Annotated in this window: 57 protein-coding genes (2 of these 57 cut by a window edge); 36 read left to right on the top strand and 21 right to left on the bottom strand. The window is 67.7% G+C overall.

The genetic code is table 11. The features are described 5' to 3' along the window. Positions 1-274 carry the 3' portion of a GNAT family N-acetyltransferase gene (locus ACOTSS_RS13145; protein WP_448688577.1) on the top strand. Its footprint begins 209 nt before the window's first position, so 274 of the gene's 483 nt are visible here — the last part of the coding sequence; the start codon falls outside the window, past its left edge; its stop codon occupies positions 272-274. Here ACOTSS_RS13145 and ACOTSS_RS13140 read toward each other — a convergent pair. Both ACOTSS_RS13140 and ACOTSS_RS13135 read right to left on the bottom strand, forming a co-directional pair. Next, positions 271-600, bottom strand: coding sequence for a hypothetical protein (locus ACOTSS_RS13140; protein ID WP_448688576.1), 330 nt, complete (start codon positions 598-600; stop codon positions 271-273). The two genes, ACOTSS_RS13145 and ACOTSS_RS13140, sit on opposite strands and share 4 nt — an antisense overlap. A 258-nt stretch (positions 601-858) precedes the next feature. Continuing rightward, positions 859-1,491 (bottom strand): class I SAM-dependent methyltransferase, encoded by a 633-nt coding sequence (locus ACOTSS_RS13135; RefSeq protein ID WP_448688575.1) that lies wholly within the window; start codon positions 1,489-1,491, stop codon positions 859-861. A 347-nt stretch (positions 1,492-1,838) separates the two neighbouring features. Here ACOTSS_RS13135 and ACOTSS_RS13130 point away from each other — a divergent pair, with 347 nt between their 5' ends. Next, complete coding sequence (locus ACOTSS_RS13130; RefSeq protein WP_448688574.1) at positions 1,839-2,357, top strand: GNAT family N-acetyltransferase; 519 nt, start codon at positions 1,839-1,841, stop codon at positions 2,355-2,357. Between the two features lie 4 nt (positions 2,358-2,361). On the opposite strand, the gene ACOTSS_RS13125 is transcribed toward ACOTSS_RS13130, so the two are convergent. The 4 genes from ACOTSS_RS13125 to ACOTSS_RS13110 form a co-directional block, all read right to left on the bottom strand. Continuing rightward, positions 2,362-3,114 carry an esterase/lipase family protein gene (locus tag ACOTSS_RS13125; protein WP_448688573.1) on the bottom strand — a complete coding sequence of 251 codons (753 nt, stop codon included), beginning with the start codon at positions 3,112-3,114 and terminating at the stop codon, positions 2,362-2,364. 124 nt (positions 3,115-3,238) lie between these two features. Then, positions 3,239-4,411 (bottom strand): PQQ-dependent sugar dehydrogenase, encoded by a 1,173-nt coding sequence (locus ACOTSS_RS13120; protein WP_448688572.1) that lies wholly within the window; start codon positions 4,409-4,411, stop codon positions 3,239-3,241. A gap of 408 nt (positions 4,412-4,819) precedes the next feature. After that, positions 4,820-5,452, bottom strand: coding sequence for a sigma-70 family RNA polymerase sigma factor (locus ACOTSS_RS13115; protein ID WP_448688571.1), 633 nt, complete (start codon positions 5,450-5,452; stop codon positions 4,820-4,822). Continuing rightward, on the bottom strand, positions 5,449-5,700 hold the full coding sequence (locus ACOTSS_RS13110) for a NepR family anti-sigma factor (protein WP_448688570.1): 252 nt from the start codon (positions 5,698-5,700) through the stop codon (positions 5,449-5,451). The genes ACOTSS_RS13115 and ACOTSS_RS13110 overlap by 4 nt, the downstream gene beginning before the upstream one ends. A gap of 184 nt (positions 5,701-5,884) precedes the next feature. On the opposite strand from ACOTSS_RS13110, the gene ACOTSS_RS13105 reads away from it, so the two are divergent. Both ACOTSS_RS13105 and ACOTSS_RS13100 read left to right on the top strand, forming a co-directional pair. Further along, positions 5,885-6,292, top strand: coding sequence for a BLUF domain-containing protein (locus tag ACOTSS_RS13105; RefSeq protein WP_448688569.1), 408 nt, complete (start codon positions 5,885-5,887; stop codon positions 6,290-6,292). Between the two features lie 133 nt (positions 6,293-6,425). Continuing rightward, positions 6,426-7,043 carry a sigma-70 family RNA polymerase sigma factor gene (locus tag ACOTSS_RS13100; protein WP_448688568.1) on the top strand — a complete coding sequence of 206 codons (618 nt, stop codon included), beginning with the start codon at positions 6,426-6,428 and terminating at the stop codon, positions 7,041-7,043. Positions 7,044-7,127: 84 nt separating this feature from the next. Here ACOTSS_RS13100 and ACOTSS_RS13095 read toward each other — a convergent pair whose 3' ends face one another. Further along, entirely contained in the window at positions 7,128-7,919 is a 792-nt protein-coding gene (locus ACOTSS_RS13095; protein WP_448688567.1) for a response regulator, read from the bottom strand. Between the two features lie 345 nt (positions 7,920-8,264). Here ACOTSS_RS13095 and ACOTSS_RS13090 point away from each other — a divergent pair, with 345 nt between their 5' ends. From ACOTSS_RS13090 to fghA, 13 genes are all read left to right on the top strand, one after another. After that, a complete protein-coding gene (locus ACOTSS_RS13090; RefSeq protein ID WP_448688566.1) occupies positions 8,265-9,665 on the top strand; it encodes a GAF domain-containing protein in 1,401 nt (466 codons plus the stop codon). An 11-nt stretch (positions 9,666-9,676) separates the two neighbouring features. Next, on the top strand, positions 9,677-10,411 hold the full coding sequence (locus ACOTSS_RS13085; RefSeq protein ID WP_448688565.1) for a Crp/Fnr family transcriptional regulator: 735 nt from the start codon (positions 9,677-9,679) through the stop codon (positions 10,409-10,411). 25 nt (positions 10,412-10,436) lie between these two features. Next, on the top strand, positions 10,437-11,465 hold the full coding sequence (locus ACOTSS_RS13080) for a ligase-associated DNA damage response exonuclease (protein WP_448688564.1): 1,029 nt from the start codon (positions 10,437-10,439) through the stop codon (positions 11,463-11,465). Then, the gene (locus ACOTSS_RS13075) at positions 11,462-13,150 is read left to right on the top strand and encodes a cisplatin damage response ATP-dependent DNA ligase (protein ID WP_448688563.1); all 1,689 of its coding nucleotides are present in this window, start codon (positions 11,462-11,464) and stop codon (positions 13,148-13,150) included. The genes ACOTSS_RS13080 and ACOTSS_RS13075 overlap by 4 nt, the downstream gene beginning before the upstream one ends. Before the next feature lie 102 nt (positions 13,151-13,252). Beyond that, positions 13,253-13,867: a superoxide dismutase gene (locus tag ACOTSS_RS13070; protein WP_448688562.1), complete on the top strand. Its 615-nt coding sequence runs from the start codon at positions 13,253-13,255 to the stop codon at positions 13,865-13,867. 206 nt (positions 13,868-14,073) lie between these two features. After that, positions 14,074-15,453, top strand: coding sequence for an L-serine ammonia-lyase (locus tag ACOTSS_RS13065; RefSeq protein ID WP_448688561.1), 1,380 nt, complete (start codon positions 14,074-14,076; stop codon positions 15,451-15,453). A gap of 50 nt (positions 15,454-15,503) precedes the next feature. Next, positions 15,504-16,019 carry an SUKH-4 family immunity protein gene (locus ACOTSS_RS13060; RefSeq protein WP_448688560.1) on the top strand — a complete coding sequence of 172 codons (516 nt, stop codon included), beginning with the start codon at positions 15,504-15,506 and terminating at the stop codon, positions 16,017-16,019. 658 nt (positions 16,020-16,677) lie between these two features. Beyond that, positions 16,678-17,790: an S-(hydroxymethyl)glutathione dehydrogenase/class III alcohol dehydrogenase gene (locus ACOTSS_RS13055; protein ID WP_448688559.1), complete on the top strand. Its 1,113-nt coding sequence runs from the start codon at positions 16,678-16,680 to the stop codon at positions 17,788-17,790. Positions 17,791-17,806: 16 nt separating this feature from the next. Next, positions 17,807-18,193, top strand: coding sequence for a VOC family protein (locus tag ACOTSS_RS13050; RefSeq protein WP_448688558.1), 387 nt, complete (start codon positions 17,807-17,809; stop codon positions 18,191-18,193). A gap of 1 nt (position 18,194) precedes the next feature. Continuing rightward, positions 18,195-19,067: a formyltetrahydrofolate deformylase gene (purU, locus tag ACOTSS_RS13045; RefSeq protein ID WP_448688557.1), complete on the top strand. Its 873-nt coding sequence runs from the start codon at positions 18,195-18,197 to the stop codon at positions 19,065-19,067. Between the two features lie 123 nt (positions 19,068-19,190). Continuing rightward, complete coding sequence (locus ACOTSS_RS13040; protein WP_095387262.1) at positions 19,191-19,571, top strand: VOC family protein; 381 nt, start codon at positions 19,191-19,193, stop codon at positions 19,569-19,571. A gap of 5 nt (positions 19,572-19,576) precedes the next feature. Continuing rightward, positions 19,577-20,080, top strand: a complete 504-nt coding sequence (locus ACOTSS_RS13035; RefSeq protein ID WP_095387263.1) for a prolyl-tRNA synthetase associated domain-containing protein — start codon at positions 19,577-19,579, stop codon at positions 20,078-20,080. Next, positions 20,077-20,940 (top strand): S-formylglutathione hydrolase, encoded by an 864-nt coding sequence (gene fghA / locus ACOTSS_RS13030; protein ID WP_448688556.1) that lies wholly within the window; start codon positions 20,077-20,079, stop codon positions 20,938-20,940. Before ACOTSS_RS13035 ends, fghA begins: the two co-directional genes overlap by 4 nt. A gap of 130 nt (positions 20,941-21,070) precedes the next feature. Here the strand turns inward: fghA and ACOTSS_RS13025 are convergent, their stop codons facing one another. The 5 genes from ACOTSS_RS13025 to ACOTSS_RS13005 all read right to left on the bottom strand — a co-directional run bounded on the left by ACOTSS_RS13025 (position 21,071) and on the right by ACOTSS_RS13005 (position 26,069). Then, positions 21,071-22,048, bottom strand: a complete 978-nt coding sequence (locus tag ACOTSS_RS13025; protein ID WP_448688555.1) for a quinone oxidoreductase family protein — start codon at positions 22,046-22,048, stop codon at positions 21,071-21,073. A 215-nt stretch (positions 22,049-22,263) separates the two neighbouring features. Next, the gene (locus ACOTSS_RS13020) at positions 22,264-24,087 is read right to left on the bottom strand and encodes a DEAD/DEAH box helicase (RefSeq protein WP_448688554.1); all 1,824 of its coding nucleotides are present in this window, start codon (positions 24,085-24,087) and stop codon (positions 22,264-22,266) included. A gap of 143 nt (positions 24,088-24,230) precedes the next feature. Beyond that, the gene (locus tag ACOTSS_RS13015; protein WP_448688553.1) at positions 24,231-25,409 is read right to left on the bottom strand and encodes an NAD(P)/FAD-dependent oxidoreductase; all 1,179 of its coding nucleotides are present in this window, start codon (positions 25,407-25,409) and stop codon (positions 24,231-24,233) included. Positions 25,410-25,416: 7 nt separating this feature from the next. After that, positions 25,417-25,596, bottom strand: coding sequence for a hypothetical protein (locus tag ACOTSS_RS13010; RefSeq protein WP_448688552.1), 180 nt, complete (start codon positions 25,594-25,596; stop codon positions 25,417-25,419). Next, positions 25,593-26,069 (bottom strand): GreA/GreB family elongation factor, encoded by a 477-nt coding sequence (locus tag ACOTSS_RS13005; RefSeq protein WP_448688551.1) that lies wholly within the window; start codon positions 26,067-26,069, stop codon positions 25,593-25,595. Before ACOTSS_RS13005 ends, ACOTSS_RS13010 begins: the two co-directional genes overlap by 4 nt. A gap of 157 nt (positions 26,070-26,226) precedes the next feature. On the opposite strand from ACOTSS_RS13005, the gene ACOTSS_RS13000 reads away from it, so the two are divergent. From ACOTSS_RS13000 to ACOTSS_RS12985, 4 genes are all read left to right on the top strand, one after another. Next, positions 26,227-26,748 (top strand): sigma-70 family RNA polymerase sigma factor, encoded by a 522-nt coding sequence (locus ACOTSS_RS13000; protein WP_448688550.1) that lies wholly within the window; start codon positions 26,227-26,229, stop codon positions 26,746-26,748. A 1-nt stretch (position 26,749) separates the two neighbouring features. Further along, positions 26,750-27,391 carry an NrsF family protein gene (locus tag ACOTSS_RS12995; protein WP_448688549.1) on the top strand — a complete coding sequence of 214 codons (642 nt, stop codon included), beginning with the start codon at positions 26,750-26,752 and terminating at the stop codon, positions 27,389-27,391. A gap of 61 nt (positions 27,392-27,452) precedes the next feature. Beyond that, positions 27,453-28,214, top strand: a complete 762-nt coding sequence (locus ACOTSS_RS12990; protein ID WP_448688548.1) for a head GIN domain-containing protein — start codon at positions 27,453-27,455, stop codon at positions 28,212-28,214. 43 nt (positions 28,215-28,257) lie between these two features. Beyond that, positions 28,258-28,968 carry a head GIN domain-containing protein gene (locus tag ACOTSS_RS12985; protein WP_448688547.1) on the top strand — a complete coding sequence of 237 codons (711 nt, stop codon included), beginning with the start codon at positions 28,258-28,260 and terminating at the stop codon, positions 28,966-28,968. Positions 28,969-29,286: 318 nt separating this feature from the next. On the opposite strand, the gene ACOTSS_RS12980 is transcribed toward ACOTSS_RS12985, so the two are convergent. Continuing rightward, positions 29,287-30,090, bottom strand: a complete 804-nt coding sequence (locus ACOTSS_RS12980) for an SDR family oxidoreductase (RefSeq protein WP_448688546.1) — start codon at positions 30,088-30,090, stop codon at positions 29,287-29,289. A gap of 116 nt (positions 30,091-30,206) precedes the next feature. Between ACOTSS_RS12980 and ACOTSS_RS12975 the strand changes: the two genes are divergently transcribed. The 4 genes from ACOTSS_RS12975 (at position 30,207) to secA (ending at position 35,070) form a co-directional block, all read left to right on the top strand. Next, on the top strand, positions 30,207-30,719 hold the full coding sequence (locus tag ACOTSS_RS12975) for a hypothetical protein (protein WP_448688545.1): 513 nt from the start codon (positions 30,207-30,209) through the stop codon (positions 30,717-30,719). 9 nt (positions 30,720-30,728) lie between these two features. Next, a complete protein-coding gene (locus ACOTSS_RS12970) occupies positions 30,729-31,748 on the top strand; it encodes a TonB family protein (protein ID WP_448688544.1) in 1,020 nt (339 codons plus the stop codon). Between the two features lie 210 nt (positions 31,749-31,958). Next, the gene (locus tag ACOTSS_RS12965; RefSeq protein WP_095387277.1) at positions 31,959-32,225 is read left to right on the top strand and encodes a hypothetical protein; all 267 of its coding nucleotides are present in this window, start codon (positions 31,959-31,961) and stop codon (positions 32,223-32,225) included. A 109-nt stretch (positions 32,226-32,334) separates the two neighbouring features. Continuing rightward, positions 32,335-35,070, top strand: a complete 2,736-nt coding sequence (gene secA / locus ACOTSS_RS12960) for a preprotein translocase subunit SecA (protein WP_448688543.1) — start codon at positions 32,335-32,337, stop codon at positions 35,068-35,070. Positions 35,071-35,114: 44 nt separating this feature from the next. Here secA and ACOTSS_RS12955 read toward each other — a convergent pair whose 3' ends face one another. Further along, positions 35,115-35,534: a hypothetical protein gene (locus tag ACOTSS_RS12955; protein WP_448688542.1), complete on the bottom strand. Its 420-nt coding sequence runs from the start codon at positions 35,532-35,534 to the stop codon at positions 35,115-35,117. A 251-nt stretch (positions 35,535-35,785) separates the two neighbouring features. On the opposite strand from ACOTSS_RS12955, the gene ACOTSS_RS12950 reads away from it, so the two are divergent. From ACOTSS_RS12950 to ACOTSS_RS12935, 4 genes are all read left to right on the top strand, one after another. Then, positions 35,786-37,183: a circularly permuted type 2 ATP-grasp protein gene (locus ACOTSS_RS12950; protein ID WP_448691352.1), complete on the top strand. Its 1,398-nt coding sequence runs from the start codon at positions 35,786-35,788 to the stop codon at positions 37,181-37,183. 121 nt (positions 37,184-37,304) lie between these two features. After that, complete coding sequence (locus ACOTSS_RS12945) at positions 37,305-38,246, top strand: alpha-E domain-containing protein (RefSeq protein ID WP_448688541.1); 942 nt, start codon at positions 37,305-37,307, stop codon at positions 38,244-38,246. Between the two features lie 10 nt (positions 38,247-38,256). Beyond that, the gene (locus ACOTSS_RS12940) at positions 38,257-39,060 is read left to right on the top strand and encodes a transglutaminase family protein (protein WP_448691351.1); all 804 of its coding nucleotides are present in this window, start codon (positions 38,257-38,259) and stop codon (positions 39,058-39,060) included. A gap of 48 nt (positions 39,061-39,108) precedes the next feature. Continuing rightward, the gene (locus ACOTSS_RS12935) at positions 39,109-39,840 is read left to right on the top strand and encodes a peptidase (RefSeq protein WP_448688540.1); all 732 of its coding nucleotides are present in this window, start codon (positions 39,109-39,111) and stop codon (positions 39,838-39,840) included. A gap of 191 nt (positions 39,841-40,031) precedes the next feature. On the opposite strand, the gene acs is transcribed toward ACOTSS_RS12935, so the two are convergent. Further along, positions 40,032-41,996, bottom strand: coding sequence for an acetate--CoA ligase (gene acs / locus ACOTSS_RS12930; RefSeq protein ID WP_448688539.1), 1,965 nt, complete (start codon positions 41,994-41,996; stop codon positions 40,032-40,034). 179 nt (positions 41,997-42,175) lie between these two features. On the opposite strand from acs, the gene amaB reads away from it, so the two are divergent. Beyond that, positions 42,176-43,678 carry an L-piperidine-6-carboxylate dehydrogenase gene (gene amaB, locus ACOTSS_RS12925; protein WP_448688538.1) on the top strand — a complete coding sequence of 501 codons (1,503 nt, stop codon included), beginning with the start codon at positions 42,176-42,178 and terminating at the stop codon, positions 43,676-43,678. Positions 43,679-43,695: 17 nt separating this feature from the next. Here the strand turns inward: amaB and ACOTSS_RS12920 are convergent, their stop codons facing one another. The 4 genes from ACOTSS_RS12920 to fsa all read right to left on the bottom strand — a co-directional run bounded on the left by ACOTSS_RS12920 (position 43,696) and on the right by fsa (position 47,787). Next, on the bottom strand, positions 43,696-44,571 hold the full coding sequence (locus tag ACOTSS_RS12920; protein ID WP_448688537.1) for a YwqG family protein: 876 nt from the start codon (positions 44,569-44,571) through the stop codon (positions 43,696-43,698). A gap of 87 nt (positions 44,572-44,658) precedes the next feature. Beyond that, positions 44,659-46,164, bottom strand: coding sequence for an acetyl-CoA acetyltransferase (locus ACOTSS_RS12915; RefSeq protein WP_448688536.1), 1,506 nt, complete (start codon positions 46,162-46,164; stop codon positions 44,659-44,661). Between the two features lies 1 nt (position 46,165). Beyond that, the gene (locus tag ACOTSS_RS12910; protein WP_448688535.1) at positions 46,166-46,960 is read right to left on the bottom strand and encodes a crotonase/enoyl-CoA hydratase family protein; all 795 of its coding nucleotides are present in this window, start codon (positions 46,958-46,960) and stop codon (positions 46,166-46,168) included. Between the two features lie 176 nt (positions 46,961-47,136). Continuing rightward, positions 47,137-47,787 (bottom strand): fructose-6-phosphate aldolase, encoded by a 651-nt coding sequence (gene fsa / locus ACOTSS_RS12905; protein ID WP_448688534.1) that lies wholly within the window; start codon positions 47,785-47,787, stop codon positions 47,137-47,139. A gap of 216 nt (positions 47,788-48,003) precedes the next feature. Between fsa and radA the strand changes: the two genes are divergently transcribed. Genes radA through ACOTSS_RS12885 form a run of 4 tightly spaced genes read left to right on the top strand, consistent with a single transcriptional unit; the run spans position 48,004 to position 52,253 of the window. Continuing rightward, positions 48,004-49,365: a DNA repair protein RadA gene (radA, locus tag ACOTSS_RS12900; RefSeq protein WP_448688533.1), complete on the top strand. Its 1,362-nt coding sequence runs from the start codon at positions 48,004-48,006 to the stop codon at positions 49,363-49,365. Positions 49,366-49,375: 10 nt separating this feature from the next. Beyond that, on the top strand, positions 49,376-49,933 hold the full coding sequence (locus ACOTSS_RS12895) for a CvpA family protein (protein WP_448688532.1): 558 nt from the start codon (positions 49,376-49,378) through the stop codon (positions 49,931-49,933). Then, positions 49,930-50,358, top strand: coding sequence for an iron-sulfur cluster assembly scaffold protein (locus tag ACOTSS_RS12890; RefSeq protein WP_448688531.1), 429 nt, complete (start codon positions 49,930-49,932; stop codon positions 50,356-50,358). The genes ACOTSS_RS12895 and ACOTSS_RS12890 overlap by 4 nt, the downstream gene beginning before the upstream one ends. Then, positions 50,355-52,253 carry a cation:proton antiporter domain-containing protein gene (locus ACOTSS_RS12885; protein ID WP_448688530.1) on the top strand — a complete coding sequence of 633 codons (1,899 nt, stop codon included), beginning with the start codon at positions 50,355-50,357 and terminating at the stop codon, positions 52,251-52,253. The genes ACOTSS_RS12890 and ACOTSS_RS12885 overlap by 4 nt, the downstream gene beginning before the upstream one ends. An 8-nt stretch (positions 52,254-52,261) precedes the next feature. Here the strand turns inward: ACOTSS_RS12885 and aroB are convergent, their stop codons facing one another. Then, positions 52,262-53,362, bottom strand: a complete 1,101-nt coding sequence (aroB, locus tag ACOTSS_RS12880; RefSeq protein ID WP_448688529.1) for a 3-dehydroquinate synthase — start codon at positions 53,360-53,362, stop codon at positions 52,262-52,264. Beyond that, positions 53,350-53,913 (bottom strand): shikimate kinase, encoded by a 564-nt coding sequence (locus ACOTSS_RS12875; protein WP_448688528.1) that lies wholly within the window; start codon positions 53,911-53,913, stop codon positions 53,350-53,352. The genes aroB and ACOTSS_RS12875 overlap by 13 nt, the downstream gene beginning before the upstream one ends. Positions 53,914-54,043: 130 nt before the next feature. On the opposite strand from ACOTSS_RS12875, the gene ACOTSS_RS12870 reads away from it, so the two are divergent. Next, the gene (locus ACOTSS_RS12870; RefSeq protein ID WP_255247131.1) at positions 54,044-54,178 is read left to right on the top strand and encodes a hypothetical protein; all 135 of its coding nucleotides are present in this window, start codon (positions 54,044-54,046) and stop codon (positions 54,176-54,178) included. Then, positions 54,175-54,348: the 5' portion of a hypothetical protein gene (locus ACOTSS_RS12865; RefSeq protein ID WP_448688527.1), read on the top strand. Its footprint extends 1,644 nt past the window's final position; the window shows 174 of its 1,818 coding nt (coding positions 1-174); the start codon lies at positions 54,175-54,177; the stop codon falls past the right edge of the window. Before ACOTSS_RS12870 ends, ACOTSS_RS12865 begins: the two co-directional genes overlap by 4 nt.

The following is a 54,348-nucleotide window of genomic DNA, read 5'->3' as shown; positions in this document are numbered from 1 at the left end:
GCTGGGGGCGCCGCTCGGCGCGCTGCCCGCGCCCGCCGAGGTCTATTATCTCCATGATATCGCGCTGCTTCCCGCGGCGCGCGGGACGGGCGCGGGCGTCGAGGCGACCGCCTTCGTCCGACGCCAGGCGCGGCGCGCGGGCTGCACCGAAATCCGCCTCGTCGCGGTGAACGGCGCCGACAGCTATTGGCGCGCGCAAGGGTTCGACGACGCCGCGCCGGGCGAGACGGGGCCCTATGGGCCGGGGTCGTATCTGATGCGGTGCCTTGTTTAGCGAGTGGTGACCGCGACGCGCCGCCGTTCGACCCAGCCCTTCGCGCAGGTCGACGCATAGCGGGCATCGAGGCCCCGCCCGGTGCCGCGGCATGCGTGGCGCCCCTGCGCGAAATGCACCCACAACCAGTCGCCGCGCGACCCGCAGACATAGACGGGCGTGCCGCGCCCCAGCTTCCCCACCTTGCCGGCGGCGATCGTCGGGGTGCGATAGACGCTCGTCTTGCGCCTCGACGCATCGCCCGCGATCACCGCATGGGGACAGAGCGCAGGCGCGGCCGCCGGGCCTTGTGCGGCGAGCAGAAGGGCGAGCGAGGTGGCGATCATGGTGCGGTCTCCTGTCGGTCGGCGCGGTCCGTTCGGTGCCGTAGGCCATTCTTATGCGGATGGTCGCCGCTTCGCCAGCGCGAACCGTACGGGGGAGAGACGGCGCCGGCCCTGGGATAGGGAATTGCCGTTGTATTCTTCGTCATTCCCGCGAAGGCGGGAACCCAGCGTGGGATCAGCCTACGCCCGCTCTGGGTTCCCGCTTTCGCGGGAATGACAAAGTTATGAGGCAAGGCATGTCACTAATCGACTGTCTCCTTAAGCTCCGCAGGCGCGGCAATAGCGAAAGACCCCGCTCGCCTTCGTGCCCGCCCCCATCTCGGCGACCTCGTAGCGCGCGATTTCCTCGAGGCGGGCGAGCGGCAACGGGCGGCGCCAGGGGTCGCCGACGAGCGTTTCGATGCCGCGATCGAGGCAGCGGTCGAGGAAGGCGGTGACCGCCGCGGCGAGGTCGCCCGAATAGAAGAGGTCGCCGACGAGGACGAGGTCGACATCGGGGATGGCGAGGCTCGCCACATCGCCCGCGCGAATGTCGAGCGACACGCCATTGGCCGCCGCATTGAGCGCCAGCGCCGCGAGCGCATGGGGATCGGCGTCGACCGCGATGGTGTCCCGAGCCCCGGCCTTTACCGCGGCGATCGCGACCAGCCCCGACCCGGCGCCGAGATCGAGCACGCGCCGCCCCGCGACGCTCTCGGGATGGTCGAGGACATAGCGCGCCAGCGCGAGCCCGCCCGCCCAACGATGCGCCCAATAGGGGGCGTCGTCCCCCGCGAGACGCCCGACCCCGCTTGCCGGCACCGCTTTGTGCAGGCGGATTTCGGGGATGCCGGGGACGGGCAGCATCGGAAGATGCGCGCGGATGAAGGCGGTGGCGTCGGGCGAGGTCATGCGCGGGGATTAGAACGGGATGACGGCATATGGAATCGTCATTGCGAGCGAAGCGAAGCAATCTCCAGCTCTCGTTCGTTTATGCCTGTAGCTGGAGATTGCTTCGCTCCGCTCGCAATGACAGGGCTCGATCGAGCCCCGTTCGGCGTTGATCGCCGCCGCCAAAGCTGATAGGCGCCGCCGCGATGACCAACGACCGATCCCTGCGATTCAAGGCGTATTGGCGCTCCTTTACCTAGGAGCGGCATGGCATCATCCTGTGACCATCGCCGCCGTGTTCGGACAGGCGAATGGTCAGCATCATACTCCCTTCCGTCCCGGCGCGCGCTTTTTGAAGAAGACGCGACATGACCGATACCTTGCTTGCCCTGTCCACCGACCGCTGCCGCATCGCGCCGCTTACCGCCGACGACGCGCGCGGGCTTGCGGCGATCACCGATGAAACAGTGACGTCGCAGGTCGATTTCCTGCCGACCCCCTTCACCGAAAGCGACGCCCGCGCGCTGATCGCGGGGTCGGGCCGCGGCGACGTCTTCCACGCGGTGCGCGGCGCCGGCGGCGCCGGGCTCGACGGCGTGATCGGCGTGCATCGCCGCGCGGGACGCGACTATGAGATCGGATACTGGTTCGCGGCCCGCGCGCGCGGGCGCGGCATCGCGACCGAAGCGGTGCGCGCGGTCGTCGATGCGCTCGCCGCGTCGCGGCCCGGCTGTTCGATCATCGCCGAATGCCACCCCGACAATGCGCGGTCGCGCGCGCTGTTGCGCCGCGTCGGCTTCGTGTCGACGGGGCTCGCGGGGCGGCGTCCGGGGCGGATGCTGTTCGCGTGGCGCGCGGCGCCGCTCGACCGCATCGACGTGTGCTGAGCGGTCAGCCGGGTGCGCCGACCTCGTCGGTCAGCGCCTGGACGATCGCGGCGACCGAGGTGGGGGCATAGGCGAAGCCCATATGGCCGCAGTCGACCTCGACCTGCCGGTCGCTTTCGTGCGGCAGCCCGCGCGCGCTCGCCACCGCGACGACGCCGTCGTGCGCCGACCACAGCGCGAAGGTCGGCATTTCGGGGCGCGGCGCGGGGTGAAAGTCGATCGGCGGATTGTCGACCGGATGGCGCGCGATCAGGTGATAGAGGCGCCACGCGCGATTGGCGCGGCGGCTGCCCGAAAAGGGCGAGCCGAGCGTGACGACGCGCGCGACCTTGCCCGGATGATGCTTGGCATATTCGCGGGCATAGATGCCGCCGAGGCTCCACCCGACGAGCGCAGGGGCATGGCCGGTGCGGTCGATGATCCACTGGACGCGGCCGTCGATGCGCTCGATGATATCAGCCGTCGCGCCGCGGTTGAAGCCGAGACCCCAGGCGTAGCAGCGGAACCCCGCGCGCCGCAGGTCGGCGCGCAGCGCCTTGGTCGCCCAGTCGCCCGACAGGAAGCCGGGCAGCACCATCACCGGCGGATGCTCGCTGTCGGGGTTGGGCTCGGGCGGCAGCGGGCGGACGCGCCCGCCGATCGCGCGCAGCAGCCCGCCCGCCTCGCGCCACAGCAGCGCGAGCCGCGGCGGCGCGTCGGGATCGGGAACGCGCGCCGGCCATTCGGCGCGGCGGGAGAGGAAGGCGCGGATCATCATGGGGCACATCCCATATTCGTCATTCCCGCGAAAGCGGGAATCCAGCTACCCTTGCCCCGCGCCGAGCGCGCCGAGATGGGGAAGCGGGACCCCGGATCAAGTCCGGGGTGACGAAAAGAGAAGCTCACCCCTTTGGAACCAGCTTTACCAGCTTGCCGTTCTTGCCGTCGGTGAGCAGCCACACCGATCCGTCCGCATGGACCTCGACCTCGCGGATGCGGGTGCCGAAATCCCAGCGGTCGGATTTGTGCAGCCTGTCGCCGTCTATCCCCATCCGGATCAACCCCTCGCCCGATAGCGCACCCATCAACAGGCTGTTCTTCCAGCCGGGATAGAGGTCACCGCCGTACCAGGCGAGCCCCGCGGGCGAGATCGACGGGTTCCACCACAGCTTCGGCGCGTTGAACTCGGGACGGGTCGGATGATCGGGAATGGCCTTGCCGTCATAATGGTCGCCGTTCGACACGATCGGATAGCCGTAATTGCCGCCGCGCTCGACCAGATTGACCTCGTCGCCGCCCTTCGGCCCCATCTCCTGCTGCCACAGCTTCCCCGTCCCGTCGAAGGCGATGCCGAGCAGGTTGCGATGGCCGAGCGACCAGATTTGCGCGGTGATGCCCCCCTTGTCGGAAAAGGGGTTGTCGGCCGGCACTCTGCCGTCGGGCTTCAGCCGGATGACCTTGCCCAGATTCTTGCCCATGTCCTGCGCCGGATCGAACTTCTGCCGCTCGCCCGAGGTGATGAAGAGATATTGGCCGTCGGGCGAAAAGGCGAGGCGGTGCGAGAAATGGCCGCGTCCCGGAACCTTCGGGTCCTGCTTCCAGATGATCTCCAGCCCCTCCAGCTTCGGCGCGTCGCCATCGACCAGCTTTGCCTTGCCGACGACGGCGCCGAAATTGTCGCCCTCTCCGGCCTCGACCCAGCTCAGATAGATGGTGCCGCTCGCCGCGAAATCGGGGGCGAGGATGACGTCGCCGAAGCCGCCCTGGCCGCCATAGGCGACCGCGGGCGCGCCCGCGACATCGAGCGTCGCGCCGTCCGCCTGCCAGAGTTTCAGCTTGCCCGCCCGCTCGGTGACCAGCGCCCGCGTCCCGCCGGGCAGGAAGGTCATCGCCCAGGGCTCGGCGAAGCTGGCGACCTCCCGCACGGTGAAGGGCGCGTCGGCGAGCGGGGTCGCGGGCTGGTCGCCCGATGCGTCGAGCGCCGATGTGTCGGACGCCGCGCTCGGGGAACTGCCTGCAGAGCAGGCCGCGACGACGAAGGCGGCCGGGAGCGCGAAGGTCTTGAGGGTCTTCATGGGGAGGCTTGCCTTGCTGGGAAAGGAAAGGCGCGCATTTTGCCGCGACCGCGGACCAAAGTCGAGAGGCGGCCGGAGTTGTCCTGTCCAGATCCTTGATTATTCGTCACCCTGAACTTGTTTGGCGTTCATCCCCTTAAGACAAGGAAGCTGGTGATCCCCGGCGAAAGCCGGGGTCCAGATGGCGTGCGCCTGCCTCGTATGGACCCCGGCTTTCGCCGGGGATCACTTACTTGTTCGAAGGGGATAATCGCTAACTTGTTTCAGGGTCCATGGCCTGCCGTCGAATACAGCGCGGCGCGGAAGGAGAGGCCCGGCCATGGATGCTGAAACGAGTTCAGCATGACGAAGGGAAGGAAAATCGTGATTCGTCTGGCATTTGCAAACAGCCAAACGCCAACCAGAACCCTAGCGCCCCGCGTCGCGCCGCGCCGCGATCGTCTCGACGCTGTCCATGATCGCGTCGATCGCCTCGCTCGCCGGGGGCGCCTCGGCGCGTTTCTGCGAGAATTGGCCCCGCGCCATGATCTCTTCGAGCGCGGCCCGCGCGCGCGACACGCGGCTCTTCATCGTGCCGAGCGCGCAGTCGCAGATCGCGGCGGCTTCCTCATACGACATGCCGCCCGCGCCGACGAGGATCAGCGCCTCGCGCTGGTCCTGCGGCAATTCCATCAATCCCCGTTGCAGATCGGCCATCTCGCCCGAATCCTCCTGCGCCGCCGGGGTCGAGAGGGTGCGTTCGACGACGCCCTCGTCATATTCGCCGCGAAACTTGTTGCGGCGCATCTGCGACAGGAAGGTGTTGCGCAGGATGACGAAGGTCCACGCCTTGATCGAGGTGCCGCGCTCGAACCGGTCGCGCGAGGCCCAGGCCTTGACCATCGTGTCCTGCGTCAAATCGTCGGCCAGGTCGGGATTGCCCGACAGGCTGCGGCCGTAAGCGCGCAAATGGGGAATGACGTCTGCCAGCAGCGTCTTGAACTCGCGGTCCGAAAGACTGGCGTCATCCTTCGGCTGCTCCGCAGCATGGGAACGGGTCATTCGGGACGTTTCTGGTCGAGCCGGGACAAAAGGTCGAGCATGCGGTCGGGCAGGTCCTCGGCGACGATCGTGCCGTAAATCATGCGCAATTTGGCGCTCATCGGTTCGGGCGACTGCCGGCCGGTCAGGACGCGATGCCATTCGTCCCCGCCGACGCCGGGGAAATGGTCCCGCGGCCAGCGCGCATTGTCTGCCACCACGGGCGATGCGCCGTTGCCGTTCATCCTTTTCTCGCCGTGGGTTGCCATGTCCCAGCAACGACAGAAAAAGCCCCGAGTTCCCACGCCCTATGAATTTTCGTCGCAAAGCGTTGCCCAGAAACCACAGTTGCGCGGAAGCCCGTGCCCTAACCCAGATTAGCGCGCCGCGCGGGGTGGCGGTCTAAGGTGACGAATGGTCCGCTTTGCTTGCGGGCCGAAGGGGGCGCGCGACATGCTATCGGTCATCTATGTCAGCGTCGCCGATCCCGCCCTGGGCCGGGAGGATATCCACCGGCTTGTCGACCGGGCGCGGGACAATAACAGGCGCGACGGGCTGACGGGTGCGCTCATCTACAACGGACAGAATTTCATGCAGCTGCTCGAAGGGCCGGTCGACAAGGTCGAAATGTGCCTTTCGGCCATCCGCGCCGACCGGCGGCACAACGGGATGATCGAGCTCCGCCGCCGACTGGTCGCCGAACGCGAATTCGCCGGCTGGTCGATGCTCTACAGCCCGCTGTTCCGCAGCCATGACGAGAATCTGGCGCGGCTCGCGGCGAGCGGCCGGCTCGACCCGGAGGATGAAGAGCTGCTGACCAATTTTCTGGCGCTCGGCAGCGGGGACGGCAGGAAGAGGTGAGCGGCGGCGGCGCGCATCCCCCTCCCGGCCGCGGACATAGTTGGGCTTTGCAACGCCCGCGGCACCCGCTAAGCCACCCGAAGATGAGATGTTTTTCCACAGCGCCGCTGATGCGTCCGAACGGATGCCGGTCATGACGAGCGACGCACCCTCCCAGCCTCTCGACGATGCGAGCTTCAAGCGCGAACTGGCCGCGATGCTGCCGCATCTGCGCGCCTTCGGCCGCAGCCTCACCGGCAACGCCGACCTCGCCGACGACCTGGTGCAGGAAACGATGCTGAAGGCGTGGAAGGCGCGCGCGCAATATGTTCCGGGCCCCGCGAGCATGAAGAGCTGGGCTTTCGTCATCCTGCGCAACTGCTTCCTGTCGCAGATGCGGCGCAAGAAATTCACCGCCGACTATGACGAACTCGCGGCCGAGCGGATGCTGGTCGCGCCCGACGATCAGGACGACAGCCTGCACCTCGCCGACGTGCAGCGGGCGCTGATGATGCTGCCGGTCGACCAGCGCGAGGCGCTGGTGCTGATCGGGGCCGGCGGGCTGAGCTACGAGGAAGGCGCGGCGATCTGCGGCTGCGCGATCGGCACGATGAAAAGCCGCGTCTCGCGCGCCCGCGCCGCGCTGCAGGACATATTGGAAGGCGGCCAGATGCCGCTGCGCAGCGAGGACGAACTGCCCGCGAGCGAAGCCTTCGCGGCGATCATGGACAAGGTCGACGACCTGACCGCGAACGGACCGGCGGGGGATTGAGACTATCCTGTCAAACAGCCGCGTGTCCCCGCGAAAGCGGGGACCCAAGGCGATGGGACGCAAGCGCGGCTCTTTGAGTTGGTGTCAGGCCGCCAGCTCGGGGGTGAAGAGCAGGCTCTGGCTGATCGCGGCGCGTACCGTATTCTCGCGGAACGGTTTGGAGATCAGGAAGGTCGGCTCGACGCAATTGCCGCTGAGCAGCCGTTCGGGAAAGGCGGTGATGAAGATCGCCGGCACCGGCGCGCGCGCCAATATGTCCTGCACCGCGTCGATCCCCGACGATCCGTCGGCGAGCTGGACGTCGGCGAGGACGAGGCCGGCGTCGGTATCCTCGAAGGCCGCGACCGCATCCTCATGCGTCGTCGCGACTCCTGCGACCTCGTGGCCGAGGCCGCGGACGATCGCTTCGAGTTCCATCGCGATCAGCGGCTCGTCCTCGATGATCAGCACCGAGGTCCGCGTCTCGCGGTCGAGATCGTCGACCGCCTCGGCGAGCAGCGCTTCGACCGTCGCCGTATCGGTGCCCGTGATCGCGGCGGCGTCTTCGGTCGAAAAGCCTTCGAGCGCGGTGAGCAGCAGGATCTGGCGCGCCAGCGGCGTGATGCGGGCGAGACGGCGATTCGCGGCGCGCACCAGCGGATCCTCTTCATCCGACCCCTCGCCGTCGGCGAGAAAGGCGCTTTCCCAGATGCGGTGGAAGGCGCGGTAGAGGGCGATCCGCGTGCCGGGGCCGTGACCGAACTCCTCGGGCGCCGCGACGATCACTTCGAGCAGCGTGTGAACGAAATTGTCGCCGTGCTGCTGGCTGCCGGTCAGCGCGCGCGCGTAGCGGCGCAGGAACGGCAGATGTCCGCGGATTTCGTCTCCCAACGTCATGCATGGACCTCCCTCTGGAGTTTTTCATACGCGGCCTTGCGGCACGGGGTTCCGTTTCGGGACCAAAAAAGCGCGGCCTCGGCCTGCAACTTGTCGGACGCGGATGCGTAGAAAAGGGCGGGACGTTTGAGGCTCGCGCGGGAAAGGTCGGAAATCGCCCGATTAATCCCGCAAGCGGGCGACCATGCTTTTGTAGGGACCCGATTCATGGCACAGCGGCCCCGGGAACAGAGCGGCGCAAAGGCGCCGGCAGGAGGCAAGGGGCGGCAAGTGGCGGACGGTGGGGAGAGAGATGCGTCGCTTGACGAGCGCCGGCGACTGCGGACCCTTCGCGAATATCGCATCATGGACAGCGGGCCCGAAGCGGCGTTCGACCGCGTCACCAAGCTGGTCGCCGACCTGTTCGACGCGCCGATCGCGCTCGTCTCGTTCGTCGACGATAGCCGGCAGTGGTTCAAGTCGGCGCACGGCCTCGACCTCACAGAAATCCCGCGCGACATCGGTTTCTGCCGCCATGTGATCGCCGACGACCGGGCGCTGGTCGTCCCCGACACGACGCAGGACCCGCGCTTTCGCGATAATCCGCTGGTCACCGGCGACGCTTGTATCCGTTTCTACGCCGGGGTGCCGCTGCGCGCCTATAATGGCGTGGTGCTGGGCGCCCTCAGCATCATGGACCGCAAGACCCGGCCGCCGCTCGGCGCGCGCGAGGTCGAGCGGCTCGAGGATTTCGCGGCGATCATCATGGCCGAGGCCGAATTGCGCCGTACCGCGGTCGAGCGCGACGAGGCGCGATATATTTTGGAACGCGCGCTCGATTTTTCGAGCATCGCGATCTGGCAGCTCCATGTGAACGACGACGCGATGCACTGGCGCGGCGCGGTCGCCGAATTGTGGGGCGCCGATTATGAAACCGCGCTTGCATCGCTGGGCGGCGTCTTCGATCGCATCCATCCCGACGACCGGCCGCTGGTGCGCGCCGCGCTCGACGAGGCGATCGACAATGGCACGCCCTATGCCAGCGAGTTTCGCGTCGTGCATCCCGAACGCGGCGTGCGCTGGCTCGCGGGCCGCGCCGACTGGGACGTGCGCCGCGACGAGGCGATCCTGACCGGGATCAACGTCGACATCACCGAACAGAAAAGCCGGCAGGAAAACGCCAATCTCTTGATGCGAGAGCTGCACCACCGGATGCGCAACCTGTTCGCGACGGTCGGCGCGATCATCTCGCTGACCCGCCATTCGGCGCGCGATGTCGAGGATTATGTCGAGCGGATCAGCAGCCGGCTCGACGCGCTCAACCGGGCGCAGAACGTCCTGCTCGGCGCCAATTTCATGACCGGGTCGATGCACGCGCTGATGCGCGAGGTCGAGGCGGCCTTTCCGCGCGTGCGCTGGTCGGGGCCCGACCTGCTGCTCCCTGAGAACGCGCTGGTCGCGATGGCGCTGCTGTTCAACGAGCTTGCGACCAACGCCGCCAAGCATGGCGCGCTGTCGGCCGAGGACGGCACGGTCGAAGTCCATTGGTCGCACGACCCCGACGAGAGCGAGGACCGGCAGTTCCACATGATCTGGAAGGAGGGCGGCGCTCCCGGACAGGTTTCCGCGCCCGAACGCACCAGCTTCGGCACGCTGTTGATCGAACGCAGCGTGCGGAACAATCTGGGCGGGACGATCGAGCGCCGCTGGGAGCCGACGGGTCTGGTCGTCGAGATCGCGCTGCCCGCGCGGTGGCGCGAAGCGTAGGCGCGCGCGACATGGCCCTCGAAGCGCTGATCGCGCGGCTGCAATATTACAGCGACCTCGGCGACGGCGAGCGCGAGGCGCTGGCGCGGCTCGGCGGCAAGGTGCGCAGCTTCGCCGCGAACAGCGAGATCATCACCGCGGGCCAGGCGATGGACGCGGTGCTGGTGATGCGTGAGGGCTGGGCCGCGCGCTTCAAGACGCTCGAGGACGGGCGCCGCCAGATCCTCAATATCCTGCTTCCCGGCGACATCTTCGACCTGCAGGTGCTGGTCGCGGCGGAGGCCGACCATAGTGTCGTCACGGTCACCGCGGGATCGCTCTATGCGATGTCGCCCGGCGCGGTGCGCGCGATGCTGGCGGGGTCGGGCGCGCTGACCATGGCCTTCTGGTGGACGCAGGTGCAGGAAGAGGCGTTCCTGCGCGAACAGATCATCCGCAATGGCCGGCAGAGTGCGCAGGAGCGCATCGGACACCTGCTGCTCGAACTCCATCGCCGCGCCCAGATCGTCAACCAGGCAGGCGCCGACACGCTGCGCCTGCCGCTGACCCAGACGCAGATCGCCGACACGCTGGGGCTGACCCCGATCCATACCAACCGCGTGCTGCGGCGGCTGGTCCGCGCGGGCTATATCGAGACGAACCGGCAGTGGATCCGCTTCCTCGAACCCGATGCGCTGGCACAGATGTGCGATTTCGACCCGAGCTATTTCCACCTCGACGCCTTCCGCATGCGGCTGGGACGGTGATCCACGCCCGGCCGTCCACGGCCTGATGGCAAAGGCGAGGCCCTGGCTCGAACCGCATCCGCATGGCCTCTACGTGCGGCCCGCGGACCTCTGGATCGATCCTTCGCGCCCCGTCGAGCGCGCGGCGGTGACCCACGGCCATGCCGACCATGCGCGCAGCGGGCATCATGCGGTATTCGCGACCCCCGAGACGCTGGCGATCATGGCGCTTCGCTACGGCGTCGACGCGGCGGCGTCCCGTAACGCCGCCTTTCCCTACGGCGAGGGGTTCGAGCGCGGCGGGGTGCGCTTCAGCTTCCACCCCGCCGGCCACGTCCTCGGCAGCGCGCAGATCGCGATGGAATATCGCGGCGAGCGGATCGTCGTCACCGGCGACTACAAGCGCCGTCCCGACCCGACCTGCGCGCCCTTCGAAGTGGTCCCGTGCGACATCTTCATCACCGAGGCGACCTTCGGCCTGCCGGTGTTCCGCCACCCGCCGACCGAGGGCGAGATCGCCAAGCTGCTCGCCGCGGTGCGCGCCGAGCCCGACCGTTCGGTGCTTGTCGGCGCCTATGCGCTGGGGAAGGCGCAGCGGGTGATCGCCGAACTGCGCGCCGCCGGGTGGACGGCGCCCATCTATATCCACGGTGCGCTCGAGAAGATGTGCCGGCTTTATGCGGTGCATGGCGTCGACCTCGGCGACCTGCGGCTCGTTGGCGAGAGCGACAAGGCCGAGATGGCGGGGCAGATCATCCTCGCGCCGCCCTCGGCGCTGAACGACCGCTGGTCGCGGCGGCTCCCCGATCCGGTCACCGCCATGGCCTCGGGCTGGATGCGCGTGCGCCAGCGGGCGCGGCAGCGGATGGTCGAGCTGCCGCTCATCATCTCCGACCACGCCGACTGGGACGAACTCACCGCGACGATCGCCGAGGTGAACCCGCGGGAAAGCTGGATCACCCACGGCAGCGAGGGAGGTCTGCTGCGCTGGTGCGAGCTGACCCAGCGCAAGGCGCGCGCGCTGCACCTCGTCGGCCGCGACGTTGAAGATGAGGGTGGGGAGGAGGGGGCGTGAAACGCTTCGCGGCCCTGATCGACCGGCTCGTCTACACGCGCTCGCGCAACAGCAAGCTCGCGCTGATCGTCGATTATCTGAAGCACACCCCCGATCCCGACCGCGGCTGGGCGCTCGCGGCGCTGACCGGCGCACTCGATTTTCCGGCGGTGAAGGCGGGAACGGTGCGCGCGCTGCTGGCTTCGCGGGTGGATGAGGAGTTGTTCCGCCTGTCGCGCCACCTCGTCGGCGATACGGCGGAAACGGCGGCGCTGTTGTGGCCTGAAAAGCCCCTCCCCTTCAGGGGAGGGGTTGGGGTGGGGTCCATCGGCCTTGCACAAGGCCGATGGACCCCACCCGCTGCGACTAAGCCAGCAAGCTGGCAAGTCTCGCTGCTCGCCCCTGAAGAGGAGGGCGGATTAAGTGTCACCCAGGCCGTCGACGCTCTCTCCGCCGCCACCCGCAGCGACGCCCCCGCGATCCTCGCGTCGCTGCTCGACCGGCTCGACGTCGACGGCCGCTACGCCTTGCTCAAGCTCGCGCTCGGCGGGATGCGCGTCGGGGTGTCTGCGCGGCTCGCGAAACAGGCGTTCGCGCAGGCCTTCGCCGTCGCGATCGACGATGTCGAGGAGCTGTGGCACGCGATCCCGCCGCCCTATGCGCCGCTCTTCGCCTGGGGCGAGGGGAGGGCGCCGCGGCCCGACCTCGCCGACGTCGCCTTCTTCCGCCCCTTCATGCTCGCGCATCCGCTCGAAGACGAGAGCATCGACCTCGCCGACTATGCCGCCGAATGGAAATGGGACGGCATTCGCGTCCAGCTCGTCCGTGGCGGCGGCGAGACGCGCCTCTACAGCCGCGGCGGCGAGGAGATCGGCGCTGCCTTCCCCGAATTGCTCGCCGCCTTCGACCAGGATGCGGTGATCGATGGCGAGCTTCTGGTGCGGGGTGAGGCGCAGGGCGGGGCCGAGGGCGGCGCGGCGAGCTTCAACGCGCTCCAGCAGCGGCTCGGACGCAAGACGGTGACGAAGAAGATGCTCGCCGACTATCCGGCCTTCGTTCGTGTCTACGACCTGCTCGCCGTCGACGGGGGCGACCTGCGCGGCCTGCCATGGACCGAGCGGCGGCGGCAGCTCGAAGCCTTCGTGCCGCGCCTCGCCGTCAGCCATTTCGACCTGTCGCCGGTGATCGAGGCCGCGCATTTCGACGAACTTGCGGAATTGCGCGCCGGCGCCCGCGACGCCGCGATCGAGGGCGTGATGCTCAAGCGCCGCGACGCGCCCTATGTCGCGGGCCGTCGCGCCGGGCTCTGGTACAAATGGAAGCGCGCTCCGCTCGTCGCCGATTGCGTGATGATGTATGCGCAGCGCGGCAACGGGCGGCGCGCGAGCTTCTATTCCGACTACACTTTCGGCTGCTGGACCGACGCGGGCGAGCTGCTGCCGGTCGGCAAGGCCTATTCGGGTTTCACCGATCAGGAGCTCAAATGGCTCGACAAGTTCGTCCGCGATCACACGATCGATCGCTTCGGCCCGGTGCGCGAGGTCGAGAAGGCGCTGGTGCTCGAGGTCGCGTTCGATTCGATCCACGCCTCCAAGCGTCACAAGTCGGGCCTCGCGATGCGCTTCCCGCGCATTTCGCGCATCCGCCGCGACAAGCCCGCCGAAGAGGCCGACCGCATCGCGACCTTGCGCGCGATGGTGACGTGAGATTTGAAGGCGGGGAAGGAAAAATTGCCCTTCGGGGGGCTTGCAACCGCCGGGGGAAGGGCCGAGTTAAGGGGCCATCTGCAAAAGAAAATGGAGACTGCCATGACGATCGCTTTCCCGCCGCTGCCCTATGCCCAGGACGCGCTAGCGCCGCATATCTCGGCCGACACGCTCGCGACGCATCATGGCAAGCATCACAAGGCCTATGTCGACAAGGTCAACGCCGCGATCGAGGGCACCGATCTTGCGGGCAAGAGCCTCGAGGAAATCATCCACCACGCCGAAGGGTCGGGCAACAAGGGGCTGTTCAACAACAGCGCCCAGTCGTGGAACCACGCCTTCTACTGGAACAGCATGTCGCCGACGAAGACCGCCCCCGCGGGCGATCTCGCCGCCGCGATCGACCGCGACTTCGGCTCGCTCGATGAGCTCAAGAAGAAGCTGAAGGACACCGCGGTCAACCATTTCGCGTCGGGCTGGGCGTGGCTCGTCTCGCGCGACGGCGCGCTGTCGGTCACCGACACCCACGACGCGGGCACCGAGCTCACCGCCGGCATCACCCCGCTGCTCGTCGTCGACGTGTGGGAGCACGCCTATTACATCGACCGCAAGAACGTCCGCCCCGACTATGTCAATGCGGTGGTCGACGAACTGCTGAACTGGGACTTCGCCGCGGAGAATTTCGCGCGCGGCGGCACCTGGACCTACCCGGCCTGACGATGCCATCCTTCCCCCTTGACGGGGGAAGGATATGTAGCCTTGCCGCGAAGCGGCTAGGCGAAGTTGGAAGAGGGTGATGCGGCGTCGCTGTCACCCTCTCCGCTGCGACTAGCGAACAAGTTCGCAAGTCTCGCTGCCTCCCCCGTCGAGGGGGAGGCATTGGCTTCTATCGTGACGCGGCTTCATCCTCTATAGGCGCCGCCATGACGATCAGCCTCTTCGAACTGTTCAAGATCGGCGTCGGTCCGTCGAGCTCGCACACGGTCGGGCCGATGGTGGCGGCACGGCGTTTCACTGTCTGGCTCGACGAGCAGCACCTCTTGACCAAAACCGCGCATGTCGAGGCCGACCTCTACGGCTCGCTCGCGCTGACCGGAAAGGGCCACGCCGCCGATACCGCGGTCGTCGCGGGGCTCGCGGGCGAGATCCCCGCCTCGACCAGCCTCGCCGCGATCAAGGCGCATTGGGACCGCGCGGCGAGCGAGGGCTTCCTCTATCTGCTCGGCCGCCAGCGCGTCCGCTTCCAGCCCGCGAGCGACCTGCATTTCCAGATGAAGCAGCGCCAGCCCTTCCACAGCAACGCGCTCAGCTTCACCGCCCGCGACGGCGACGGCGAGATATTGGCGAAGCGCATGTACTTCTCGATCGGCGGCGGCTTCGTGGTCGACGAGGACGAGGCGGGGCGCAACAGCCGCGGTGCCGAGGATGAGGTCGAGCTTCCTCACGCTTTCACCTCGGGCGCCGATCTGCTGAGCATGGGCGCGGCGTCGGGCAAAAGCTTCGCCGAGATGATGCTCGACAATGAACTCGTCCACCGCAGCCGTGAAGAGGTCGACGCGGGGCTCGACACCATCGCCGCGGCGATGGACGGCTCGATCGACGCGGGATGCAGCAGCATGGGCGTCCTCCCCGGCGGGCTGAAGGTGAAGCGCCGCGCACCGCAGATTGCCGCCGACATCCGCGAACGGCACGAGGCGAACCTGTCCGATCCGATGGCGATGATGGACTGGATCAACCTGTGGGCGATGGCGGTGAACGAGGAAAATGCCGCGGGCGGCAAGGTCGTCACCGCGCCGACCAACGGCGCGGCGGGGATCATCCCCGCGGTGATCCGCTATTACCGCCGCAGCTATCGCGGCGACGCGGCAGGGGTTCGTACCTTCCTCCTGACCGCGGGCGCGATCGGCGCATTATACAAACGCAACGCCAGCATCTCGGGCGCCGAGGTCGGCTGCCAGGGCGAGGTCGGCGTCGCCTGTTCGATGGCGGCAGCGGGGCTGACGGCGGCCTTGGGCGGCACCAACGCGCAGGTCGAGAACGCCGCCGAGATCGGCATGGAGCACAACCTCGGCCTGACCTGCGATCCCATCGGCGGCCTTGTCCAGATCCCGTGCATCGAGCGCAACGCGATGGGCGCGATCAAGGCGATCGACGCGAGCCGCATCGCGATGATCGGCGACGGCACGCATGTCGTCAGCCTCGACACGGTGATCGCGACGATGCTGCAGACGGGGCGCGACATGCGCGACAAATATAAGGAAACGTCGAAGGGCGGGCTGGCGGTTAGTGTGGTGGAGTGTTGAGAGTAGAGTAGCTGGTTGCCAGTGCATCTAACAGTTCGCATAACGCAATCATGAACGCGCAAGATTTCAAGGCTGCTTGGGAAGCGGGCGGAGACACGGTCTATCGCTATGCTGCTGATGATTTCACGGTCTCACAAGTGCCGGATGAAGCAGAGCATTTTCTTACGACTGCCGGATTGCCGACCGAAGCGGCACCTTGCCTGAGCTTCGGTAAGAGTTCTCTTGATTGGGTGCCAGAAGGAGTCCTCCCAGAGCATCTTAATTCTTGTCTGCCGATTGGATCGGATGGGAGTGGCAATCCGATTGTGCTCGATGCTGAAGGTACGGCCCTCCTTCTCGATCATGATAGAGGCTTCGAAGCGAGTTACGTAAACAAGGATGTTGCGACGCTTGCGGAAGCCTTGCTTCGCTATCGGGAGTTGATTGCCGAAGCATCGCAGGATGCGGATTTCGATGGAGAGCTTCCTGAAGTTTTGCGGCAAAGGTTTGCAGACTTCCTGCGAAAACTTGACCCACAATGCCTGCGTCCAAATCAAATGTGGGCGGGCGAATTGCTCTGCCTATAGCGCCTCACTCCGCCGCAACGCCCCCGGCAATTCCTCGCGCAGCTTGTCGATCAGCACCAGACCTTCGGCAGCAGGCGGCGGCGCTGCGGATAGACGGCCCAGATCGGCTCCTCCTGCGGGCGGAGCGGATCGAGGAGCGAGGCGAGCGCAACTCTATTTCATCGTCATCCCGGACTTGATCCGGGATCCATTGATCCGGCGCTGGTTTGAATGGACCCCGGATCAAGTCCGGGGTGACGAAAGGGAGGGGGGCGTGAGAGGCGCACGACTTTTCCATTCTCGTCACCCTGAACCCTTCGACAGGCTCAGGACAGGCTTGTTTCAGGGTCCATGGTCTGACCTGTCCCTCGGTGCTGCGTTTTTTGTTTCGCACAAAGCCACAAAGCCACAAAGAAGAGGGCCTGGGTCGACAGGCCCGTTCCTCCATCAACGGTGCGGCTGGTCGCACCGCCGCAAGAGAAAGCCGCCTCGCGGCTGGCGCAACATCTTCGTGGCTTTGTGGCTTTGTGCGAAAAACAATTGGCGCCGTGCTGGCCGGAGAGCGCCGGGCCATGGATGCTGAAACGAGTTCAGCATGACGAAGGTTGGGAACGCGCGCCTCGCATCTTGCATTGCCGCTGCGTTTGCCTGATTGGGAGCGCCGAGAAGGAGACCGCCGATGAAGACCCGCGCCGCCGTTGCGTTCGAAGCGAAGAAGCCGCTCGAGATCGTCGAACTCGACCTGGAGGGTCCGAAGGCGGGCGAGGTGCTGGTCGAGATCATGGCGACGGGCATCTGCCACACCGACGCGTACACGCTCGACGGTTTCGACAGCGAGGGCATCTTCCCGAGCGTGCTGGGACATGAGGGCGCGGGCGTGGTGCGCGAGGTCGGCGCGGGCGTGACCAGCGTCGTCCCCGGCGACCATGTCATCCCGCTCTACACCCCCGAATGCCGCCAGTGCAAAAGCTGCCTCAGCGGCAAGACCAACCTCTGCACCGCGATCCGCGCCACTCAGGGCAAGGGGCTGATGCCCGACGGCACGACGCGCTTTTCGTACAAGGGCCAGCCGATCTTTCACTATATGGGCTGCTCGACCTTCTCGAACTTCACCGTGCTGCCCGAGATCGCGGTCGCGAAGATTCGCGAGGACGCGCCCTTCCAGTCGAGTTGCTACATCGGTTGCGGCGTCACCACCGGGGTCGGTGCGGTCATCAACACGGCAAAAGTGCAGGTCGGCGACAATGTCGTCGTCTTCGGGCTCGGCGGCATCGGGCTCAATGTCATCCAGGGAGCGCGGCTTGCCGGGGCGAACCGGATCATCGGTGTCGATATCAACGCGACCCGAGAGGAATGGGGCCGCAAGTTCGGCATGACCGACTTCCTCAACTCGAAGGGCATGAGCCGCGAGGATGTCGTCGCGGCGATCGTGCAGATGACCGATGGCGGCGCCGACTACACCTTCGATGCGACCGGCAACACCGAAGTGATGCGCATCGCATTGGAAGCTTGTCACCGCGGCTGGGGCACCTCGATCATCATCGGCGTCGCCGAGGCGGGCAAGGAGATCGCGACGCGGCCGTTCCAGCTCGTCACCGGGCGCAACTGGCGCGGCACCGCCTTCGGCGGCGCCAAGGGCCGCACCGACGTGCCGAAGATCGTCGACATGTACATGACCGGCAAGATCGAGATCGACCCGATGATCACCCATGTCATGGGGCTGGAAGAGATCAACAAGGGCTTCGACCTGATGCATGCGGGCGAGAGCATCCGCAGCGTCGTCGTCTACTGAAGCGGAGGCACAGGACATGTTCAGCCATGTGACGCTGGGGGCGAACGACATCGCCGCGACCAAGAATTTCTATGATGCGGTGCTCGGGGCGCTCGGCGTGCCCGAGGGGCGGGTCGACGAGCGCGGGCGGCTGATCTATGCGCACGGCGGCGGCCGGCTGCTCATCACGCGGCCGGTCAACGGCGAGGCGGCGGCGTGCGGCAACGGCCATACGCTGGGCCTGCTCGCGGCATCGCCCGAGGCGGTCGACGCGTGGCACGCCGCGGGCCTCGCGAACGGCGGCTCGACCGCCGAGGATCCGCCGGGCATTCGCCAGGCGACCGAGGGGCGTGTGCTCTACCTCGCCTATCTGCGCGATCCCGCCGGCAACAAGCTCTGCGCCTTCCACAAGATTTCGGGCTGAGATGAATCCCGCGGCGGCTGCGCGCTATATCCTGACGCTGGCGTGCGAGGACAGGGTCGGCATCGTCGCCGCGGTGACGGGGCTGCTCGCTGAGGACGACGGCTTCATCCTCGACAGCCAGCAATATGCCGACCTCGATTCGGGCCGCTTCTTCATGCGCGTCGAGTTTCGCGGCGCGGGGCCGCGCTTTCCCGAAGGGCTGGCGGCGGTGCAGGCGGCTTTCGCGCCGATCGTTGCGCGCTTCGCCATGGACGCGCGGATCAGCGACCGCGCCGTCAAGCCGCGTTTCGTCATCGCGGTGTCGCAGGGCAGCCATTGCCTCAACGACCTGCTCCACCGCTGGTCGACCGGCAATCTCGCGATCGACATCGTCGGAGTCGTTTCGAACCACGAGCATCAGCGCCGCCTGACCGAATGGCACGGCGTGCCCTTCCATCATCTGCCGGTCAGCGACGCCAATCGCGCTGATCAAGAGGCCGCGATCCTGGGCGTGATGGCGCGGGGGCAGGCGGACTATCTGGTGCTCGCGCGCTATATGCAGGTCCTGTCGGGCGACCTGTCGGCACAGCTCGCGGGGCGCTGCATCAACATCCACCACAGCTTCCTGCCCGGCTTCAAGGGCGCGCGGCCCTATCACCGCGCGCACGAGCGCGGGGTCAAGCTGATCGGCGCGACCGCGCATTTCGTCACCGGCGACCTCGACGAGGGGCCGATCATCGAGCAGGCGGTCGAGCGCGTCGACCACCGCCAGTCGGTCGACGACCTGATCCGCACCGGCCGCGATATCGAGGCGCAGGTTCTCGCGCGCGCGGTGCGCTGGGTCGCCGAGCAGCGGGTGCTGATCGACGGGCGCAAGACGGTGGTGTTCCGCTAGGGCGGGCTCGCTACGCTTTCGGGTTCGTCATTTTCGGGGAATGCAAAACATCATGGCGGCTGGTCCTGACCGGCGGGGCAGGGTAGGTATCGATTCGCAACCAAAACCGGAGGAGCGGACATCATGTATAGTCACAATATGGTCGGATCGAACGACCTCGACGCCTCGAGGAAATTCTACGACGCGACCTTTCAGGCCATCGGCGGCAAACCAGCCATCCAGGACGAGAAGGGTCGCCTGATCTACATTCACAATGGCGGGATGTTCCTGGTCACGGCGCCGATCGACGGCCAGCCGGCGACGGCAGGCAATGGCTGCACCATCGGCATTGCGATGGCCAATCCCGAACAGGCGGATGCGTGGCACAAGGCGGGCGTCGAAGCGGGCGGCACCGCGATCGAAGATCCGCCGGGGGTGCGCGAGGGCAATGGCATGAAGATGTATCTCGCCTATCTGCGCGATCCCGCCGGCAACAAGCTCTGCGCGCTGCACCGGCTGGGCTGACGATCTTGCGCGGCGAAGCTGGCCTGTTGGCGGATCTCGATGCGCTCGCCATCCCCTTCGCCGCGCACGAGCATGTCGCGGTGTTCACCGTCGCCGAAAGCGACGCGGTGAACGCCGCGATCCCGGGCGCCCACACCAAGAATCTGTTCCTGAAGGACGCCGCCGGGGCCTTCTGGCTCGTCACCGTGCCCGGCGAGGCGCGCGTCGACCTGAAGGCGCTGCCCGCGGCGATCGGCTGCAAGCGGGTGAGTTTCGGCAAGGCCGAGGACATGCAGCGCCTGCTCGGCATCGCGCCGGGATCGGTGACCCCGCTCGCGGCGATCAACGCGCCGCCGGGGAGCGTCGCCGTCGTACTCGATGCGGCGCTTGCGGCCGCCGACCGGGTGAACGTGCATCCGCTGCGCAACACCGGAACGCTGGGGCTGTCGGGCGCGGCGATACTGGACCTGCTGCGCCATTGGGGCCATGATCCGCGAACCGCCCCCATCCCGATGCAGGACCCCCGATGACTCTCGAAACCGTCTCGACCAACCGCAGCCACGGCGGCACGCAGGGCGTCTACCGGCACCGGAGCGACACGACCGGCACCGACATGAATTTCGCGGTCTTCGTTCCCGACCATGAAGCGGGCGCCAAGCTGCCGGTGCTCTGGTATCTCTCGGGGCTGACCTGCACCCACGCGAATGTGATGGAGAAGGGCGAATATCGCGCCGCGTGCGCCGAGCATGGGGTGATCTTCGTCGCCCCCGACACCAGCCCGCGCGGCCCCGATCTGAACGGTAATGCCGTTCCCGACGACCCCGACGGCGCGTGGGACTTCGGCCTCGGCGCCGGCTTCTATGTCGACGCGACCGAAGAGCCGTGGGCGCAGCACTACCGGATGCGCTCCTATGTCGAAGACGAGCTGCCCTCGCTGATCCTGCGCGAATTTCCCGCCGCCGACCTGACGCGGCAGGGGATCACCGGCCATTCGATGGGCGGGCATGGCGCGCTGACCGTCGCGCTGCGCACCCCCGACCGCTTTCGTTCGGTCTCGGCCTTTTCGCCGATCGTCGCGCCGACGCGGTGCCCGTGGGGCGAAAAGGCGCTGGCGGGCTATCTCGGCGCGGATCGCGAGGCGTGGAGTGCCTACGACGCCTGCGCGCTGATCGCGGCCGGAGCGCGGCTTCCCGACCTGCTCATCGATCAGGGCGACGCCGACAATTTCCTCGCCGAACAGCTCAAGACCGAGCTGCTGGCCGAGGCATGCGAGCGCGCCGGTCAGAAGGCGACGATCCGCATGCAGCCGGGCTATGACCACAGCTATTATTTCATCTCGACCTTCATGGCCGAGCATGTCGCGTGGCATGCCGAACGGTTGAAGGGGTAACGGCTCCCCTCCCGCTTGCGGGAGGGGTTGGGGGAGGGCATGTGGCGTTGCTGAACCCTCCCCGCTGCGACTAGCGAGCAAGCTCGCAAGTCTCGCTGCCCCTCCCGCAAGCGAGAGGGGGTTAGCTGTACTACGGAATCAACAGCGTCGACCCCGTCGTTCGCCCCGCCTCGAGGTCGGCGTGCGCCCGCGCCGCATCCTGCAGCCCGTAACGCTGCCCTACGGTCACCGCGACCTTGCCGCCCCCGATCATCTCGAACACCCGCGCCGCGCCCGCGGCACGCTCGCCGGGATCGAGATAATAGTCGAACAGCGTCGGCCGGGTGACGAACTGCGATCCGTGCCGCGCGAGCACGCCCAGGTCGACCCCGCGCACCGGCCCGCCGGCATTGCCGTAGCTGACGATCAGCCCGCGCCGCGCGGTGGCTTTCAGCGACACCTCCCACGTCGCCATGCCGATGCCGTCGAAGGTCACCGGCACGCCCTGCCCGTCGGTGATCTCGCGGACGTGCGCCGCGACATCCTCGGCCTTGTAGCGGATGACATGATCGGCGCCCGCGTCGCGCGCCGTCTGCTCTTTCGCTTCGGTGCTCACGGTGCCGATCACCGTCGCGCCGACCGCCTTCAGCCACTGGACGAGGATCAGCCCGACCCCGCCCGCCGCGGCGTGGACGAGCACGGGCCACCCCGCCTCGACCTTCGCGCAGCGCTCGACGAGCGCCTCGACCGTGCACGCCTTGAGCAGCGCCGCGGCGGCGGTCTCGTCGTCGATGTTCGCGGGCAGCTTGAACAGCGACGCCGCCGGGACCAGCCGCGCGCTCGCATAGGCGTCGCGCTGCGGCCCGAAGGTCGCGACCCGGTCGCCGGGCTGGAGCCCGTGGACGCCCTCGCCGACCGCGATCACCTCGCCCGCCGCTTCCATGCCGAGCCCGCCGGGCAGCTCGACCGGATAGGTGCCGTCGCGGTGATAGATGTCGATATAGTTGAGCCCGATCGCGCTCTGCCGCACCAGCGCCTGCCCGGGGCCGGGCGCGCCGAGCGTCACCTCGCGCCAGTCGATGACCTCGGGGCCGCCCTGCGTCTCGATAAAGGCCTGGGTCGCTTGCATCGCGCGTCTCCTGCTGTCCGATCCATCTGGGGCGACGCAGGGGGCGGTGCAAGGGTGAAGCGATAAAAGCCCCTCCCCTTCAGGGGAGGGGTTGGGGTGGGGGCCATCGGCGGTGCGCAAGGCCGATAGACCCCACCCCGTTCGACTAAGGCCCGGCTAACGCCGAACCAAGTCTCGCTGCCCCTCCCCTGAAGGGGAGGGGGAAGCCATCTTATCTACTTCGGCCGGCGCGGGCTGCGCTGGCCATAGGGCTTGGGCTTGTAGCGCTCGGTCTTGTCGCGCGGGCCGCCGGGGCCGCGCGGGCCGCGGTCGCCGCCGGGCGCGCGGCCGAGCGTATTGCGCGGCGTTTTGTCGCGCGGCGCCTTCTCGCGCCGCGGCGGGTAGGCCGCGCCGCCCGGTGCCGGGGTGATCGCGACGCCGCTGTCGTCCTCGCCGTCGGCGTTGGCGCTGCGCTGGATCGCCTCGGCGAAGCGGTCGGCGATGGCGAGCGGGATGTTGAACAGCGTCTCGCTCGGTCCGATGCGGATCGCCCCGATCTCATGCTTGGTCACATGGCCGCGGCGGCAGAGCAGGGGCAGGATCCAGCGCGGGTCGGCATTCTGGCGGCGCCCGATGTTGAGCCGGAACCAGACGCTGTCGTCGAACTGCTCGCGGCGCGGCCCGCGCTCGCTGCGATCGGGATGGCCGTCCTCGCGCTCGAAGCGTTCGCCCCGCTCGCGGCGCGGCGGCGGGCCGTTGTCGATCAGGTCCTCGGGCGGCGGCATGGTCGCGCGGTGCGCGCGGACGAGCGACGCGGCGATATCCTCGGGCGAACGCTCGGCGAGCAGCCGCTGCGCGAGTTCCAGATCGTCGGCCTCATGCTCGACGGGGGCGAGCAGTTTCTCGATCAGCCGTTCCTGATCCCTTTGCCGGACATCGGCGGCGGTCGGGGCGTTCATCCATTCGGCCTCGATCCGCGCGCCGCGCAGCATGCCGTCGACGCGGCGGCGGCGCGGATAGGGGACGATCAGCACCGCGGTGCCCTTCTTCCCCGCGCGCCCGGTGCGGCCCGAACGGTGCTGGAGCGTCTCGGCGTCGCGCGGGATCTCGACATGGATGACGAGGCTCAGGCTCGGCAGGTCGATGCCGCGCGCGGCGACGTCGGTCGCGACGCACACCCGCGCCCGCCGGTCGCGCAGCGCCTGCAGCGCGTGGTTGCGCTCGTTCTGGCTATGCTCGCCCGACAGCGCGACCGCGGCGAAGCCGCGATTGACCAGCCGCGCGTGGAGGCGGCGGACATTGTCGCGCGTCGCGCAGAACAGCATCGCCGTGTCGGGCTCGTGCAGGCGGAGCAGGTTGATCACCGCGCCCTCGATATCGGCGGGCGCGACGGTGACGACCTGATAGGCGATGTCGCCGTGCCCGCGATCCTCGCCGACGGTCGAGATGCGCAGGGCATCGCGTTGGTAACGCTTGGCGAGCTGCGCGATCGGCTTGGGAATCGTCGCCGAAAACAACAGGGTGCGTCGCGTCTCGGGCGTCGCGTCGAGGATTTCCTCGAGGTCCTCGCGGAACCCCATGTCGAGCATCTCGTCGGCCTCGTCGAGCACCGCGACGCGCAGGCTTTCGAGGTCGAGCGCCCCGCGTTCGAGATGATCGCGCAGCCGCCCCGGCGTGCCGACGACGATATGCACGCCCTGATTGAGGGTGCGGCGCTCGCGGCTCGCGTCCATGCCGCCGACGCAGGTCGCGATGCGCGCGCCGGCCTTGGCATAGAGCCAGCCGAGTTCGCGGCTGACCTGCAGGGCGAGTTCGCGCGTCGGCGCGACGATCAGCGCGAGCGGCGCGGTCGCGAAGGGCAGGCGGCCATCGTCGAACAGCTCGTCCGCCATCGCGAGGCCGAAGGCGACGGTCTTGCCCGACCCGGTCTGCGCCGAGACGAGCAGGTCGCGGCCGTGGGCCTCGGCTTCGGTGACCTGCGCCTGCACGGGGGTCAGCGCCTCATAGCCGCGCGCGGTAAGAGCGTCCGCGAGGACGGGTGAAAGATGGTCGAAAGACATATTTTACATTTCCATGCGGCGCTGCGCTGCCGCTTATTATTCGTCACCCTGAACTTGTTTCAGGGTCCATGGCCCAAGGTCGCAGCATCAGGCCATGGATGCTGAAACAAGTTCAGCATGACGTTGAATGATAAGTTGTTTTCCTAAAGCGCCAGTCCCGCCGCATATCCGCTGGCCCAGGCCCATTGAAAATTATAGCCGCCCAGCCACCCGGTGACGTCCACGGCTTCGCCGACCGCATAGAGGCCCGGAAGGCTTTTGGCCATCATTGTTTGCGACGACAGGCCCGCGGTCGCGATGCCGCCGACGGTGACCTCGGCCTTGGCGAAGCCCTCGGTGCCGTTGGGGCGGAAGGTCCAGCGGCGGAGCGCGGCTTCGGCATCGGCGAGTTTGCGGTCGGTTTGCGCCCCCATCTCGCCGGGTAGCGCGAGCCGCTCGGCCAATACCTGCGCGAGGCGGTCGGGGAGGGTGCTTCCCAGCGTCGCCGCGAGCGTCGCGCGGGGCCGCGCGCGTTTCGCCGCGACCAGCCAGCCCGGCGCGGCGTCGGGCGCAAAGTCGATCGTCACCGGCTCGCCGTGCCGCCAATAGCTGCTGACCTGCAGGATCGCCGGGCCGGACAGCCCGCGATGCGTGAAAAGCGCCGCTTCGCGGAACGCCGCCTTGCCCGCGCGCGCTTCGACCGGGGTGGCGACGCCCGACAGCTCGCGGAACAGCACGTCATCGCCGCCGAGCGTCAGCGGCACGAGCGCGGGGCGCGGCTCGACGACCTTCAGCCCGAATTGCCGCGCGAGGTCGTAGGCGAAGCCGGTCGCCCCCATCTTGGGGATCGACGGCCCGCCGGTCGCGAGAACGAGATTGGGGGCGGCAAAGCATTGATTGCCGAAGGTAATGCGAAAAAGCCCATCGGCGTGCGCGACCTCGCGCAGCGGTTCGCCGCAGCGGACGTCGACGCCGCCCTTCGCCGCCTCGTCGAGCAGCATCGCGACGATTGCCTTCGCCGACCCGTCGCAGAAGAGCTGGCCGAGCGTCTTTTCGTGCCACGCGATGCCATGGGCGTCGACGAGCGCGATGAAATCCGCGGGCGTGTAGCGCGCGAGCGCCGACTTGGCGAAATGCGGGTTCGCCGACAGGAAGCGGTCGGGGGCGGCGTGGATATTGGTGAAATTGCAGCGCCCCCCGCCCGAGATCAGGATTTTCTTGCCCACCTGATCGGCATGGTCGAGCAGCAGCACGCGGCGCCCGCGCTGCCCCGCGGTCGCGGCGCACATCAGCCCGGCCGCGCCGGCGCCCAGCACGATGGCATCGTAATCGGGGGCGGTCATGCGGGCGTCAGCGCAGCTTCGCGATCGACAGCCCGTCGGCCTTGGCGCGGACCTTCACCGATTCCTCGCTGCGCGTCAGCGCCTTGGCGATCGCCTTCAGCGCCATGCCCTTCTTCGCGAGCGTGTGCAGCTTGTCGATCTCGGCCGCGGTCCACGGCTGCTTGTGGCGTTCGAACCGGTCCTTCATGCCATGACCTCCGCGTCGGCGGCGGCGGCGAGGATGGCGATCGCGTCCTCGCGGCCCTGGAATGCGACGGTCTCGCCCGCCTCGGCGCCCATCAGCGCGCGGCCGAGCGGCGCGGTGAAGGCGATGCGGTGCGCGGCGGGGTCGGCCTCGTCGTGGCCGACGATGGTGACGCTGCGCTCGGTCCCGTTCAACCGATAGGCAACGCGGCTGCCGATGCCGACGAGGCCGCCCGCGGGCGCCGCCTGCACCTCGGCGGTCGCCTTGCGGGTGCCGAAATAGCGGAGCTGGCGCAGCAGCTTCTTGCGCGCCTCCTCGTCGGGTGCGGCCGCGACCGCCGCCTCGATCCGCGCGACCTCCTCGCCCAGCAGGCGCGCGCCGCGCGGCGTGACGAGGTTCGCGCCGACCGGGATCGGCAGCTCAAACTCGGGTTCCTTATGCTCGTCGTCGCTTTCGCGGCGGAACGCTACGCTCATCGTCTCTCTCATGGGGATCAAGGGGAGGGGATCAAGGGGAAAGGAAGCCTCTGCACCGCGAAGGTGGCGATAAGATGGCGCGGTGTAACCTCGGCGCCGGTGCCCGCGAAGCAGGAGCGATGCGCCGGCCCGCCCGATCTGTCATGATGCCCGTCCGATGAGTATCGACGAACCCTCGCTCGCGCGGCTGATGGCCGCATCGCAGCGCGGCGACCGCGCGGCCTATCGCGCGCTGCTCGGCGATTGCCGCGCGTGGCTGACGCGCTATTTCGCGCGCCGCAGCGCGCCGCACCAGATCGACGATCTGGTGCAGGAAACGCTCGTGTCGCTGCACCGCAAGCGCGCGACCTGGGACAGCGGCCGCGCTTTCCTGCCGTGGCTCGCGGCGATCGCGCGCTATCGCTGGATCGACATGCTGCGCCGGCAGCGGGACGAGATCGAGCTGGGTGAGGGCGACGCGGCGGTCGGCGCGGGGGATGAAGCGGTGCACGCGCGACTCAGCCTCGACCGGCTGCTCGCACTTCTGCCCGCGGGGCAGGCGCAGGCGATCACATTGGTCAAGATCGAGGGCGCCTCGATCGCCGAGGCGTCGCGGATCAGCGGCCAGAGCGAGTCGCTGGTCAAGGTGAATATCCATCGCGGGCTCAGGAAGCTCGCGGGGCTGGTGGAAAGCGAATGAGATGAACGACGCATCGATCGACGAACTGATCGACGGGCTGGCCGGCGACCTCGAGCCCGTGCGCCCGCGCCGCATCGCGCGCGCCTCGCTGTGGGTCGGCGCGGGCTGGCTCGCGGCGGCGGCGCTGCTGCTCTGGCTGTTCGGGATGCGCCGCGACATGGCCGCGATGCCCGCGATGTCGATGCTGTCCTTCTGGCTGGTCGCGGCGGTCGCGATCGCCGCGATCTGGAGCGCGCTGCGCATGGGGCTGCCCGGCGTCGGGCGCGATCATGGCGGCTGGCGCTGGGCGGCGCTCGCCGCACTGGCGCTGCCGCTCTCGGCGCTGTTCGTCGGGCTCGGCGACGGGCATCGCGCGGTCGAGACGGCGCGGGGCGGGACCGAACTGCCCTGCCTGCCGATGGCGCTATTTGCCGGGCTCGGCGTCGGCGGCGCGCTTTTCGCCTGGCTGCGCGGCGGTGCGCCGACCTCGCCGGCGCGCGCTGGCTGGGTGATCGGGATCGCGTCGGGCGCGTCGGGCGCGACGATCGCCGCGCTCCATTGCCCCGTCGACGATATCGTCCATATCGCGCTGTGGCACGGCGGCGCGGTGCTGCTCGCGGCGCTCGCCGGACGGCTCGCGCTGCCGCCCTTGCTGCGCTGGTAGGATCGCGCTGGACAGCCGCCGCCGTCGTGTGTTATGTGTATAACACACAAGGAGATTGGCGATGCGAAACTGGACGACGATAGCGATGTTACCGCTGATGCTGGCGACCGCGACGGGCTGCAGCGGCGCCGACAAGGCCGATGGCGGCCGCGACGGGGCCAGCAGCGAATCGCGCCCCGCCGACAGCGGCCCGGCGGCGACCAAATCCTTTGCGCTCAGCGGCTTCACCGGCGTCGACGTCGCGGGCCCCTATGATGTGACGATCCGCCGCGGCGACAGCTTCGCGATCAGCGCCAAGGGACCGCAGGCCGAACTCGACCAGCTCGAGGTCGAAGTCGACGGATCGACGCTGTCGATCGGCCGCAAGCGCAGCAGCTGGAGCTTCCGCGACCATGACGACGTCGACATCACGATCACCATGCCCCGGCTCAGTGCGGTCGAGCTGGCGGGGTCGGGCTCGATCGACGCCGACAGCGTCGACGGCGACGCGGTCGAGGCGGCGGTGACCGGATCGGGCGAGCTCAAGATCGCGAAGCTGACCGCGAAGAGCGTCAAGCTCGGCATGTCGGGTTCGGGCGATCTGGAGGTCGCGGGCGGCAAGGTCGGATCGGGCGACATCGGCATCACGGGTTCGGGCGACATCGATGCCGACGGGCTGGTCGCCGACACGCTCGATGTTTCGGTGACCGGATCGGGCAATGTCGAGGCGCAGGCGACCGCCAGCGCCGATGTCCGCGTGATCGGATCGGGCGACGTCAAGATCGGCGGCGGCGCCAAATGCTCGACCAGCAAGACCGGGTCGGGCAACGTCACCTGCAACTGAGCCGCCTATGGCGCCGCCGCGGCCGAACGGCTAAGGCGGCGTCATGACGCATGTTTCGCGATGGGCCGCATTCGCGGCCGCCGCCCTGCTGCTCTCCGGCTCCGCTTCGGCGGCGGAGAAGCGCTATGGTCTCACCAGCTTCGAGGCGATCGAACTCAGTGCCGACGTGACGGTCGAGGTTGTCGCGCGCGCGCCGGTGAGCGCGGTGGCGACGGGGCCGCAGGATGCGCTCGACCGGCTCAGCATCGAGGCGCGCGATGGCAAGCTGGTGATCGGCGAGCGCCGCTTCGCGGGCGACGAGCGCAAGGGCAAGGCGTCGGGGCCGGTGACGGTTCGCATCAACGCCGCCAATCTCCGCTCGGCGATGGTCGCGGGCGCGGGGTCGCTGACGATCGACGCGCTGAAGGGCGCGCGCGTGACGATCGGCCTGCGCGGGCCCGGCCAACTGATCGTGGGCCGGGTCGACGCCGACCGGCTGTCGGTGGCGATGGTCGGCAACGGCACGATGACGCTGGGCGGCCAGGCGCGCCAGGCGACCATGACGCTGTCGGGCGCCGGGACGGTCGACGCGGGCGAACTCGCAGTCGGCGAGCTGATCAGCGACAGCGAAGGCGCGGGCGACCACCGCTTCAGCGCGACCAGGACCGCCGCGATCACCGCCCGCGGCGTCGGCCGGACGGTCGTGCTCGGCCGGCCGGTGTGCACCGTGCGCAACGTTGGAAGCGGCAGCGTGCAGTGCGGGGCGGGGAAGTAGTTCACGCGGGGAGGGGGATGGCTGGAAACGGCTGGGAAGCCGACGTTATTTTAATCGTCATCCCGGACTTGATCCGGGATCCACTCCTCCAGCGCTGCGTGAATGGATCCCGGATCAAGTCCGGGATGACGAATATCTAAAATCGACCGCTTGGCGACATTGCGCATATCATAACCTCGTCATTCCCGCGAAAGCGGGAACCCAGCATGGGGTCAGCCGACGCGCGCTCTGGGTTCCCGCTTTCGCAGGAATGACGAAGGTTGGGAATTGGCCGCTCCCCACCCCATAACAGACCTCGGCCGTCGCGCAGCCCGAACCTCAATGCCCCGCCGTGCCCAGTCCGTCGATCTTCTTCGACTGTTTCGCGACCAGTCCCGGGAAGAAGCGCGCGAGGCGCGACAGGCGTTTGGCCATCTTGCCGACCGTCACATGCACGCGCTCGCCGTGCACCGCCTCCCACGCCGCTTCGGCGACGCGTTCGACGGGGACGATCTCGAACCCGCTTGCCGACAGGCGTTCGCGTGCGGGTTCGTTGCTGTCGGCGCTCACCTGGTCGAGCAGCGGCGTGTCGATGAAGCCGGGCATCAGCGAGCGCACCTTGATGCCATGCTTCGAAAATTCGATTTCGAGCGCTTCGGTCAGGCCGCGCACCGCGAATTTGGTCGCCGAATAGACCGCGAGCCCGGCTACGCCGTAGAAACCCGACGCCGAGCCGGTGTTGAGGATCGTCGATCCGGGCGTCGCGCGGAGCAGCGGCAGCGCGCTGTAGATGCCGTTCACCACGCCGCCGAAGTTGATGGCGATCAGCCGGTCGGCCTCGGCGGGCGCCATGTCCATGAACGGGCCGCCCGAGCCGATGCCGGCGTTGTTGAAGAGCACGTCGAGCCGCCCGCCGCTCGTCGCCGCGAAATCGGCGAGCGCCTTTCGCCACTGGTCGCGGTCGCGAACGTCCATGACGTGGCGCGACGAGGCGCCCTCGGGCAATAGCGCGGCGGTCTCGTCGATCCCCTGCGCGTTGACGTCGGCGATGCCGACGAACCAGCCCTGGCCCGCGAAGTGACGCGCGGTGGCGCGCCCGATGCCCGACCCCCCGCCGGTGATGAAGATCGCCCTGCGCGTCATCCTGTCCTCCCGTGATGCTGACATTTTTGTCAGCGCGACAACAGGCGAAGGCACGGCGAAGGTCAAGCGGCAATCGTGGGGTGGCCACACGGGAGCGGGCTGGCTATCACCCGGCGATGACTCGCCTGCGGCTGATGCTCCTCTCCCTGCTCGCTTTTTTTCTCTGCGCCGCGCTGCCGGCACAGGCCGCGGTGGTGGTGAGCTTCTACAGCCATGATTTCGGCGACCGCTTCCCCCACGCCTTCGTCACGCTGAAGGGTCGCGTCGACGCGACCGGCGAGGCGGTCGACACCAACTACGGCTTCACCGCCAAATCGGTGAGTCCGGCGATCCTCTTCGGATCGGTGAAGGGGTATGTGCAGACGTCGAAGCCCGACTATGTCGCGAAGAGCGACCAGCAGTTCAGCGTCACCGTCGACGATGCGACCTATGCCCGGCTGCTCGCCAAGATCCGCGAATGGCAGGACCGCGAGCAGCCAAGCTACAGTCTCGGCAAGCGCAACTGCGTCCATTTCGTCATGGAACTGGCCGAGGCGGTCGGGCTGAAGGTCAATCGCAAGAGCAAATATTTCAAGAAGCCGAAGAGCTTTCTACTAGAGGTCAAGGATCTGAATCCGGGGTTGAATTAGGGGGAATCCATGCTGTCATTGTCGCTCTTGCTCGCGCTCGCCGCCGATCCCTCGCGGCCGCCCGCGCCGCCGCCTGCCACGATGCGCGCCGGGCCTCCGTCGCCGGCCACCAGCCCCGGAAGCTGGGTGACCCCCGACGATTATCCCGCGCGCGCGCGGCGCGACGAGCGCGAAGGCGTCGTCGGCTTTCGCCTGACCGTCGACGCCGACGGACTGCCGAGCGGGTGCGACGTCACCGCGTCGAGCGGCCATGCCGACCTCGACGAGAAGACATGCCAATTGCTGATGGAGCGCGCGCGCTTCACTCCCGCCCGCGACGAAAACGGGCAGAAGGTGGCGAGCAGCTATACCAACCGGATTCGCTGGCAGCTCCCCGACGTCTATGCGGCGGCGCTCGCGAACGCCGGCTTCCAGTTCGACGAAAGCCGCGAGAGCTGGCCGCGCAGTCCGATCGCCACCACGGAGACGGCGGCGATCGATGCGGCGGCCCATTATCCGCCGGCCGCGCGGGCGGCGCGCGTCGAAGGCGCGGTCCAGATGCTGCTGGGCATCGACGCGGCGGGTCTGCTTGCCGGCTGCAAGGTCGTCGAAAGCAGCATGTCGGCCGCGCTCGACGCCGCGGCGTGCGACCTCATGCGGACCGAGGGCCGCTTCCTCCCGGCACTGGACAGCGACGGCAAGCCCGTGCGCGGCACGCTCCCCGCGATTTTCCGGTGGGTCCTGCCGCGCGGCGCCGACGCTTCGTCCGGTGCCGTCCCGGAACGGCCGCTGAGCAAGTTCCCGATGAGCGAGCCCGGCTTCTCGACCATGTCGATCCTGGTCGGAGCCGACGGCAAGGTCGCCGACTGCAAATATTCGGCCGGCGGCGTTGCCGAGCGCATGACGAACCCGTGCGACGAGGTCGGCGGGTCGATCCGCTATATTCCCTTTGTCGACGCCGACGGCCAGCCGGTCGCCAAGCGCATCACCGGGCGCATGGACCTGATTGTCGAGGACGCCGAAGCGGCAAAGAAGGGCGAAGCAAAATAGGGTGGTGGCTCCGTTTGGATTTGGAAGGCGCCGTTCCCTGCCTCGTCACCCCGGATCAAGTCCGGGGTGACGAAGAAAGAAAAATCGCACGCTTGCCTTCAAACCGAGTCGCCACCCAAAATAGCGGCCTCTAGACGCAATCGCGCTTTCACCCTATGTTCAGCGTCCAGCGTGCACCATGGCGCGCGCTGAACCGAAGAGGGGCCCCGTTTGCGACTGTTACTGACCTTGCTCGCGCTGCTGACCGGCCTTGCCGGCGCGGATCGCGCGCAGGCGGCGCCGGCGATGCCGGCGGCGATGGGGTCGCTCGTCCTGCTCGCCGAAACCGCGGCGCAGTCCGATGCCTCCGACAAGGCGCGCCGGCCGGCCGATCCGGTGCCGTCGCGCCGCTCGTCGTGCAGTTGCCGCAAGCCGATCCGTTCGGCTCCGCCCTATCTGCCGGGCGTCCTCAGCCGCTCCGACCGCGCTCTCGAATAGCGCCGCCGCGCCAGGCCGTCCGCGCCTGACCGACCCATTCGCGGTCGCCCATAGGGGCGGCCGGGCAACGTCTGCGTTGCCGCAACCCGCATAGACCAAGGAAATCAATATGTTCGGCAGCATTGCCAAGAGCCTGTTCGGCTCGTCCAACGACCGCTACGTCGCCTCGATCCGCAAGATCGTCGACAAGATCAACGCTTTCGAGCCGACGCTGGAGGCGTTCGACGACGCGACGCTTCAGGCACAGACGCAGAAGTTCCGCGACCGGCTGGCGGCGGGCGAGACGCTCGACGACATCCTGCCCGAAGCCTTCGCCACGGTGCGCGAGGCGGCCAAGCGCACGCTCGGCATGCGGCATTTCGACGTCCAGATGGTCGGCGGCATCGTCCTCCACCGCGGCGAGATCGCCGAGATGGCGACGGGCGAGGGCAAGACGCTGATGGCGACGCTGCCCTGTTATCTGAACGCGCTCGAAAGCAAGGGCGTCCACGTCGTGACGGTCAACGACTATCTCGCCCGCCGCGACGCCGAATGGATGGGCACCGTCTATGGCTTCCTGGGCCTCACCACCGGGGTCATCGTCCCCAACCTCAACGAAACGCAGCGGCGCGAGGCGTATAACAGCGACATCACCTACGCGACCAACAACGAACTCGGCTTCGATTATCTGCGCGACAATATGAAGTTCGAGCGGTCGCAGATGGTCCACCGCCCCTTCAACTTCGGCATCGTCGACGAGGTCGATTCGATCCTGATCGACGAGGCGCGCACCCCGCTGATCATCTCGGGTCCCACCGACGACAAGTCCGAACTCTACATCCGCGTGAACGAGGTCGTCCACCAGCTCGGCGAGGATGATTATGAAAAGGACGAGAAGACCAAGTCGATCAGCCTGACCGAGGACGGCACCGAGCATGTCGAGCGGCTGCTCGAGGCGGCCGGGCTGCTCCAGGGCAGCAACCTCTACGACATCGAGAACACCCAGATCGTCCATCACGTCAATCAGGCGCTGAAGGCGATCGTGATGTTCAAGCTCGACACCGACTATATCGTCAAGGACGGCAAGGTCGTGATCATCGACGAATTCACCGGCCGCATGATGGACGGGCGCCGCTGGTCCGACGGCCTGCACCAGGCGGTCGAGGCGAAGGAAGGCGTGCAGATCGAGCCCGAGAACCAGACCCTCGCGTCGATCACCTTCCAGAATTATTTCCGCATGTATCCCAAGCTTTCGGGCATGACCGGCACCGCGGCGACCGAGGCGGCCGAATTCTTCGAAATCTACAAGATGAACGTCGTCACCATCCCGACCAACCGCCCGATCGCGCGCATCGACGAGGAGGACGAGTTCTACAAGAATATCACCGACAAGTTCGGCGCGATCGCCAAGACGATCCGCGAAGCGAACGAGCGCGGCCAGCCGGTGCTCGTCGGCACCGTGTCGATCGAGAAGTCGGAACTGCTCTCCTCCTATCTCGAAAAGGAAGGCGTGCCGCACAGCGTCCTCAACGCGCGCTTCCACGAGAGCGAGGCGCATATCGTCGCGCAGGCGGGCCGCACTGGCGCGGTCACCATCGCGACGAACATGGCGGGCCGCGGCACCGACATCAAGCTCGGCGGCAGCGAGGAATTCCGTATCGAGGACGAGCTGAAGGACATGCCCGAGGGGCCCGAACGCGAGGCGGCGATCGCGCGTATCCACGAAGAGGTGGCCGCCGAGCGCGAGGCGGTGAAGGCGGCGGGCGGTCTGTTCGTGCTCGCGACCGAGCGCCACGAAAGCCGCCGCATCGACAACCAGCTGCGCGGCCGTTCGGGGCGTCAGGGCGACCCCGGCCTGTCGAAATTCTACCTCTGCCTCGACGACGACCTGCTCCGCATCTTCGGCCCCGACACCTTGTTCGCCAAGATGATGAACAAGAATCTGGAGGACGGCGAGGCGATCGGATCGAAGTGGCTGTCGAAGGCGATCGAGACCGCGCAGAAGAAGGTCGAGGCGCGCAACTACGACATCCGCAAGCAGGTCGTCGAATATGACAATGTCATGAACGACCAGCGCAAGGTCATCTATGAACAGCGCGGCGAGATCATCGACAGCGAGACCGTCGACGATGCGATGGCCGCGATGCGCGCCGAGACGGTCAATTCGATCGTCGCCGACGCCTGCCCGCCGGGCAGCTATCCCGAACAGTGGGACGTCGAGGGCATGAAGGCGCGCGTCGCCAACGTCCTCGAACTGTCGCCGCCGATCGACGACTGGATGCAGGAGGATGCGGTCGACGCCGAAATCTTCGAGGAACGCATCCAGGAGATGGCAGAGGCCGCGGCCGCCGAGAAGGCGGCGCAGGTCGACCCCGAGACGTGGCGCGGCATCGAGAAGTCGATCCTGCTCCAGACGCTCGACCATCATTGGAAGGAGCATCTTTCGACCCTCGACGCGCTGCGCCAGGTCGTCTTTCTGCGCGCCTATGCGCAGAAGCAGCCGATCAACGAATATAAGGCCGAGGCCTTCGCGCTGTTCGAGCGCATGCTGCAGAACATCCGCGAGGATGTGACGCGAACGGTCGCGCGGATCGACTTCCAGTTCCAGGAACCCGAGCCGATGCCGCTCCCCGATCTGCCCGACTTCCTGACCACCCACATCGACCCGTTCACCGGCGAGGACAACAGCGCCGACCTCGACGGGGGCGAACTTGGGGTGATCGCGAACACGCTACCCCCGATGCAGGCGCCGCGCCCGGACCTGCCGGAGGGCGAGAATCCCTATGCGGCGCTGGACATCAGCCGCAACGCGCCGTGCCCCTGCGGGTCGGGCCGCAAATACAAGCACTGCCACGGGGCCCTGTAATATTGCCCAAGCCCCTCCCCTGACGGGGAGGGGGCATTTCTCCCTCAGCGCCCCTGTACGACCAGCACGCGCACGCGATCCGTGGCCGCCTTCGACAGCGTCACGTCATAGGTTCCCGGCGTCAGGTCGAACCAGACGATCTTGCGGATTCCCGAACAGGCCGGGCCGTGCCCATGCTCGACCGAGGTCAGCGGCTTGCCGTCCGCGACGAGGTCGATCCACACGCGACCGTCGGCGGCGACGCCATAGCGGCCCGCCGCGGCGATGGTCAGCGTCCGCGCCGCCGCGCCATCGGCCATGACCAGCGTGACCGGCCGGCCGGGTACGATCGCGGCGTCGGCGGCGCCGTCGGTCTGGGTCCAGGCCGCGAGCGGGGTCGCGCTCAGGTCCGCTGGTGCGGAGCAGACGGCGGGTTCGGCGGTCGCGGCGAGCAGGCCGGCGAGCAGGATGGCGGATAGGGACATGAGCGAATACTCCCGCGGCGAACGATGTTTTCCCTCTATAGAGCGAAGGCTGGTGGGCAAGGCATTTCGATTTTCGACGGCTTTCAGGCATCTTGCCTTCCCGCGCAGCGGTGCTAGCATCGGTCCCACAAGCCTGACGGCCGTGAAGCCGGCGGGCAGCGCAGCAGCTGGAACAAGTGGGCACCGTCATTGCGGGCGGCGCGGGACAGTGTGCTGCGGAAAGGACCGGCTTCATTCGCTTCTTCGACGAAATGACGAGCCAGGAGGGCGGGGTCCGGCCGCCCTACCGCGCATATCGCGACTGGTTCGACGGCGAGGATGCGACGCGCATCCAGCACAAGACGCAGCAGGCCGAGGCCTTTTTCCGCACCATCGGCATCACCTTCAACGTCTATGGCGCCGACGGCGGCGACGAGCGGCTGATCCCCTTCGACGTCGTGCCGCGGATCATCGCCGCGGGTGAATGGCGGCGGCTGTCGCGCGGCATCGAACAGCGGGTACGGGCGCTCAATGCCTTCCTCCACGACATCTATCACCGGCAGGAAATCCTGCGCGCGGGGCGCGTGCCCATCGAGCTGATCGCGCGCAACGACGCCTTCCTGCCGATGATGATGGGCATGGATCCGCCCGGCGGCGTCTATACGCATATCAGCGGCATCGACATCGTCCGCACCGGCGCCGACGAATTCTACGTGCTCGAGGACAATGCCCGCACCCCGTCGGGCGTCTCCTACATGCTCGAAAATCGCGAGACGATGCTCCAGATGTTCCCCGAGCTGTTCGCGAAGGTCGCGGTGCGCGAGGTCGGCGATTATCCGATCAACCTGCTCAAATCGCTGTCGGCCTGCGCGCCGCCGATGTGCGGGGGCACGCCAACCGTCGCGGTGCTGACGCCGGGCATCCACAACAGCGCCTATTTCGAGCACAGTTTCCTCGCCGACCAGATGGGCGCCGAGCTGGTCGAGGGCCACGACCTGCGCGTCGTCGCGGGGCGCATCGCGATGCGGACGACGCAGGGCTACCGGCCGATCGACGTCCTCTATCGCCGCGTCGACGACGATTATCTCGATCCGCTCAATTTCCGTCCCGACTCGCTGCTCGGGGTGCCGGGCATCTGGGACGTCTATCGCGCCGGCGGCATCACCATCGCCAATGCGCCTGGGACGGGGATCGCCGACGACAAGGCGCTCTACAGCTACATGCCCGACATCATCGAATTCTATACGGGCGAGAAGGCGCTGCTTCCCAATGTGCCGACGTGGCGCTGCAGCGAGCCCGGGCATCTGCGCGAGGTGCTCGACCGATTGCCCGAACTGGTGGTCAAGGAGGTGCACGGGTCGGGCGGCTACGGCATGCTCGTCGGCCCCGCGGCCAGCAAGAAGGAAATCGCCGCCTTTCGCGCCAAGCTGGAGGCCAACCCCGCCAATTATATCGCGCAGCCGACGCTGTCGCTGTCGACCGTGCCGATCTTCACCAAGGCCGGGCTTGCGCCGCGCCACGTCGACCTCCGCCCCTTCGTCCTGATGTCGCCGCAGGGCCTGACCATCACCCCCGGCGGCCTGACCCGCGTCGCGATGACCAAGGGGTCGCTGGTGGTCAATTCGAGCCAGGGCGGCGGGACCAAGGATACCTGGGTGCTGGAGGATTGATGGGGGTGGGTATCACGTTTCTTCGTCATTGCGAGCGCAGCGAAGCAATCCAGAGTAGCGTAAACCGCTCTGGATTGCTTCGCTGCGCTCGCAATGACGAAGGATATTTCGGCGGGCTCCCATGCTAGGAAAAACCGCCGGCTCGCTCTTCTGGATGGCGCGTTATCTCGAGCGCAGCGAGAATACCGCTCGCCTGATCGACGCGGGCTTCCGCATCGCGCTCACCCGCTCGGCGACCGCGCCCGCCGAATGGAAGTCGGTGCTCGAAACCGCCGGGGTGGCGGACGGCTATATGGCCGCGAACGCCGATTTCACCTCGGCGCGCGTCGTCGATTATCTGCTCCGCGATCCCGCCAATCCGTCGAGCATCCTGTCGATCGTCAAGCAGGCGCGCGACAATGCCCGCACCGCGCGCACCGCGCTGACCCGCGAGGTGTGGGAAGCGGTGAACACCGGCTGGATGACGCTGGTCGAGCTGCTGAAGCGGCCGGTGCGAGAGGACGACCTGCCCGACGTGCTGGCGACGATCCGGCGGCAGAACGGGCAGGTACGCGGCGCGCTGACCGGAACGATGCTGCGCAACGACGGCTTTCACTTCGCGCAGCTCGGTACTTTTCTGGAGCGCGCCGACAACACCGCGCGCATCCTCGACGTCAAATATTATCTGCTGCTGCCCTCGGTCGCGCATATCGGATCGTCGATCGACAATGTGCAGTGGGAGACGATCCTGCGCTCGGTGTCCGCGCACCGTGCCTATCGCTGGCTCTATGGCGCGGAGATCAGCGCCCTCAAGATCGCCGAATTCCTGATCCTCTATGCGCAGATGCCGCGCAGCCTGGCGTTCTGCTGCGAGCGGAAGGCAGAGCATCTGGGGCAGATCCAGCGCATCTATGCCGAGGAGACCGAGGCGGGCCGAATGGCGACGGCGCTGTGCCGCGACCGGCTGGCCGGGCCGATCCAGTCGATCTTCGACGGTGGGCTGCACGAATATCTGCGCGGCTTCCTGGCCGCCAACGCGGCGCTCGCGCGGCAGGTCGAGCGCGACTACCGGTTCGTGGAGTGAGACTGTGACCATGCGCCTCTCCGTCGAGCACGTCACCCGCTACCATTATGATGCCCCCGTCGGCTATGCCTTGCAGCAGGTGCGGCTGACCGCCAAGGACCGGCCCGGCCAGCAGCGCGTCGACCATTGGACGGTCGAGGTCGAGGGCGGCGAGACGCAGCTTCATTACACCGATCATCACGGCAATGGCGTCGACCTGATCGCGGTCGACAGCGGCGCCAGCGAGCTGGTGATCCGCTGCCGCGGCGAGGTCGAGCTGCTGACCTTCGACGGGGTGATCGGCGCGCATCGCGGCGCGATGCCGCTCTGGACCTTTCTGCGTCCGACGCCGCTGACGCGCGCGGGGCGGCAGGTGCGGGCGCTGACGGCGGCGCTGGGGCGTGATTTCGGTTCGGAGATCGAGCGCGCGCACGCGCTCTCCACGCTGATCCTCGACCGGCTCCCCTATCGCGTCGGCGTCACCGATGCCGAGACGACCGCCGAACAGGGGCTGGCGGGCGAGGGCGGCGTCTGTCAGGACCATGCCCATATCTTCATCGCCGCGATGCGCCACCTTGGCCATCCGGCGCGCTATGTCTCGGGCTATCTGATGATGAACGACCGGACGCAGCAGGATGCGACCCACGCTTGGGCGGAGGCGCATTTCGACCATATCGGGTGGATCGGCTTCGACGTCAGCAACGGCCATTCGCCCGACCAGCGCTATATCCGCGTCGCGACCGGGCTCGACTATCGGGACGCCGCCCCGGTTCGCGGCATGCGCTATGGTGCGGCGCAGGAAAATCTGGTTGTTCAATTGCAGGTCCAGCAATAAGCGGGGACCGGGCCGGGGTTGGACTGGGGCCGGGGAAGAAGGAATTCAATGACCTATTGCGTCGGGATGCGCCTGAACAAGGGGCTGGTGTTCATGTCGGACACCCGCACCAACGCGGGCGTCGACGATATCTCGCAGGTTCGCAAGATGCGGAGCTGGCACGTGCCGGGCGAGCGCGTCATCACGCTGATGTCGGCGGGCAATCTCGCGACGACGCAGGCGGTGGTCAGCCTGCTCGACGAGCGCACCAAGGCACCCGAGGACCGGCACCCATCGATCCTCGCCGCGCCCTCGATGTTCCAGGTCGCGATGACGATCGGCGAAACGCTGCGCGGCATCGTCACGCGCTACGGGGTCGAAGGGCCGATGGCCGAATCGATCTTCCGTGCCTCGCTGATCGTCGGCGGCCAGATCAAGGGCTCCGAGCCGCGCCTGTTCATGATCTATCCCGAAGGAAATTTCATCGAAGCGGGCGAGGACAATCCCTTCTTCCAGATCGGCGAGACCAAATATGGCCGCCCGATGATCGTCCGTTCCTACGACCCCGCCATGTCGTTCGAGGATGCGGTGAAGCTGCTCTGCGTCTCGTTCGATTCGACGATCCAGGCCAACGCCGGGGTTGACCTGCCGATCGACCTCAAGGTCCATGCCCGCGACGATTTCACCGTCGTGCGCGAACGGCGCTTCGAACGCGACGACCCCTATTATCAGAGCGTTTCCGACGGCTGGGCCGAAGCGCTGGGGATCGCGCTGGCGGAGTTGCCGGATTTTCATTTCTGACAACCATTCCTCCCCCTTGATGGGGGAGGCGGCGAGACTTGCCAGCTTGCTGGCTAGTCGCAGCGGAGGGGGGGCGGTCTCGGCCTGAGACGGCGGTCGAAGGACGCACCATCACCCCCATCCAACTGCGCCTAATCGCTTCGCGACAGGGCTTCGTATCCTTCCCCCATCAAGGGGGGAAGGTTTCTTCTTCACCGGTTCTTCCGCCCCTCGATTAATCCGTCGACCAGGCTCGGGTCGGCGAGCGTCGAAGTGTCGCCCAGCGACCCGAAGTCATTCTCCGCGATCTTGCGCAAGATTCGCCGCATGATCTTGCCCGAGCGCGTCTTGGGCAGCGCGGGGGTCAGGTGGATATGGTCGGGAGTTGCGATCGGGCCGATCTCGGTGCGGACCTGCTGCTTGAGCGCCGCGGCGACCTCGTCGGTCGGCTCGACCCCGGCGTTCAGCGTCACATAGGCGTAGATGCCCTGGCCCTTGATGTCGTGGGGAAAGCCGACGACCGCGGCCTCGGCCACCAGATCGTGCAGCACCAGCGCGCTTTCGACCTCGGCGGTACCCATGCGGTGCCCCGAGACGTTGATGACGTCGTCGACACGGCCGGTGATCCGCCAGTATCCGTCGGCATCGCGGCGGCAGCCGTCGCCGGTGAAATATTTGCCCTTGTAGGTCGAGAAATAGGTCGACACGAAACGGTCGTGGTCGCCGTAGAGCGTGCGCGCCTGTCCCGGCCAGCTGTGCGTCATGCAGAGGTTGCCCTCGGCCGCGCCGCCGCTCTGTTCGTCGACCAGCACCCCGCCCTCGGCATCGACGAGTTGCGGTCGGATGCCGAAGAAGGGGCGCCCCGCGCTTCCCGGCTGCATCGGATGCGCGCCGGGAAGGGTGGTGATCATGATCCCGCCGGTCTCGGTCTGCCACCAGGTGTCGACCACGGGAACGCGGCCCTTGCCGACGATGTCGTGATACCAGCGCCACGCCTCGGGGTTGATCGGTTCGCCGACGCTGCCGAGCAGGCGGATCGAGCCGAGGTCGTGACGCGTCACATAATGGTCGCCCTCGCGCATCAGCGCGCGGATCGCGGTCGGCGCGGTGTAGAGGATGTTCACCCGATGCTTGTCGACGACGCGCCAGAAACGGTCGTGGTCGGGGTAGTTGGGAATGCCCTCGAACATCAGTGTCGTCGCGCCATTCTGCAAGGGGCCATAGACGACATAGCTGTGCCCGGTGACCCAGCCGATATCGGCGGTGCACCAGAATATCTCGCCCGGCCGATAGTCGAACCCGTAGTGAAAGGTCGACGCGATCCACACCGAATAGCCGCCGACGGTGTGGAGCACCCCCTTGGGCTTGCCCGTAGAACCCGAGGTGTAGAGGATGAACAGCGGGTCCTCGGCGCCCATCGGCTCGCACGGGCAGGTGTCGCCGACGTCGGCCGACAGCGCGTCGTACCAATGGTCGCGGCCTTCGGTCATCGCGATATCGCCGCCGGTGTGGGCGATGACGAGCACTGCCTTGACGTCCACCTTCTCCAGCGCCTTGTCGACATTGGCCTTCAGCGGGATGGTGCGCCCGCCGCGCAGCCCCTCGTCGGCGCAGATGACCCAGTCGCTCGCGCAATCTTCGATCCGCCCCGCGATCGCGTCGGGCGAGAAGCCGCCGAAGATGACGCTGTGCACCGCGCCGATGCGCGCGCAGGCCAGCATCGCGACCGCACCCTCTGGGATCATCGGCATGTATATGGTGACGCGGTCGCCCCTTTGGACGCCCATTTTCTTCAGCGTGTTCGCCATGCGGATGACATCGGCGAGCAGTGCGGCATAGCTGATGTGGCGCGTCTCGCCGTCGGGCGCGTCGGGCTCGAAGATGATCGCGGTGCGCTCCCCGTGCCCCGCGGCGACATGACGGTCGAGTGCGTTGTGGCAGAGGTTGAGGACGCCGTCCTCATACCATTTGATGTCGACCGGATCGAACGACCAGTTGGCGATTTTCGTCGGCGGCGTCACCCAGTCGACGCGCTGCGCCTCGGCCGCCCAGAAGGCGTCGGGGTCGGCGATGCTCGCGGCATAGAGCCGGTCGTAGTCGTCGGCGGTGCAGTGGGTGTTCACGGCGGCGGCGGCGGGAACCGGGACGAAGGGTTCGGAGGGGGGCAGGTCGGACATGGGGATTCTCCCGCTTTCGGTTTGCTTTGTTCGTCCGAAGCGATAACCCCCGGGGCCGCAAGTTGCAAAGGCGCGAAAGGGTAATTTCCTTCGTCATGCCGGACTTGATCCGGCATCCGCCTTTGCCTTCAGGAAGGCCGACCCCGGATCAGGGTCCGGGGTGACGGGGAAGGATCATCATGATGACGGCCATCGGTGAGGAAGTCGGGCGTCTGTTGGATGGCTTGGGTGTCGATCGCGCCGCATGGAGCGAGGGATCGATGCCCTCGATCACTCCGCTGACCGGCGAGCAGGTCGCGATGCTGCGCGTCGCCGACGCGGCGGCGATCAACGAGACGCTGAACGCGGCGACCGCGGCCTTCCGCGCGTGGCGGCTGGTGCCGGCGCCGCGCCGCGGCGAGCTGGTGCGCCTGTTCGGCGAGGAACTGCGCGCCACGAAAGACGATCTGGCGCGACTGGTGACGATCGAGGCGGGGAAGATCCCGTCGGAGGGCGCGGGCGAGGTGCAGGAGATGATCGATATCTGCGACTTCGCGGTCGGCCTGTCGCGCCAGCTTTATGGGCTGACCATCGCGACCGAGCGGCCGGGGCACCGGATGATGGAGGTCTGGCATCCGCTCGGCGTTGTCGGGGTGATTTCGGCGTTCAACTTCCCCGTCGCGGTATGGGCCTGGAACGCGGCACTCGCGCTCGTCTGCGGCAACAGCGTCGTGTGGAAGCCGTCGGAAAAGACGCCGCTGACCGCGCTGGCGACGCAGGCGATCTTCGCGCGCGCGGCGGCGCGTTTCGGCGATGCGCCCGAGGGTCTCTCGGGATTGCTGATCGGCGGGCGCGAGGCGGGCGAGGCGCTCGTCGACGACGCGCGCGTCGCGCTCGTTTCGGCGACCGGATCGACGCGCATGGGCCGTGCGGTCGCGCCCCGGCTCGCCCAGCGGTTCGCGCGCGCGATCCTAGAGCTCGGCGGCAACAACGGCGTGATCGTCGCGCCTTCGGCCGACCTCGACCTCGCGCTGCGCGGGGTCGCGTTCGGCGCGATGGGGACGGCGGGGCAGCGCTGCACGACGACGCGGCGCCTGTTCGTCCACGACAGCATCTACGACGGCTTCGTCGCGCGGCTGAAGGCCGCCTATGCGAGCGTCGCGGTCGGCAATCCGCTGGAGGGAGAAGTGCTCGTCGGGCCGCTGATCGACCGCGCCGCGCATGAGGCGATGGAAGGGGCGCTGGCCGCCGCGCGCGCCGCGGGCGGGATCGTTCATGGCGGCGAGCGGGTCGGCGAGGGTGCGGGCTATTATGCGCGCCCCGCGCTCGTCGAGATGCCGGGGCAGGTCGGGCCGGTGCTGGAGGAGACCTTCGCACCGATCCTCTACGTGATGCGCTATGACGATCTCGACGCCGCGATCCGGCTGCACAATGCGGTCGCGGCGGGATTGTCGTCGGCGATCTTCACCACCGACATGCGCGAGGCCGAGCGCTTTCTGGCGGCGAGCGACTGCGGCATCGCCAACGTCAATCTGGGCACCTCAGGCGCCGAGATCGGCGGGGCGTTCGGCGGCGAGAAGGAGACGGGGGGCGGGCGCGAGTCAGGGTCGGATAGCTGGAAGGCCTATATGCGGCGCGCGACCAATACGGTGAATTATTCGGACGCGCTGCCGCTGGCGCAGGGGGTGTCGTTCGATATCTAATTGGCGCGGGGCCGCGGTCAGTAGCAATCCCACTGATAGAAGACCTTGCTGAAGTCGCGCTTCAGCAGGTCCGCGCGCCGGATCATGAACTGGCCTTGTCCCATATCGCCCCACATGATGTGATCGTCGCTCCAGAGATTGATCAATACGCGATCGACGTCCTGATAGGCGGGCGCGGCGCGCCAGTCGGATTGCGTGAAGCCCGGATGGCCGCCGACATGGTGGCGTAGCGGGACCCGTTCATATTGCTTGTCCGCAAAGGCATAGATGCGGCCGTCCTTGTCGCTTTCGAGCAGCTTCCCGATATCCCTTTCGGCCAGCCAGGATTCGGTCGATGGAAATTGCTCGACGCGTTTGGGCTTCAGCGCAATTCCCTGTTCGACCGCGCCCTCATAGAGCGGCGAATAATCGTCGATCCCGTGGTCGCCGAACGGTTTGCCCATGTGCAATTTGCCGGGTCCCTCGATCTTCTCGCGCCAGATGACGCGGAATTTTCCGGCTTCGGGCTTTTCGAAATTCGCTCCGTACAGGTCATCGCGCGCGATGAAGAACTGCAGGATCCCGCTCTCCGGATAGTCCGGCAAGGGTGGCAGTGCCGAAAAATCGACCTGCGCGAGAAAGGACATCGGCCGCCCCTCGGCATCGGTCGGCCAGGCTTCACCCGCGGCCAGCCAGACCGGGCCGCCGATGCGGGTGCCGCCCGGCGTGGCGGGCGCGGGTCCCGACGGTTCGAGTTCTATGGCCGGGAGGCCATGGTCCTTCTGCCAGGCGACGAACTTGGTCACCGCCGGATCGCGCAGAAGCTCCTGCATCGTCGGTTCGGCAGGCGTAGCCGCCGTGCATCCGGACGCAATTGCTGCCGCCAACATGACCGGAACAAAGAGCTTTTTCATATGCCGGGCCATATCTGCTCTTCCTATCGGGAGCGAGCGAATTTGAAACCTTGACCGGCCGTCTGCGACCGGGCCCCAGCGAAGGGTTCAGCCTGTCCGCCAGCCGAAACGGTCTTCACCCAGCGCCACGACGTTGCCGGTGCTCCCAACCGGTTCTTCCTTCCCGTCGGTCAGGAACGCCAGCATCTCGGCGTCGCTCACATCGACATGCGCGAGCGTCCGCGCGCCATCGGGCGTTCGCGCCACCACCACGCCGGCCTTCGGCGCGCCGTCGCGGGAGTAGAAGACCGTATAGCTTTCGATCGTCGCAGGCCCCGCATAATCCTCGACCAGTTCGGGCACCGGTCCGCGCTTCGCTTCGGCTTCGGCCTGATAGTCGAAATCCTGCGGGAAGCTCGCCGCCGCGATCGGCTCGCTGCCCAGCACGATGCAATGATTGTCGGTCGCGAAGCCGCCGTTGGCGAAGAGGAAGCCATAGCGGCCTTCGCGGCGCAGCTTCTCCACCATCGAGACGATCGCGTGGCTCATATAGTTGGCGATCGGGCCGCCGCCGAAGGTCAGGCCGCCGAAAACGCTTGCGGGGCGGTCCCACGGCCAGCCGAGGATGCGCCGTGCCATCTTCGGCACGCAGGGAAAGCAGCTGTAGAGTTCGACGCAGTCGAAATCCTCGACCGTCATGCCGTTCAGCGCGAGCGTACGGGTGATCGACGTTTCCATGCTGACGCTATGGTCGTAGCGATCGCGCGCGATGATGCTCGCGGGCTCCTTCGCCGCGGCGCCCATGCCGACATGGATCAGGCGATCCTCGGCGATGCCGCGGCGGCGCGCTTCGGCGAGGCTCGCGACGAGGAAGCCCGCACCCTGGTTCACCGAGCTGTTGGCGACCATCAGCTTCGAATAGGGGAAGGCGATCGGGCGGTTGCGCTCGTTCACCGCCAGAATATCGGCGGGGCTGGCGGGTTTGCGGATCCACGCGCCGTCGTTCGCGGCCGCGACCTCCGAAAAGCGCGACCAGATTTCGGCGCTTTCGGCCTGCGCCTTGGCGAGGCTTTCGCCCCATGCCGCGCGGGTCGCATTTTCATAGAGCGGATAGACGTCGACCGGCGCCGACAGGCCGTGGCGCTGGGCATAGCCGGGCTCGCGGCGGGTCGCGACCTTGCGCACCGCATTGTAGCTCTTGTCCTCGCCGCTCGCCGCCTTGGCAGCGCGGCCCACGGCGGTGCGCAGCGCTTCGCCGCCGACGATGGCCGCTAATTTGACCTCGCCCGCCCCGATGCGGTTCGCGGCCTCGTTGAGCAGGCGGACCGGCGTGTCGCCGTGCGGCGCGGCGGACTGATAGTTGATCGCCGGATTCGCCCCGATGGCGGCGGCAAGCGGTTCGCACAGCTTGCCGAGATGGTGGAAGCTGATCTGGTCGACGATCGCGAGGCTGTCGATATCGGCGAGCGGCACGCCGGCGTCCTGCGCCGCGGCCTTCAGCGCCGCGACCATCAGGCCAAGCGAGTCGAGCCCCTGATCGGGATCGTCGGGCCGGTCGTTGACCTGCCCGACGCCGATGATGACGGGAATGCGCTCGGGGTCGGTCATGTTCATCTCAGCGCGCTTTCCACACCGGCTTGCGCTTCTCGGCGAAGGCGCGCGGCCCTTCGCGCGCGTCCTCGCTGCGCATGAGCACAGCACGCTCGCGGGTGTTATGCTCCCAATAGGGGGCGTCGGCGGCGATGCGGCCCTCGTCGATGCCGAGCGCGACGCGCTTCGACGCCTGCACCGACAGCGGGGCGTTGGCCGCGATCTTTTCGGCGAGCGCGATCGCGGCCGGCATCAGATCGGCGAGCGGGACGACATGGTTGACCAGGCCGAACTGCGCGGCGCGCGCGGCGGGGATCGGATCGCCGGTCAGCATATATTCCATCGCGAGCTTGCGCGGCAGTTGCTGCGCGAGGCGGAAGGCGCCGCCCGCCGCGGCGAACAGCCCGACCTTGACCTCGGGCAGCGCGAATTGCGCATGGTCGGCGGCAACGACCAGATCGCACATCAGCGCGAGTTCGCAGCCGCCGCCGAAGGCGAAGCCGCCCACCGCGCCGATGACCGGCTTCGAGATCGGATGCGCGGCAAAACCGCCAAAGCCCCACGCCTGCTGCGCCGGATCGTCGGGGGCGAGGCTTTCGCCGCGCGACAGCGCGACGAGGTCGGCGCCGGCGCAGAAGCTCTTGTCGCCCGCTCCGGTCACGATGACCACGCGGATTTCGGGATCGTGCTCCGCCTGCTCCAGCGCGGTGCCGATGCCAGCATGGACCGCGGCGTTGACCGCGTTGCGCGCCTCGGGCCGGTTGATCGTGACGATCAGGATATGGCCTTGGCGCTCGGTGAGGACGGCGGTGTCGGTCATGCGAATCTCTCCCTTTCGGGCGAGTATCGCGGTGAGTTGACGTTTACGTCAACTGCTAACCGTTCGTTTCCTAACCGCTGTCATTCCGGCGAAGGCCGGAATCTCGCCGTTGCTATTGGACGCTCCGGCGAGACCCCGGCCTTCGCCGGGGTGACGGAATGATTGAGGCGAGACGACTAAATCGACTGCCCGGTCTTCGCCCAGTCGGCGAGGAAGCCTTCGATGCCCTTTTCGGTCAGGACATGCTTGAACAGCCCCTTGATGACCGATGGCGGCGCGGTCATCACGTCGGCGCCGATCTTCGCGGCTTCGAGGACATGGATGCCGTGGCGCACGCTTGCGACGAGGATTTCGGTGTCGTAGGCATAATTGTCGTAGATCAGCCGGATGTCGGCGATCAGCTGCATGCCGTCGAAGCCATTGTCGTCGTGGCGGCCGACGAAGGGCGACACGAACGTCGCACCCGCCTTCGCCGCGAGCAGGGCCTGCGTCGCCGAGAAGCAGAGGGTGACATTGACCATCGTGCCGTCGCCGGTCAGCGCCTTGCAGGTCTTGAGCCCGTCGATCGTCAGCGGCACCTTGATGCAGACATTGTCGGCGATCTTGCGGAGGATCTCGGCCTCCTTCATCATCGTCGCATGGTCGAGCGCGACGACCTCGGCCGAGACGGGGCCGTCGACGATGGCGCAGATTTCCTTCGTCACTTCCTTGAAGTCGCGGCCCGACTTGGCGATCAGCGACGGGTTGGTTGTGACGCCGTCGAGCAGGCCCGTCGCGGCGAGTTCCTGGATGTCGGCGATTTCGGCGGTGTCGGCGAAGAATTTCATGGCGCGGGGGTTCCTGCTGGATGGGTGATTCGGGATTGCGACCGCCCTAGAGCAAGACGTGCGTAAATTGAACCATCGCTACCCTTCCTAGTCACCCCGGACTTGGTTCCGGGGTCCCGCTTTTCGCCGTCGCTGAGCGGGACCCCGGATCAAGCCGGGGGTGACGGGAGTGGGAAAGGGGTGGCGTTCGTTTTTTGTTCCGGTTAAGCGGCGAACATGGCCAAAGCGAAACGCCAATATGTCTGCCAGAATTGCGGCGCGGTTTCGTACCGCTGGCAGGGGCAATGCGCCGATTGCGGCGAGTGGAACACGCTGGTCGAGGAGGCGGCCGAGACCGTCTTTTCGGCGAAGCACGACCTGACGAAGGGCGGCCGCGCGCTCGCGCTCGAAACATTGGACGCGCATAGCGCCATGCCCGAGCGGATGTTCTGCGGGATCGCCGAGTTCGATCGCGCGCTCGGCGGCGGTTTCGTCGCGGGGTCGGCGACGCTGATCGGCGGCGATCCGGGGATCGGCAAGTCGACGCTGTTGTTGCAGGCGGCAGGGCGGCTCGCCAAGGCGGGCAAGTCGGTCGTCTATATCAGCGGCGAGGAAGCGGCCGCGCAGGTGCGGCTGCGCGCGCAGCGGCTGGGGCTCGGCGACGCGCCCGTGGCGCTCGCGAGCGCGACCTCGGTGCGCGATATCCTCGCGACGCTCGACGGCCGTAGCGCCGATTTCGTCGTCATCGATTCGATCCAGACGATGCACAGCGACCTGATCGACAGCGCGCCGGGCACCGTCAGTCAGGTCCGCGCGAGCGCGCAGGAGCTGATCCGCTACGCCAAGGACAGCGGCGCGGCGATCGTGCTCGTCGGCCATGTGACGAAGGACGGGACGATCGCGGGACCGCGCGTGCTCGAACATATGGTCGACACGGTGCTGGCGTTCGAGGGCGAGCGCAGCCATCTTTATCGCATCCTGCGCGCGGTCAAGAACCGCTTCGGCGGCACCGACGAGATCGGGGTGTTCGCGATGGGCGAGGAGGGGCTGGGCGAAGTCGCCAACCCGTCGAGCCTGTTCCTGACCGATCGCAGCCGCGACGTGCCGGGATCGGTGGTCTTCCCCGCATTGGAAGGCACGCGCCCGGTGCTCGTCGAGGTGCAGGCGCTCACCGTGCGGCTGGCGAGCGGCGCAACGCCGCGCCGCGCCGTGGTCGGCTGGGACAGCGGGCGGCTCGCGATGGTGCTCGCGGTACTGGAAGCGCGCTGCGGGCTGCAGATGGGGGCTGCGGAGGTCTATCTCAACATCGCGGGCGGCTATCGCCTCACCGACCCCGCGGCCGACCTCGCGGTCGCGGCGGCGCTGATCTCGGCGTTCAGCGAGCGGCCGGTGCCCGCCGATGCGATCGTCTTCGGCGAGCTTTCGCTGTCGGGCGAGGTGCGCCCCGTCGCGCACGACGCGCTGCGGCTGCGCGAAGCGGCGAAGCTCGGTTTTTCGCGCGGCTGGGGACCCAAGGGCCTGAAGGGCATCGGCGGCATTTCGGTGACCGGCTTCACGCGCCTCGGCGAACTCGTTGACCTGATGCTCGGGCGCGACTAGCCACCGGCGCATGGGAAGTCTGACCGCTCTCGATATCGTCGTGCTCGTCCTCGTTCTCGGCGGCGCCGTTCTCGGCTTCGTGCGTGGGCTGGTGCAGGAAGTGACCTCGCTGCTCGCCTGGATCCTCGCGATCCTCGCGGTGCGCTTCTTTCATGCGACGCTGACCGGGCTGCTCGCCGATTATGTCGGCACGCCGGGCGGGGCGGCGATGCTGGCGTTCGTGCTGCTGTTCGGGGGCGTGTTCGCGATCGCCAAATGGGGTTCGCGCGCGATGGGACAGCGCAGCCGCGCGTCGCTCGTCGGCGGCTTCGACCGCGGGCTCGGCGCGGGCTTCGGGGCGGTCAAGGGGCTGGCGCTCGCGACCGTGCTGTTCATGGGCGTGACGCTGCTCTACGATATCGGCTATGGCAATGCGCAGCGCCCGGCCTGGATGAGCGACAGCCGCACCTATCCCGCGCTGAGCGCGACCAGCGCGGCGCTGAGCAAGGTCATCGCCGATCGCCGCGCCGAGGCGCGCGAGGCGCAGACGGCCGCCGCGAAACAGGATGCGGCGGACGGCGCACGATGAGCGCCCCGCTCTATAATCGCGACATTTTGGCGCTCGCGGTGGCGACGGCGGACTATCCGCTGCCCGCCGAGGCGCGCCGCCGCGCGTCGCTGCGCGCGCCATTGTGCGGCAGCCGGATCATCGTCGACGTCGATGCCGATGCGGCAGGGCTGGTGACCGCGGTCGGCCTGCACGTCGAGGCGTGCGCGCTTGGGCAGGCCTCGGCCGCGCTGCTCGCGCGCCATGCACCGGGACGCAGCGTCGCCGAGATCCGCGCCGCGCGCGACGCGATCGCCTGGTGGTTCGGGGGCGAGGGCGAGGCGCCCGACTGGCCCGGCTTCGATCTGCTCGCGCCGGCGCGCGACTATCCGGCGCGGCACGGCGCCATCCTGCTGCCCTTCGACGCCGCGGTCGCGGCGTTCGAGGGCGCGGACGTCGGAGCATGATGCTGACGATTCTCGCGGCGGGGCCAGCGGTGACCGAGAAGGTCGCCGAAACGCCGACCGACACCTTGCTCTTCGAAGGCGCGATCCTGCTCGGGGTCGCGACCCTGTTCGTGATGATCTTCCGCCGCCTCGGCCTCGGCGCGGTGCTCGGCTATCTGATCGCGGGGGCGCTCGTCGGGCCGCACGGGCTGGGGTTGGTCGGCGGCGGCGAATCGAAGCTCGCGATCGCCGAGCTCGGCATCGCCTTCCTGCTTTTCCTCGTCGGGCTCGAACTGCATCCGCGGCGGCTGTGGCAGCTCCGCAAGGCGATCTTCGGGCTCGGGCTCGCGCAGGTCGTGGTGACCGGTCTCGTGCTGACCGGACTCATCCTCGTGACGCAGGGATTCAGCTGGCAGGCGGCGCTCGTCCTCGGTCTGCCGCTCGCGCTCTCGTCGACCGCGCAGGTGCTGCCCAGCCTCAAAAGTTCGGGCCGCATCAACTCGCCCTTCGGCGAAAAGGCCTTTTCGATTCTGCTGTTCCAGGACCTCGCCATCGTCCCGATGATCACGATCGTCGCCGCGCTGTCGCGCGCGCCCGCCGATCCGTCGGCGCCGCCGGGCGGGGTGCTCGCGCTCTATACCGTCGCGGCGATCGTCGGGCTGGTGCTTGCCGGGCGCTTTGTCGTGAACCCGTTCCTGAAGCTCGTCGGCCGTTATGGCGAGCGCGAGCTGTTCGTCGTCGTCGGGCTGCTCGTCGTGCTCGCGAGCGCGGCGCTGATGCACAGCCTGCACCTGTCGACCGCGCTCGGCGCCTTCATCGCGGGCGTGATGCTCGCCGATTCGCCCTACCGGCACGAGATCGAGGCCGATGTCGAGCCTTTCCGCCTCATCCTGCTCGGCCTCTTCTTCCTCGCTGTCGGGATGGTGCTCGACGTGGGCGTCGTGCTCGCCGATCCGCTGCGCGTCGTCGCGCTCGCGGCGGGGCTGGTCGCGGTCAAGATCGTGGTGCTGACCGTCATCGTCCGCCTGTTCGGCAAGTCGTGGAAGACCGCGCTCGGCCTTGCGCTGCTGCTCAGCCAGGGTGGCGAATTCGGCTTCCTACTCTTCACCCAGGCGGCCGACGCGCTGCTGATCGCGCCCGAGGCGGCGAGCCTGTTCAGCGCCGTGGTCACGCTGTCGATGATGTCGACGCCCTTCCTGATGCTGTTCGCGCGCAACCTCGAATTCGCGCCCGACCGCGACGGGGCGGACCTCGACGGGCCCGAGGACGCGCCGCGCGGGTCGGCGCTGGTGATCGGCTATGGCCGCTTCGGGCAGATTGTGGCGCAGATGCTGAACGCGGTCGACTGTTCGGTGACGCTGATCGACAAGAAGCCCAGCCAGATCGAGCTGTCGGGACAATATGACACCAAGGTCTATTTCGGCGACGGGCTGCGGCTCGATCTGCTGCGCCGTTCGGGTGCCGACGAGGCGCGGCTGATCATCTATTGCATCGATGACCCGTCGGTCGATGCGGAGACGCTGCGGCCGGTGATCGAGGCGTTCCCGCAGGCGAAGGTGCTGATGCGCGTGTTCGATCGGCGCCAGTTGATGGCGATCGACGGTGCGGGGACGAGCGGCGCGGTACGCGAGGTGTTCGAAAGCTCGATCGCGCTCGGGCTGATGGCGCTCGAACAGCTCGATATCGACCCGCGCCAGATGGAGGATGTCGAGGCCGCGCTCCGCCAGCTCGACGCGACGCGGCTCGCGGCGCAGATGGACGAGGGCGATCTGTCGGCGGGCAAGGAGCATCGCTTCACACCCGGCGGTGGGCGCGAGGCGGCGAGCGTGCTCGAAACGCTGCGCCAGCGGCGGCAGGCGGCGAAAGCGGCGCGCGACGAGGAAGCCGAGCAGGCGGCCGACCCCGAAGCGGCGTAGGCCCGGACTTAGACCTGACCGTCCAGAAACTCGGCCACCGTATCTAGGCCGAACTCGTCGGTGACGAAGCTCTGCCCGATGCCGCGGGTCAGGATCAGCGGCAGCTTGCCGCCGCGCACCTTCTTGTCGTGCGCCATATGCGCGGCGAGCGCGGCGCCGCCGCTGTTGATCCCCGCGCTCGCGAGGCTGTGCGGCAGGCCCAGGCTCGCGAGATGATCGCGCACCCGCGCCGCATCCTCCGCCGGGCACAGGCCCTTCGCGGCCGAGAATTGATGCGCGAGCACCATGCCCGCGGCGACCGCCTCGCCGTGGAGCAGGCGATCCGAATAGCCGGTTTCGGCTTCGAGCGCGTGCCCGAAGCTGTGGCCGAGGTTGAGCAGCGCGCGTACGTCCTGCGTCTCGCGCTCGTCGGCGGCGACGATGCGCGCCTTCGCCGCGACGCTGTGGGCGATCGCCTTGTGCTGCGCCGCGCCGTCGCCCGCGAGCAGCGCGGCGCCATGCGCCTCGCACCAGGCGAAGAAACCCGCGTCGTCGATCAGCCCATATTTGACCACCTCGGCATAGCCGGCGCCGAGTTCGCGCGCCGGCAGGGTGGCGAGGGTCGTCGGGTCGATGACGACCAGCGCGGGCTGGTGGAAGGCGCCGATCAGATTCTTGCCCGCCGCGACATTGATCGCGGTCTTGCCGCCGACGCTGCTGTCGACCTGCGCGAGCAGGGTGGTGGGGACCTGGATGAAGGAACAACCGCGCTTGACGACGCTGCAAGCAAAACCGACCAGATCGCCGATCACTCCGCCGCCCAGCGCGATGACATGATCGCTGCGCTCGACGCCTTCGCCGATCAGCCATTCGGTGAGGCGCGCGAGGCCCTCCCAGCTCTTGGTGGCTTCGCCTGCGGGGAGCACGAAGGAGGAAAAGGAAATGCCCTCGGCGCCGAGCGCCTTGCCGACGCGCGCGAGATAGGGGTCCGCGACATGCGCATCGGTGACGATCATCGTGCGCGGGCGCCCCAGGAGCGGTGCGACGTGGCGGCCGATGTCGTCCAGCAGTCCGTCGCCGATCAGGATCGGGTAGCTGCGCTTGCCGAGGTCGACGGTCAGTTGCTGCATGTGGCGAGTGCCTCCAATATCGCGCGCACCGTCTGTTCGTGCGGGTTGCTCGCCGAGCTGACGCGCAGATGCGCCTCGGCATAGATCGGATTGCGCACCGCGGCGAGTTCGCGCAGCACCTCGCCGGGGTCGCGATCCTTGAGCAGCGGGCGGTGGCTGCGGCGCCCGACGCGCTCGACGAGGGTCGGGATGTCGGCGTCGAGCCACACGCAGAGGCTGTCCTTCAGGATCAGCGCGCGCGTCTCGTCATTGATGAAGGCGCCGCCGCCGGTCGCGAGGACATGCGGACGCCCTGTGAGCAGCCGCGCGATCACGCGCCGTTCGCCGTCGCGGAAATGCGCCTCGCCGAAGCGCGCGAAAATGTCGGAGATCGTCATGCCCGCGGCGCGCTCGATCTCGTCGTCGGCGTCGGCGAACGGCATGCCCAGCCGCTGCGCGAGACGCCGGCCGACCGTCGACTTGCCCGATCCCATCAGCCCGACGAGCACGATCGACCGTTCGCGGATCGACGGCGCGATGGCGGGGCCGGGGCTTTTCGGGTTTCGCGTCATGGTGCGCGCGGCTATACCGAAGGACCTGCGCGGAACAATGGTTTTCGGCGCGATTGAATAACCGAGGGTCGTAGGGATATTGCGCTCAAAGGACAGATCGGGGAAAGGCCGGTGGATCGGGCGACTGATCGTGCTGGCCTTGCTGCTCGTCGCCTTCTGGCTATTGCTGCTGTTCCTGGGCCGGCCGATCGAGCCGAAGATGATTGAGGTGGATGTGACCGACACGATTGCCGCGGCAGCGCCGACCGAAAGCATGACCCGATGAGGAACAGGCTGTTCGCGCTGACGCTCGGCCTGTCGGGGAGCGCTCTCGCCGCGGCGCTGGTCCTTCCGGTCGTCGCGCAGGAGTCGCTGCTGCCCGAGGGTTTCGGCACGCCCGCGCCGTCGCCCGCCCCGGCGCCGACTCCCACCCCTTCGCCGACTCCGGCGCCGAAG

The organism is Sphingopyxis sp. NJF-3 (assembly GCF_053514865.1).
The sequence above is the reverse complement of the archived record's forward strand: the minus strand, read 5'-3'. Positions and strand labels throughout refer to the sequence as shown.

Excerpts from the sequence above, each read along its gene's own strand:
- ACOTSS_RS13140 (WP_448688576.1), bottom strand. The coding sequence starts at position 600 with ATGATCGCCACCTCGCTCGCCCTTCTGCTCGCCGCACAAGGCCCGGCG.
- ACOTSS_RS13135 (WP_448688575.1), bottom strand. The coding sequence starts at position 1,491 with ATGACCTCGCCCGACGCCACCGCCTTCATCCGCGCGCATCTTCCGATG.
- ACOTSS_RS13130 (WP_448688574.1), top strand. The coding sequence starts at position 1,839 with ATGACCGATACCTTGCTTGCCCTGTCCACCGACCGCTGCCGCATCGCG.
- ACOTSS_RS13125 (WP_448688573.1), bottom strand. The coding sequence starts at position 3,114 with ATGATGATCCGCGCCTTCCTCTCCCGCCGCGCCGAATGGCCGGCGCGC.
- ACOTSS_RS13120 (WP_448688572.1), bottom strand. The coding sequence starts at position 4,411 with ATGAAGACCCTCAAGACCTTCGCGCTCCCGGCCGCCTTCGTCGTCGCG.
- ACOTSS_RS13115 (WP_448688571.1), bottom strand. The coding sequence starts at position 5,452 with ATGACCCGTTCCCATGCTGCGGAGCAGCCGAAGGATGACGCCAGTCTT.
- ACOTSS_RS13110 (WP_448688570.1), bottom strand. The coding sequence starts at position 5,700 with ATGGCAACCCACGGCGAGAAAAGGATGAACGGCAACGGCGCATCGCCC.
- ACOTSS_RS13105 (WP_448688569.1), top strand. The coding sequence starts at position 5,885 with ATGCTATCGGTCATCTATGTCAGCGTCGCCGATCCCGCCCTGGGCCGG.
- ACOTSS_RS13100 (WP_448688568.1), top strand. The coding sequence starts at position 6,426 with ATGACGAGCGACGCACCCTCCCAGCCTCTCGACGATGCGAGCTTCAAG.
- ACOTSS_RS13095 (WP_448688567.1), bottom strand. The coding sequence starts at position 7,919 with ATGACGTTGGGAGACGAAATCCGCGGACATCTGCCGTTCCTGCGCCGC.
- ACOTSS_RS13090 (WP_448688566.1), top strand. The coding sequence starts at position 8,265 with ATGGACAGCGGGCCCGAAGCGGCGTTCGACCGCGTCACCAAGCTGGTC.
- ACOTSS_RS13085 (WP_448688565.1), top strand. The coding sequence starts at position 9,677 with ATGGCCCTCGAAGCGCTGATCGCGCGGCTGCAATATTACAGCGACCTC.
- ACOTSS_RS13080 (WP_448688564.1), top strand. The coding sequence starts at position 10,437 with ATGGCAAAGGCGAGGCCCTGGCTCGAACCGCATCCGCATGGCCTCTAC.
- ACOTSS_RS13070 (WP_448688562.1), top strand. The coding sequence starts at position 13,253 with ATGACGATCGCTTTCCCGCCGCTGCCCTATGCCCAGGACGCGCTAGCG.
- ACOTSS_RS13065 (WP_448688561.1), top strand. The coding sequence starts at position 14,074 with ATGACGATCAGCCTCTTCGAACTGTTCAAGATCGGCGTCGGTCCGTCG.
- ACOTSS_RS13060 (WP_448688560.1), top strand. The coding sequence starts at position 15,504 with ATGAACGCGCAAGATTTCAAGGCTGCTTGGGAAGCGGGCGGAGACACG.
- ACOTSS_RS13055 (WP_448688559.1), top strand. The coding sequence starts at position 16,678 with ATGAAGACCCGCGCCGCCGTTGCGTTCGAAGCGAAGAAGCCGCTCGAG.
- ACOTSS_RS13050 (WP_448688558.1), top strand. The coding sequence starts at position 17,807 with ATGTTCAGCCATGTGACGCTGGGGGCGAACGACATCGCCGCGACCAAG.
- purU (WP_448688557.1), top strand. The coding sequence starts at position 18,195 with ATGAATCCCGCGGCGGCTGCGCGCTATATCCTGACGCTGGCGTGCGAG.
- ACOTSS_RS13040 (WP_095387262.1), top strand. The coding sequence starts at position 19,191 with ATGTATAGTCACAATATGGTCGGATCGAACGACCTCGACGCCTCGAGG.
- fghA (WP_448688556.1), top strand. The coding sequence starts at position 20,077 with ATGACTCTCGAAACCGTCTCGACCAACCGCAGCCACGGCGGCACGCAG.
- ACOTSS_RS13025 (WP_448688555.1), bottom strand. The coding sequence starts at position 22,048 with ATGCAAGCGACCCAGGCCTTTATCGAGACGCAGGGCGGCCCCGAGGTC.
- ACOTSS_RS13020 (WP_448688554.1), bottom strand. The coding sequence starts at position 24,087 with ATGTCTTTCGACCATCTTTCACCCGTCCTCGCGGACGCTCTTACCGCG.
- ACOTSS_RS13015 (WP_448688553.1), bottom strand. The coding sequence starts at position 25,409 with ATGACCGCCCCCGATTACGATGCCATCGTGCTGGGCGCCGGCGCGGCC.
- ACOTSS_RS13010 (WP_448688552.1), bottom strand. The coding sequence starts at position 25,596 with ATGAAGGACCGGTTCGAACGCCACAAGCAGCCGTGGACCGCGGCCGAG.
- ACOTSS_RS13005 (WP_448688551.1), bottom strand. The coding sequence starts at position 26,069 with ATGAGCGTAGCGTTCCGCCGCGAAAGCGACGACGAGCATAAGGAACCC.
- ACOTSS_RS13000 (WP_448688550.1), top strand. The coding sequence starts at position 26,227 with ATGAGTATCGACGAACCCTCGCTCGCGCGGCTGATGGCCGCATCGCAG.
- ACOTSS_RS12995 (WP_448688549.1), top strand. The coding sequence starts at position 26,750 with ATGAACGACGCATCGATCGACGAACTGATCGACGGGCTGGCCGGCGAC.
- ACOTSS_RS12990 (WP_448688548.1), top strand. The coding sequence starts at position 27,453 with ATGCGAAACTGGACGACGATAGCGATGTTACCGCTGATGCTGGCGACC.
- ACOTSS_RS12985 (WP_448688547.1), top strand. The coding sequence starts at position 28,258 with ATGACGCATGTTTCGCGATGGGCCGCATTCGCGGCCGCCGCCCTGCTG.
- ACOTSS_RS12980 (WP_448688546.1), bottom strand. The coding sequence starts at position 30,090 with ATGACGCGCAGGGCGATCTTCATCACCGGCGGGGGGTCGGGCATCGGG.
- ACOTSS_RS12975 (WP_448688545.1), top strand. The coding sequence starts at position 30,207 with ATGACTCGCCTGCGGCTGATGCTCCTCTCCCTGCTCGCTTTTTTTCTC.
- ACOTSS_RS12970 (WP_448688544.1), top strand. The coding sequence starts at position 30,729 with ATGCTGTCATTGTCGCTCTTGCTCGCGCTCGCCGCCGATCCCTCGCGG.
- secA (WP_448688543.1), top strand. The coding sequence starts at position 32,335 with ATGTTCGGCAGCATTGCCAAGAGCCTGTTCGGCTCGTCCAACGACCGC.
- ACOTSS_RS12955 (WP_448688542.1), bottom strand. The coding sequence starts at position 35,534 with ATGTCCCTATCCGCCATCCTGCTCGCCGGCCTGCTCGCCGCGACCGCC.
- ACOTSS_RS12950 (WP_448691352.1), top strand. The coding sequence starts at position 35,786 with ATGACGAGCCAGGAGGGCGGGGTCCGGCCGCCCTACCGCGCATATCGC.
- ACOTSS_RS12945 (WP_448688541.1), top strand. The coding sequence starts at position 37,305 with ATGCTAGGAAAAACCGCCGGCTCGCTCTTCTGGATGGCGCGTTATCTC.
- ACOTSS_RS12940 (WP_448691351.1), top strand. The coding sequence starts at position 38,257 with ATGCGCCTCTCCGTCGAGCACGTCACCCGCTACCATTATGATGCCCCC.
- ACOTSS_RS12935 (WP_448688540.1), top strand. The coding sequence starts at position 39,109 with ATGACCTATTGCGTCGGGATGCGCCTGAACAAGGGGCTGGTGTTCATG.
- acs (WP_448688539.1), bottom strand. The coding sequence starts at position 41,996 with ATGTCCGACCTGCCCCCCTCCGAACCCTTCGTCCCGGTTCCCGCCGCC.
- amaB (WP_448688538.1), top strand. The coding sequence starts at position 42,176 with ATGATGACGGCCATCGGTGAGGAAGTCGGGCGTCTGTTGGATGGCTTG.
- ACOTSS_RS12920 (WP_448688537.1), bottom strand. The coding sequence starts at position 44,571 with ATGAAAAAGCTCTTTGTTCCGGTCATGTTGGCGGCAGCAATTGCGTCC.
- ACOTSS_RS12915 (WP_448688536.1), bottom strand. The coding sequence starts at position 46,164 with ATGAACATGACCGACCCCGAGCGCATTCCCGTCATCATCGGCGTCGGG.
- ACOTSS_RS12910 (WP_448688535.1), bottom strand. The coding sequence starts at position 46,960 with ATGACCGACACCGCCGTCCTCACCGAGCGCCAAGGCCATATCCTGATC.
- fsa (WP_448688534.1), bottom strand. The coding sequence starts at position 47,787 with ATGAAATTCTTCGCCGACACCGCCGAAATCGCCGACATCCAGGAACTC.
- radA (WP_448688533.1), top strand. The coding sequence starts at position 48,004 with ATGGCCAAAGCGAAACGCCAATATGTCTGCCAGAATTGCGGCGCGGTT.
- ACOTSS_RS12895 (WP_448688532.1), top strand. The coding sequence starts at position 49,376 with ATGGGAAGTCTGACCGCTCTCGATATCGTCGTGCTCGTCCTCGTTCTC.
- ACOTSS_RS12890 (WP_448688531.1), top strand. The coding sequence starts at position 49,930 with ATGAGCGCCCCGCTCTATAATCGCGACATTTTGGCGCTCGCGGTGGCG.
- ACOTSS_RS12885 (WP_448688530.1), top strand. The coding sequence starts at position 50,355 with ATGATGCTGACGATTCTCGCGGCGGGGCCAGCGGTGACCGAGAAGGTC.
- aroB (WP_448688529.1), bottom strand. The coding sequence starts at position 53,362 with ATGCAGCAACTGACCGTCGACCTCGGCAAGCGCAGCTACCCGATCCTG.
- ACOTSS_RS12875 (WP_448688528.1), bottom strand. The coding sequence starts at position 53,913 with ATGACGCGAAACCCGAAAAGCCCCGGCCCCGCCATCGCGCCGTCGATC.